Annotated in this window: 58 protein-coding genes (1 of these 58 running past the window's edge); 42 read left to right on the forward strand and 16 right to left on the reverse strand. The window is 42.1% G+C overall.

The window, feature by feature from the left end; all coding sequences use genetic code 11:
• Window positions 1-141: 141 nt before the first annotated feature.
• The 4 genes from DW938_RS05810 to DW938_RS05825 all read left to right on the forward strand — a co-directional run bounded on the left by DW938_RS05810 (window position 142) and on the right by DW938_RS05825 (window position 2,812).
• Window positions 142-909 (forward strand): TIGR00282 family metallophosphoesterase, encoded by a 768-nt coding sequence (locus tag DW938_RS05810; RefSeq protein WP_118124171.1) that lies wholly within the window; start codon window positions 142-144, stop codon window positions 907-909.
• Between the two features lie 107 nt (window positions 910-1,016).
• On the forward strand, window positions 1,017-1,277 hold the full coding sequence (locus tag DW938_RS05815) for a stage V sporulation protein S (protein ID WP_022287824.1): 261 nt from the start codon (window positions 1,017-1,019) through the stop codon (window positions 1,275-1,277).
• 60 nt (window positions 1,278-1,337) lie between these two features.
• Window positions 1,338-2,036, forward strand: a complete 699-nt coding sequence (locus DW938_RS05820; protein ID WP_117858943.1) for an ABC transporter ATP-binding protein — start codon at window positions 1,338-1,340, stop codon at window positions 2,034-2,036.
• Window positions 2,030-2,812 (forward strand): hypothetical protein, encoded by a 783-nt coding sequence (locus DW938_RS05825; RefSeq protein ID WP_118054488.1) that lies wholly within the window; start codon window positions 2,030-2,032, stop codon window positions 2,810-2,812. The genes DW938_RS05820 and DW938_RS05825 overlap by 7 nt, the downstream gene beginning before the upstream one ends.
• A gap of 43 nt (window positions 2,813-2,855) precedes the next feature.
• Here DW938_RS05825 and DW938_RS05830 read toward each other — a convergent pair whose 3' ends face one another.
• Genes DW938_RS05830 through DW938_RS05845 form a run of 4 tightly spaced genes read right to left on the reverse strand, consistent with a single transcriptional unit; the run spans window position 2,856 to window position 5,284 of the window.
• Entirely contained in the window at window positions 2,856-4,004 is a 1,149-nt protein-coding gene (locus DW938_RS05830) for a zinc dependent phospholipase C family protein (protein ID WP_117865864.1), read from the reverse strand.
• 4 nt (window positions 4,005-4,008) lie between these two features.
• Entirely contained in the window at window positions 4,009-4,614 is a 606-nt protein-coding gene (locus DW938_RS05835) for a flavin reductase family protein (RefSeq protein WP_118124172.1), read from the reverse strand.
• A complete protein-coding gene (locus tag DW938_RS05840; protein ID WP_117877579.1) occupies window positions 4,614-4,979 on the reverse strand; it encodes a hypothetical protein in 366 nt (121 codons plus the stop codon). Before DW938_RS05840 ends, DW938_RS05835 begins: the two co-directional genes overlap by 1 nt.
• Before the next feature lie 8 nt (window positions 4,980-4,987).
• Window positions 4,988-5,284 carry a hypothetical protein gene (locus DW938_RS05845; RefSeq protein WP_022287830.1) on the reverse strand — a complete coding sequence of 99 codons (297 nt, stop codon included), beginning with the start codon at window positions 5,282-5,284 and terminating at the stop codon, window positions 4,988-4,990.
• Window positions 5,285-5,621: 337 nt separating this feature from the next.
• Here DW938_RS05845 and DW938_RS05850 point away from each other — a divergent pair, with 337 nt between their 5' ends.
• From DW938_RS05850 to DW938_RS05865, 4 genes are all read left to right on the forward strand, one after another.
• Window positions 5,622-6,161, forward strand: a complete 540-nt coding sequence (locus DW938_RS05850) for a hypothetical protein (protein WP_118124173.1) — start codon at window positions 5,622-5,624, stop codon at window positions 6,159-6,161.
• 18 nt (window positions 6,162-6,179) lie between these two features.
• Window positions 6,180-6,692 (forward strand): hypothetical protein, encoded by a 513-nt coding sequence (locus DW938_RS05855; RefSeq protein ID WP_118124174.1) that lies wholly within the window; start codon window positions 6,180-6,182, stop codon window positions 6,690-6,692.
• 151 nt (window positions 6,693-6,843) lie between these two features.
• Window positions 6,844-7,359, forward strand: a complete 516-nt coding sequence (locus DW938_RS05860; RefSeq protein WP_118124175.1) for a hypothetical protein — start codon at window positions 6,844-6,846, stop codon at window positions 7,357-7,359.
• Window positions 7,356-8,075, forward strand: a complete 720-nt coding sequence (locus tag DW938_RS05865) for an NPXTG-anchored protein (RefSeq protein ID WP_118124176.1) — start codon at window positions 7,356-7,358, stop codon at window positions 8,073-8,075. The genes DW938_RS05860 and DW938_RS05865 overlap by 4 nt, the downstream gene beginning before the upstream one ends.
• A 125-nt stretch (window positions 8,076-8,200) precedes the next feature.
• On the opposite strand, the gene DW938_RS05870 is transcribed toward DW938_RS05865, so the two are convergent.
• The 5 genes from DW938_RS05870 to DW938_RS05890 all read right to left on the reverse strand — a co-directional run bounded on the left by DW938_RS05870 (window position 8,201) and on the right by DW938_RS05890 (window position 11,813).
• Window positions 8,201-9,853, reverse strand: a complete 1,653-nt coding sequence (locus DW938_RS05870) for a recombinase family protein (protein ID WP_118124177.1) — start codon at window positions 9,851-9,853, stop codon at window positions 8,201-8,203.
• Between the two features lie 89 nt (window positions 9,854-9,942).
• The gene (locus DW938_RS05875) at window positions 9,943-10,116 is read right to left on the reverse strand and encodes a transposon-encoded TnpW family protein (RefSeq protein ID WP_181983466.1); all 174 of its coding nucleotides are present in this window, start codon (window positions 10,114-10,116) and stop codon (window positions 9,943-9,945) included.
• A gap of 25 nt (window positions 10,117-10,141) precedes the next feature.
• On the reverse strand, window positions 10,142-11,059 hold the full coding sequence (locus tag DW938_RS05880; protein ID WP_181984380.1) for a phage major capsid protein: 918 nt from the start codon (window positions 11,057-11,059) through the stop codon (window positions 10,142-10,144).
• A 4-nt stretch (window positions 11,060-11,063) separates the two neighbouring features.
• Entirely contained in the window at window positions 11,064-11,354 is a 291-nt protein-coding gene (locus DW938_RS05885; protein WP_118124180.1) for a hypothetical protein, read from the reverse strand.
• 144 nt (window positions 11,355-11,498) lie between these two features.
• Window positions 11,499-11,813: a hypothetical protein gene (locus DW938_RS05890; RefSeq protein ID WP_118124181.1), complete on the reverse strand. Its 315-nt coding sequence runs from the start codon at window positions 11,811-11,813 to the stop codon at window positions 11,499-11,501.
• A 355-nt stretch (window positions 11,814-12,168) separates the two neighbouring features.
• Here DW938_RS05890 and DW938_RS05895 point away from each other — a divergent pair, with 355 nt between their 5' ends.
• Window positions 12,169-13,386 carry an IS110 family transposase gene (locus tag DW938_RS05895; protein WP_118124182.1) on the forward strand — a complete coding sequence of 406 codons (1,218 nt, stop codon included), beginning with the start codon at window positions 12,169-12,171 and terminating at the stop codon, window positions 13,384-13,386.
• A gap of 392 nt (window positions 13,387-13,778) precedes the next feature.
• Here the strand turns inward: DW938_RS05895 and DW938_RS05900 are convergent, their stop codons facing one another.
• Window positions 13,779-16,091 carry a phage/plasmid primase, P4 family gene (locus tag DW938_RS05900; protein ID WP_118124183.1) on the reverse strand — a complete coding sequence of 771 codons (2,313 nt, stop codon included), beginning with the start codon at window positions 16,089-16,091 and terminating at the stop codon, window positions 13,779-13,781.
• Window positions 16,092-16,407: 316 nt separating this feature from the next.
• Between DW938_RS05900 and DW938_RS05905 the strand changes: the two genes are divergently transcribed.
• The 6 genes from DW938_RS05905 to DW938_RS05935 are packed head-to-tail and all read left to right on the forward strand — an operon-like array spanning window position 16,408 to window position 23,548.
• Window positions 16,408-16,623 carry a helix-turn-helix transcriptional regulator gene (locus DW938_RS05905; protein ID WP_118124184.1) on the forward strand — a complete coding sequence of 72 codons (216 nt, stop codon included), beginning with the start codon at window positions 16,408-16,410 and terminating at the stop codon, window positions 16,621-16,623.
• Window positions 16,624-16,650: 27 nt separating this feature from the next.
• Window positions 16,651-19,389, forward strand: a complete 2,739-nt coding sequence (locus DW938_RS05910) for a DEAD/DEAH box helicase family protein (RefSeq protein ID WP_118124185.1) — start codon at window positions 16,651-16,653, stop codon at window positions 19,387-19,389.
• Between the two features lie 12 nt (window positions 19,390-19,401).
• A complete protein-coding gene (locus tag DW938_RS15115) occupies window positions 19,402-20,670 on the forward strand; it encodes a restriction endonuclease subunit S (protein WP_242992405.1) in 1,269 nt (422 codons plus the stop codon).
• Window positions 20,670-22,160 carry a class I SAM-dependent DNA methyltransferase gene (locus DW938_RS05925; RefSeq protein ID WP_118124186.1) on the forward strand — a complete coding sequence of 497 codons (1,491 nt, stop codon included), beginning with the start codon at window positions 20,670-20,672 and terminating at the stop codon, window positions 22,158-22,160. The genes DW938_RS15115 and DW938_RS05925 overlap by 1 nt, the downstream gene beginning before the upstream one ends.
• A 37-nt stretch (window positions 22,161-22,197) precedes the next feature.
• Window positions 22,198-22,743, forward strand: a complete 546-nt coding sequence (locus tag DW938_RS05930) for an SLATT domain-containing protein (RefSeq protein WP_181983464.1) — start codon at window positions 22,198-22,200, stop codon at window positions 22,741-22,743.
• Window positions 22,736-23,548, forward strand: coding sequence for a nucleotidyltransferase domain-containing protein (locus DW938_RS05935; protein WP_118124188.1), 813 nt, complete (start codon window positions 22,736-22,738; stop codon window positions 23,546-23,548). The genes DW938_RS05930 and DW938_RS05935 overlap by 8 nt, the downstream gene beginning before the upstream one ends.
• 157 nt (window positions 23,549-23,705) lie before the next feature.
• Here the strand turns inward: DW938_RS05935 and DW938_RS05940 are convergent, their stop codons facing one another.
• The 4 genes from DW938_RS05940 to DW938_RS05955 form a co-directional block, all read right to left on the reverse strand.
• Window positions 23,706-24,572 (reverse strand): helix-hairpin-helix domain-containing protein, encoded by an 867-nt coding sequence (locus tag DW938_RS05940; protein WP_118124189.1) that lies wholly within the window; start codon window positions 24,570-24,572, stop codon window positions 23,706-23,708.
• Window positions 24,573-24,578: 6 nt separating this feature from the next.
• The gene (locus DW938_RS05945) at window positions 24,579-26,849 is read right to left on the reverse strand and encodes a glycoside hydrolase family 3 C-terminal domain-containing protein (protein ID WP_118124190.1); all 2,271 of its coding nucleotides are present in this window, start codon (window positions 26,847-26,849) and stop codon (window positions 24,579-24,581) included.
• Between the two features lie 80 nt (window positions 26,850-26,929).
• Window positions 26,930-27,376: a YaiI/YqxD family protein gene (locus DW938_RS05950; protein WP_118124191.1), complete on the reverse strand. Its 447-nt coding sequence runs from the start codon at window positions 27,374-27,376 to the stop codon at window positions 26,930-26,932.
• Entirely contained in the window at window positions 27,373-27,972 is a 600-nt protein-coding gene (locus tag DW938_RS05955; RefSeq protein WP_022287838.1) for a hypothetical protein, read from the reverse strand. The genes DW938_RS05950 and DW938_RS05955 overlap by 4 nt, the downstream gene beginning before the upstream one ends.
• 236 nt (window positions 27,973-28,208) lie before the next feature.
• On the opposite strand from DW938_RS05955, the gene glmS reads away from it, so the two are divergent.
• The 25 genes from glmS to DW938_RS06085 all read left to right on the forward strand — a co-directional run bounded on the left by glmS (window position 28,209) and on the right by DW938_RS06085 (window position 54,055).
• Window positions 28,209-30,029, forward strand: coding sequence for a glutamine--fructose-6-phosphate transaminase (isomerizing) (glmS, locus tag DW938_RS05960; RefSeq protein WP_118124192.1), 1,821 nt, complete (start codon window positions 28,209-28,211; stop codon window positions 30,027-30,029).
• Window positions 30,030-30,082: 53 nt separating this feature from the next.
• Window positions 30,083-30,730: an HAD family hydrolase gene (locus DW938_RS05965; RefSeq protein ID WP_118124193.1), complete on the forward strand. Its 648-nt coding sequence runs from the start codon at window positions 30,083-30,085 to the stop codon at window positions 30,728-30,730.
• Window positions 30,731-30,870: 140 nt separating this feature from the next.
• On the forward strand, window positions 30,871-31,749 hold the full coding sequence (locus DW938_RS05970) for a YicC/YloC family endoribonuclease (protein ID WP_022287841.1): 879 nt from the start codon (window positions 30,871-30,873) through the stop codon (window positions 31,747-31,749).
• 14 nt (window positions 31,750-31,763) lie between these two features.
• Entirely contained in the window at window positions 31,764-32,021 is a 258-nt protein-coding gene (locus tag DW938_RS05975; RefSeq protein WP_022287842.1) for a DUF370 domain-containing protein, read from the forward strand.
• Window positions 32,014-32,658 (forward strand): guanylate kinase, encoded by a 645-nt coding sequence (gene gmk / locus DW938_RS05980; protein ID WP_022287843.1) that lies wholly within the window; start codon window positions 32,014-32,016, stop codon window positions 32,656-32,658. Before DW938_RS05975 ends, gmk begins: the two co-directional genes overlap by 8 nt.
• On the forward strand, window positions 32,648-32,857 hold the full coding sequence (gene rpoZ / locus DW938_RS05985) for a DNA-directed RNA polymerase subunit omega (RefSeq protein ID WP_022287844.1): 210 nt from the start codon (window positions 32,648-32,650) through the stop codon (window positions 32,855-32,857). The genes gmk and rpoZ overlap by 11 nt, the downstream gene beginning before the upstream one ends.
• Before the next feature lie 30 nt (window positions 32,858-32,887).
• A complete protein-coding gene (priA, locus tag DW938_RS05990) occupies window positions 32,888-35,353 on the forward strand; it encodes a primosomal protein N' (protein WP_242992407.1) in 2,466 nt (821 codons plus the stop codon).
• A gap of 18 nt (window positions 35,354-35,371) precedes the next feature.
• Window positions 35,372-35,833, forward strand: coding sequence for a peptide deformylase (def, locus tag DW938_RS05995; RefSeq protein WP_022287846.1), 462 nt, complete (start codon window positions 35,372-35,374; stop codon window positions 35,831-35,833).
• Window positions 35,833-36,765 (forward strand): methionyl-tRNA formyltransferase, encoded by a 933-nt coding sequence (gene fmt, locus DW938_RS06000; RefSeq protein ID WP_118124195.1) that lies wholly within the window; start codon window positions 35,833-35,835, stop codon window positions 36,763-36,765. Before def ends, fmt begins: the two co-directional genes overlap by 1 nt.
• Window positions 36,766-36,777: 12 nt before the next feature.
• The gene (rsmB, locus tag DW938_RS06005; RefSeq protein ID WP_118124196.1) at window positions 36,778-38,094 is read left to right on the forward strand and encodes a 16S rRNA (cytosine(967)-C(5))-methyltransferase RsmB; all 1,317 of its coding nucleotides are present in this window, start codon (window positions 36,778-36,780) and stop codon (window positions 38,092-38,094) included.
• A gap of 4 nt (window positions 38,095-38,098) precedes the next feature.
• Window positions 38,099-39,145 (forward strand): 23S rRNA (adenine(2503)-C(2))-methyltransferase RlmN, encoded by a 1,047-nt coding sequence (gene rlmN, locus DW938_RS06010; RefSeq protein ID WP_022287849.1) that lies wholly within the window; start codon window positions 38,099-38,101, stop codon window positions 39,143-39,145.
• 9 nt (window positions 39,146-39,154) lie between these two features.
• Window positions 39,155-39,892 (forward strand): Stp1/IreP family PP2C-type Ser/Thr phosphatase, encoded by a 738-nt coding sequence (locus DW938_RS06015; RefSeq protein ID WP_242843618.1) that lies wholly within the window; start codon window positions 39,155-39,157, stop codon window positions 39,890-39,892.
• Between the two features lie 42 nt (window positions 39,893-39,934).
• Window positions 39,935-42,052, forward strand: a complete 2,118-nt coding sequence (pknB, locus tag DW938_RS06020; RefSeq protein ID WP_118124197.1) for a Stk1 family PASTA domain-containing Ser/Thr kinase — start codon at window positions 39,935-39,937, stop codon at window positions 42,050-42,052.
• A gap of 3 nt (window positions 42,053-42,055) precedes the next feature.
• On the forward strand, window positions 42,056-42,940 hold the full coding sequence (rsgA, locus tag DW938_RS06025) for a ribosome small subunit-dependent GTPase A (RefSeq protein WP_118124198.1): 885 nt from the start codon (window positions 42,056-42,058) through the stop codon (window positions 42,938-42,940).
• Window positions 42,933-43,592, forward strand: a complete 660-nt coding sequence (locus DW938_RS06030; RefSeq protein ID WP_181979634.1) for a thiamine diphosphokinase — start codon at window positions 42,933-42,935, stop codon at window positions 43,590-43,592. The genes rsgA and DW938_RS06030 overlap by 8 nt, the downstream gene beginning before the upstream one ends.
• 1,065 nt (window positions 43,593-44,657) lie before the next feature.
• The gene (locus tag DW938_RS06040) at window positions 44,658-44,912 is read left to right on the forward strand and encodes a helix-turn-helix domain-containing protein (protein ID WP_118124199.1); all 255 of its coding nucleotides are present in this window, start codon (window positions 44,658-44,660) and stop codon (window positions 44,910-44,912) included.
• A gap of 24 nt (window positions 44,913-44,936) precedes the next feature.
• Window positions 44,937-45,938, forward strand: a complete 1,002-nt coding sequence (locus DW938_RS06045) for a DUF6017 domain-containing protein (RefSeq protein WP_118124200.1) — start codon at window positions 44,937-44,939, stop codon at window positions 45,936-45,938.
• A gap of 101 nt (window positions 45,939-46,039) precedes the next feature.
• Window positions 46,040-46,318 (forward strand): hypothetical protein, encoded by a 279-nt coding sequence (locus DW938_RS06050; protein WP_015558931.1) that lies wholly within the window; start codon window positions 46,040-46,042, stop codon window positions 46,316-46,318.
• Window positions 46,318-46,794, forward strand: coding sequence for a PcfB family protein (locus DW938_RS06055; protein WP_118124201.1), 477 nt, complete (start codon window positions 46,318-46,320; stop codon window positions 46,792-46,794). The genes DW938_RS06050 and DW938_RS06055 overlap by 1 nt, the downstream gene beginning before the upstream one ends.
• Before the next feature lie 133 nt (window positions 46,795-46,927).
• The gene (locus DW938_RS06060) at window positions 46,928-48,964 is read left to right on the forward strand and encodes a VirD4-like conjugal transfer protein, CD1115 family (protein WP_242992413.1); all 2,037 of its coding nucleotides are present in this window, start codon (window positions 46,928-46,930) and stop codon (window positions 48,962-48,964) included.
• A 332-nt stretch (window positions 48,965-49,296) separates the two neighbouring features.
• Complete coding sequence (locus DW938_RS15120; RefSeq protein WP_041326773.1) at window positions 49,297-49,512, forward strand: Maff2 family mobile element protein; 216 nt, start codon at window positions 49,297-49,299, stop codon at window positions 49,510-49,512.
• Between the two features lie 117 nt (window positions 49,513-49,629).
• Window positions 49,630-50,199: a hypothetical protein gene (locus tag DW938_RS06070; protein ID WP_015558935.1), complete on the forward strand. Its 570-nt coding sequence runs from the start codon at window positions 49,630-49,632 to the stop codon at window positions 50,197-50,199.
• Window positions 50,200-51,150, forward strand: a complete 951-nt coding sequence (locus DW938_RS06075; RefSeq protein WP_118124203.1) for a VirB6/TrbL-like conjugal transfer protein, CD1112 family — start codon at window positions 50,200-50,202, stop codon at window positions 51,148-51,150.
• Between the two features lie 23 nt (window positions 51,151-51,173).
• On the forward strand, window positions 51,174-51,551 hold the full coding sequence (locus DW938_RS06080; RefSeq protein ID WP_118124233.1) for a PrgI family protein: 378 nt from the start codon (window positions 51,174-51,176) through the stop codon (window positions 51,549-51,551).
• 122 nt (window positions 51,552-51,673) lie between these two features.
• A complete protein-coding gene (locus tag DW938_RS06085) occupies window positions 51,674-54,055 on the forward strand; it encodes a VirB4-like conjugal transfer ATPase, CD1110 family (RefSeq protein WP_118124234.1) in 2,382 nt (793 codons plus the stop codon).
• Between the two features lie 35 nt (window positions 54,056-54,090).
• Here DW938_RS06085 and DW938_RS06090 read toward each other — a convergent pair whose 3' ends face one another.
• The gene (locus DW938_RS06090; RefSeq protein ID WP_015558939.1) at window positions 54,091-54,498 is read right to left on the reverse strand and encodes a PIN domain-containing protein; all 408 of its coding nucleotides are present in this window, start codon (window positions 54,496-54,498) and stop codon (window positions 54,091-54,093) included.
• The gene (locus tag DW938_RS06095; RefSeq protein ID WP_015558940.1) at window positions 54,482-54,715 is read right to left on the reverse strand and encodes a type II toxin-antitoxin system prevent-host-death family antitoxin; all 234 of its coding nucleotides are present in this window, start codon (window positions 54,713-54,715) and stop codon (window positions 54,482-54,484) included. Before DW938_RS06095 ends, DW938_RS06090 begins: the two co-directional genes overlap by 17 nt.
• A gap of 87 nt (window positions 54,716-54,802) precedes the next feature.
• On the opposite strand from DW938_RS06095, the gene DW938_RS06100 reads away from it, so the two are divergent.
• Both DW938_RS06100 and DW938_RS06105 read left to right on the forward strand, forming a co-directional pair.
• Window positions 54,803-57,586, forward strand: coding sequence for a hypothetical protein (locus DW938_RS06100; RefSeq protein ID WP_118124204.1), 2,784 nt, complete (start codon window positions 54,803-54,805; stop codon window positions 57,584-57,586).
• A gap of 12 nt (window positions 57,587-57,598) precedes the next feature.
• Window positions 57,599-57,671: the beginning of a hypothetical protein gene (locus DW938_RS06105; RefSeq protein ID WP_118124205.1), read on the forward strand. The gene runs 248 nt beyond the window's last position; the window shows 73 of its 321 coding nt (coding positions 1-73); its start codon is at window positions 57,599-57,601; its stop codon lies beyond the right edge, outside the window.

The following is a 57,671-nucleotide window of genomic DNA, read 5'->3' on the forward strand; positions in this document are numbered from 1 at the left end:
TTTCCCAAAAGCAGGAAATCTCGGCTCTTTGAGCGCTGTTTTTTTTACAACGCCTTTTTTTGTGATGTCTGCTTGATTTTGCAGTAAGGATAGTGTATAATAAGAGTAACTGTAAAATGCAGTATAGAACGGAGATAGCAAATGAACTTACTTTTTATCGGAGATGTTGTGGGACAAAGCGGCTGCGATTTTCTTGAAAGCAGAATGTATAAGCTGAAGCGTGAATATGATATAGATGTGACCGTGGTGAACGGTGAAAATTCTGCTCAGGGCAATGGTATCACACCGCAGTCTTACAGACAGCTTCTTAACATGGGGGCTGACGTTGTAACGACAGGAAATCATTCTTTCAGACGACGTGAGGCTGAGGAGCTTTATGACACAAACGAGCAACTTTTAAGACCTGCCAATTATCCTGAGGGCGTTATGGGTCATGGTGTGACTTATATCGATATGTGTCCTTATAAGATAGCCGTGGTAAATCTTATGGGAACGATGTATATGGAAGCTGTGGAAAATCCTTTCAACTATGTTGACAAGCTTCTTGAAAGCATTGATACGCCTAATATAATCGTTGATTTTCATGCGGAGGCAACTTCTGAGAAAAAGGCTATGGGCTTTTATCTGCAAAAACGATGCACTGCTGTGCTTGGCACTCATACCCATGTTCAGACGGCTGATGAAGTGATCTTAGGCGGACATACCGCCTATATCACCGATGTTGGAATGACAGGCCCTGAGCTTTCCGTACTTGGGGTGGACAGTGATATAGTCATAAATAAGTTCAAATATCGCACCCCTGTGAGGTTTTCAGAAAGCACAAACGATTGCTTTATAAACGGAGTTGTGGTAAAATTTGATGAAAAATCGGGAAAAGCAACAAATATACAGCGTGTTATTAAGCGATAATAACGAAAAGTATTAATAAAGCTTGAAATTTTATTATGTATGTAGTATAATATAGTGTGTATAATAAGTGGGGTAAATTCTTTGAATTTACTTATGGAGGTATTCAAGTGGAAATTCTAAAGGTTTCTTCAAGGTCTGTCCCTAATTCGGTGGCAGGAGCAGTTTCGGGCGTTATCCGTGACAGCGGTGCAGTTGAGGTACAGGCAGTGGGCGCAGGCGCAGCCAATCAGGCGATCAAGGCTATAGCGATCGCAAGGGGCTATCTTGCACCATTGGGCATTGATCTTATTTGTATCCCAGCATTTGCAAGCGTTTTGATCGACGGTGAGGAAAGAACTGCGATCAAGCTTATTTGTGAAGAAAGATAATAATGCGGCAGCAAGGCGTGTTAAAGTCTTGCTGCTTTTTGCTACAAAGGAGGGGACAGCATGGAAACTGTTTTGCAGACTTATGGGCTTACAAAGCAGTATGGAAGCTTTACAGCGCTGAGCAATCTTGACCTTGCGCTGGAGAGGGGTAAAATTATCGGTCTGCTAGGGCCGAACGGAAGCGGAAAAACAACATTTATCAAGCTTTGCTGTGGACTTATAAAACCTACGGCAGGGGATATACTTATATGCGGAATGCCTATTGGCGTGGAAACTAAAAAAGTGGTTTCCTATCTGCCTGACAGAAATTTCATACCTGACGATATGAAAGTAAATGAGATGCTCAGGTTTTTTCAGGATTTTTACAGCAATTTCAATGTAGCAAAGGCTCAGGATATGATGAACAGGCTGGGGATAAACCCTGCGGCAAAGTTCAAGACAATGTCAAAGGGTACAAAAGAAAAGGTGCAGCTTTGTCTTGTTATGAGCCGTGAGGCTGACGTTTATCTTCTTGATGAGCCAATTGCAGGCGTTGATCCTGCGGCAAGAGATTATATCCTCAACACCATAATCTCAAATTACAACGAGCGGGCGGCTGTGGTAATTTCCACCCACCTTATTGCAGATATCGAACCTGTCCTTGATGACGTAGTAATGATACAAAACGGTATGCTAAGGCTGCATAAATCTGTTGACGCTATCCATAACGAAACCGGCAAGTCTGTGGATCAGCTTTTCAGGGAGGTGTACAGATGTTAGGCAAGCTTTTGAAATATGAGCTTAAACGCTCGGCAAGAAAGTTTTTCCCACTTGTGGTGGGATATATGATAGTTGCACTGATATTTTCTCTGATGCTCCGTTATGGTGAGAGCGTTAAAAGCCCTAATTTTCTGGTGATATTCATTGTTGTGTGCATTGCCTATGGTATTGCGGTGGGGGCGTTGTTCACTGTGGGCTTTACCATATCGCTGACGAACTTTCACAAGACCCTTTTCACTGACGAGGGCTATCTTATGCTGACAATACCTGTCAAGCCATATTATCACATTTTCACAAAGTTCATCTCTTCTGTTATATGGTCGGCGGCAAGCATGATCGTTTTTGTGCTTTCGCTGTTGCTTATCGACCCAACAGAGTATCTTGACTCTGTGGGAGATTTTATAAACGCTTTGGGCAACGGCTTTGCTGAAGAACCGCTCACTTCGTTTCTAATATGCCTGTATACTCTGACGCTGTTTGCAGGCTTGCAGATATTCTTATATTTTGTTATCTCTCTTTCAAACTGTTTCAAGCATAAAGTTCTAGTAGGCTTTGCCATAATCTTCGCTTGCAATATGTTATCCTCGATGATAAGCAATCTGGCAGGCGACCTTTCTCTGTGGAATATGCTCTTTATGCCAACGTCACGCTTGCCCGATACAGAAGTGGCATTCAACCTAAGACTTGTGTTTATGACAATGTATCAGTTCGCATATATTTTGGCATATTTCTTGTTGACTAACTTTATAATAACACGCAAACATAATTTGCAGTAAAAAAAAGGCAGACGATAAGTCTGCCTTTTTTGTGTTGTGATCTTTAGTTAAGTATCCAAATCTGAGCTGAGTTTTCAGGCTCAAGGTCAGCAAACGAGAGCTTTCCGCCCTTTGAGTTTGCAAGCACCTTTACATAGTCTGTGGACTCAGTGGATATTCTGAAACGTCTTTTTCCCAGCGCAGTGACCCTGAACTGAACAGGCTTGCCGTCTATTTTCAGATAGTCATAGCCCTTGCATGAAGCGTTTACATATCCGCCGTCGCCTATCTTTAAACCAAATGTGCCGTCCTCTGTAAGACAGACCGTCAGCTTCTGTTCAAGCTCCTTGTCAGGCTTTTCAAGCTGTAATCCCTTAGGAGTAACAGTGAGTACAAGACCTGATATCTCGTTTTTGAATGTGTAAGCCTTGCCGTCAAGTATGTAATTCCCTGCGTCAGAGGTGCAATCGTCATAGAATTTCAGAAGAAGCGCTGTGACATTCTGCTGTGTAACAGGCAGAGTGTTCTTTGCAACGTCATCGAAAGCTCTTGGGTCAAGGTGAGAAATGGTGTCAACGAACTTGCCTGCGTATTTTACAAGCTTGTTTGAAGCCTCGCCAAAGTTATCCTTGCCGTAGTATTTCAGCAGACGCTTGTCGAAGCTGTCGGCTGTGTGTCTTGTGCAGGTGGTGGAAACGTGCTTCTCAAAAGCGTAATGCACGTTATTTGCCTTGTCCTGATATTTCATGTTTGCAACGTGAACAGTGCATCCCATGTCTGAAATAAAATGTGCGGCTCTGCCGAGAACACGCATGGCGTTTTTTATGTCACCGCTTTTGTAAAGAGATACTGCGGCGGTGTAGTTTTCTTCGAGGCAAGTTCTTGCGCTCACTGCAAGGTCACCAAAGCGGTTGCGGTAATAGCCGTTAGTTTCAGGAAGCTCCTTGCCCTTTGGATTAACGCAGGAGTAATAATGCTTGCCATGACCTTTGTCCATATCGTTCTCCTCGTCAGGCTGTGTGCAGCCCTTGAGTATCTCGCTGTGATAGTCTTTATAGAATGTCACCTGCTTCTGCTTTTTCTCCTTTTCCAGAAGTGCAAGTGATTTTTTCACAATGTCCTCGTGAGTAGTGCCGCTCCATGCGTACGCTTTGATAGGTCTGAGCCTGTAGCATACAGCCAGCGCAACTGCGGCTGTGAGAATTTTTTTCATAACTCTATTTTCCTTTTCTGATATTTTTGTTGTTTTTCTTTTTCCTTACTGAGTAGCGGAACGTGCCAAGCTTTTTGCCAAGACCGTAATACTCTCCGTGAGCGTAGGCAAGAAGCCCCGCTTTGTCAAGGCAAAGCTTTCCTTTTTCGTCAAGCAATTCTTTTGCAACGTCAAGCCCTACAATGTCAGCAATGAACATATCATGTGTACCAAGGCTCACGACCTCTCTTACTTTGCACTCGATATTCACAGGGGACTGGGCCAGCAAAGGTGCCGATACCTTTGCGGACGGCTCTGCGGTAAGGTGCATTTCCTTGAACTTATCCACTTTTCTGCCGGTTTTCACACCGCACCAATCCACAGCTTTCACAAGCTCTCTGGTCGGCAGATTTATGACAAACTCACCGCTTTGAGAGATAAGCTCGTGGGAATATCTCTCAGGTCTGACGGAGATGTAGGTAACAGGCGGCTGAGTGCAGAGAATGCCTGTCCACGCAACTGTGAACACATTGGGTTTATCCATACTGCCGCAGGTAACGAGAGTAGGTGGCAGGGGAGAGGTTATGACGCTGCCTTTCCACTGTTCCTTGGTGTATTTTGTGTACTCCATTATTTCACGCCTTTCTCGTTGTCGAGTCCAAAATTATGTACTCGTCTGTATATTTTGTCATAGTCCTTATAAAGAAGCTGAGTCTGATTTTCAAGAAAATAGTAGTGCTTTATATAAGGCACAAGCAGTACGAGAAACGCAATGGCAAGGGGTATGAGTATCATGACCTGCCAAACTGCAATGGCAATGAACGTCATGACAGTACAAAGTGCAAAAAGCACCGTCACGATAAGATGTATCAGCCGTTCGTGCTGAAAAAAAGCGATATGTTCTTTGTGATAATCAAGGAGCTTTGCAAAGTCGCAGTCTTTATCATCAAGACAGCTTGCAACAAAACTGCGGTAACGCTTGAAATATTCCGTCATGATATCACCTACAGTTCAATAAACTCAGCGTCTTGTATCTCAAGGTCACGGAGCTTGGTCTTGTATGAATTTTTCTTTTTAAGAGCCGCACGTTCCTGCTCTTTTTTCTTGACGTCCTTTGCAACTGTCATAAGCATTATATTGTCGATAGTTTTATAGTGCTTTGAAACACGCTGAGCAAAGCTTTTGCGCTTTGCAGGCTTTTTCTTTTTGCCGTCAAAAATAATGGCAAGAACAACGGATATCGTCATTGCAATAATAGTTTTCTCTGCATTTGAGTTCACAGAGATAACTCCTTTTTTCATACTATCACCATTCCTTCTGCCTGAGTTTTCCTATCAGGATAACAACATATAAAGCTATTATACTATATTATCCCGAAGATTTCAAGTATTATCTATTAATAAAAAAGTAACGGTGTTATTATGAGAGCTATCGTTTTTGTTGTGCTTTAACGGTCACGGGGATGTTGGACTGTCAAAAAATGAATGCCATATGTATCAAAAAAACTACCGCTTGTGCATTATTTTTACCACTTGTGCAAATATTGTTGACTTTTTGTTAATAAGAATGTACAATTATTGTGAACATTAATGCTATTTAGCAGGAATGTCTGGCTAATGCACAAGCAGGAGGAAAATGATGGAGAATAATGAGAACAAAGCAAAAACACAAAGGATCATAATAGCTGCACTTATTCTTGGCATGATGTTTTGCATAGGCATTACGATTTGGGCTGTGTTTTTCAGAAAGCCAGAAACAAAATCTCTAGTACCTGATTATGCACCTCAGCAGACAGAGCAGAATGCTGAACCTTTGGAGGATAACAGCAGAAGTCTTGATGTGCCTGAGGGTGGCGGAGGAATTTCTCTTGAATACGAAAATACAGTGAATATCAAGCTTTCTGATAAAACAGCTTATTTTAGTTATAAGCATCCAAGCAGTTCAACTCAGGATATCGTGCTTTGTATCGAGGTAAATGGTGAGATCATCGCACGCTCAGGTACTATAAAACCAGGTAATCAGCTTAAAACGCTTCCTTTGCTTGAGGGCGAGGAGGACAAACTTAGTGAAGGCACTTATACAGACGCAAATTTCAGAGTTTTAAGTTATGATCCGCAATCAGGTGAAAAAGCAATGGTCGATACGGTTGCGAAAATAACTGTCACTGTTGAAAAATAAATAACGGAGGAATTTATCATGAAAAACAAATTTGCGATCATTGCCGCATTAGTGCTTGCAAGCACTAGCGTGGTTACAGCATATGCGGTAAATTCAGAAAAAAATGACGGCAGTGAACCAACAAATATCAAGGTTACAGGAAGCTATATTGATTCCAAGTCAACGACAATGTCTGTGGACGTTGAGTGGGAGGAAATGAATTTTACCTACTTTGGCGGACATAAGGTATGGGATCCTGAAACACATAGCTATACCACAGAGTCTGCATGCTGGTGGGATGAGCCTAAGGAGATAACTGTAACAAACCATTCAAATTCAGCTATTAAAGCACAGTTGAATTTTGCATCAAAGGTCGAAGGACTTAACGGCATGTTTGATGAAGATGTTATTTTATTGGAAACAGCCGAAGGCACTGCTGTTGACGCCGCACCTAAAGATTCAACACATTTCAGTGTAAGTGGAGCAGGAATAGAAACAAACAATACAGATCTTGGCACTATCACAGTAACGATCTCTGAAGACATTCAGTAAGTAACTGACGCAATGGCTGCTTTTACTCATGTTGATACAACTCTTTATTATGTAACAGGATCAAATGGAGCATGGAGGGTAGTAAGAAACAATGATATTGGGATTGTACCGATAGCGTAATTAAAAAAGTATTCATATCAGGGGGCTTATGATGGATAAGCAAAAAAATGACGGGAAGCTGATCGTATCAGTGCTTATGGTCTGTTTTGCAGTTACCATTGGCGTGATGATATTTGCATTGTGCCGTCCAAATGATAAAAAAAGTGCAGAATTTACTCCACCGCCTTTTGAAAGCACAGCACAGCATGGCAAGCCTGAGGTTTCGGAAAATTTAGGCTATAGCTCTCCGAACAGAGATGATATGAGCTATGATTTTGCGGTGTGCGGAAACGTCACTATGGAAGGCGATAAGGCAATAGTATATCTTACAAATATCGAGGGCAACAATGCCTGGATAAAGCTCAGAGTGTTTGACGAACAGGGAAATATGCTCGGAGAAACGGGTCTTATCAAGCCAAACGAGTATGTGAAATATGTTACGCTCTCAAAGACGCCGAAGGTCGGTACAAAGATAAAGCTTAAGATCATGGGTTACGAGCCGCACACTTATTATAGTGCAGGTGCGGCTTCCTTGAATACACAGATAGGGGGTCAAATAGACCAATGAAAAAAATGACTTCATTTCTTGCTCTTGTGCTTGCATTAAGCATACCTTCTGGTGCTTATGCGGCCGAGGCAAAGCTTGATGATGATAATACAACTGCAAGTGGAAATGTTTATGCGGTCTATACAGAAGATGTTCCATGGAACAGTGTGCCTGTTGACGACGATGGAAATGCTGTTATTGATTTTCCAGATGGCACAAGCGTGAAGATCGAGAATGCCGATAAAGATAAAAATCTTGTGGTGGATCAGGTCACAGAGAAGGAAGCTCTTGACTGGTTAAACAGCGTCATGGGAAAAAAGTCTGAAAACACCGTAGCATTTCATATTTATTACATTGACGGAGATTCTATTCTGCCGGCAAATGGAATAAAGGTAACGATAAACATAGACAAAGATCAGGTGAATTCCGTTAAAGCTGATGGTACAGTAAGTAGTCTTAAATGTGAAGAGTCTGATGCAGAAATATCATTTGTCACAGACGATGCACCTTTCTATGTCCTTGGTACAAAAGCACCTGAAAGTTCATCAGATATATCACCAGACAGCACTGGTAAAAAAGATGATAGCTTACAAAACAGTTCACAGACAGCAGTTCAAAATGTAAACAAAGACGGTGATAAGTCACCTAACACAGGCTTAGGAGCAGGTGCAGCATTGACAATGTTGCTGCTTGGTGCCGTTGCCGTAAGCGTGTCAAAAAGAACAAAGGATAAATGATCTGATATTCATAAGGTTCGCCGTTTGCATTGGTGTTATTAAGCAAAAAAAGACTCGCACGAAAAAGGGCAACTCAATAAGGGATTTGTAATCCTGTAAAATATCGGCATAGTCGTAATAATCGGCTATGCCTTTTTTACATTGCTTGGAATATGTACTTCACCAATGAAGTTGAAAATTATCTTTAGCTTTTTAGTGTTTCTGTCCCATGGCTTCTCATTTCCGTAAACATATATCTTTTCAATAAAAGTTCTGATGATCTCAGCATTAAGTTCCTTGATATCTGTGTAAGTCTTAACCAATCGAAGGAAACTGTCTGCGTTAGAGGATTTCTGTTTGGCTGCATCAATGATATGTCGAAGTTCTGCAAGACGATGCGTTAGTAGATTCTGCTCGGTTTCATAAGTTGCTAACATTTTCGCAAAACGCTCATCACTGATTTTACCTTCAACATTGTCTTCGTACAACTTTTGAATGATGGTATCGAGCTTGCTGATCCTTGTCTGTGATTGTTCGTATTCTTTCTTGCTTTCACGAATTTCACGTTCGACTGCTTTGGCGTTGGATTTTGTAACCATCTCAACAAACTCATCTTCATGCTCTCTAGCAAACGCTGTCACCTGCTGAATCATGTAAAGCAGGACATTTTCAATATCCACATTGCGTATTTGATGAGAGGTGCAGATGTCTTTACTTCGTTTGCGATAGTTGGCACAGACCATATATTCTTTGTCATGACTCCAGTCTTTGCCTCTGACTTGATATAACTTTGAACCACAGTCTGCACAGAATACCATGCCGGACAATACTGGCATTTCTCCGAGCGGTGTAGGTCTGCGTCTTCCGTCACGAATTCGCTTTACCGTCTGAAATGTATCTTCATCAATAATAGCTTCATGTGTATTTTTGAAAATTTGCCACTCTGATGGATCGTTCTTGATTGTTTTCTTTAACTTATAGGATTTTTTCCTTGTCTTGAAATTGATCGTATGACCAAGGTATTCCTGCCTGTCGAGAATATCTGCTACCGTCCTAGGCACCCATGCATAAGGCTCTTCGGTGGTAGGTGCTGTCGGATACAAGCCGATTTCTTTGAAATAGGATGAAGGTGTAAGTACCTTGTCATTCTCAAGTTTCTTTGCAATCTGACTTGGACCATATCCCTCAATACATAGTTGAAATATTCTTTTTACGATCTCTGCGGCAGGTTCATCCAAGATCCAATGATTCTTATCCTTAGGGCCTTTCATATATCCATAAGGTGGATTTGTACACAATGGCTTTCCCGATTCACCCTTAGCCTTAAACACGGCTTTGATTTTCTTGCTCGTGTCCTTGGCGTACCATTCATTAATAATATTAAGAAATGGTGTAAAATCACTTTCTTGCTGATTGGCACTGTCAACTCCATTGTTGATGGCAATAAATCTGACTTCAGCTTCCGGAAAAGCAATCTCCGTGTAATAACCTACCTTGAGATAATCTCTACCGAGTCTGCTCATATCTTTTACAATAATCGTTGCGATATGACCTGCGTCCATTTCTGCTATCATTCTTTGAAAACTCGGTCTGTCAAAGGTTGTACCACTCACACCGTCATCAACAAAAAATTCAGTTTTAGTAAATCCGTTATCATCAGCGTATTTTTTTAATATTGCTTTTTGATTCTTTATACTGTTGCTGTCACCCTGAAGTTCATCATCACGAGATAATCTGCAATAAAGTGCAGTTTTCTTTTCAGGGGCTGCATCATAAGGCTGTCTGTTTAAATTATTCACTTTCTATTCCTTTCCGACAGCCTTCAAGCGGAACACCCTATATAGGGTATTGTCATATTACCGTACTATTCGGCATTAGTCGAGTTATATTACGCTGATAATTGTGTTATTTCTGATAACTTTTCATGGTCGGTTGCATGGCTTGTAATAAGCCTTTTTACCTTATCATAGGCTGTTTCTGTAGCCGTATCACTTGTTTCGTACTCAACGATGAATAAGGTATTCCCGATCTGAAGTTCAGTTACACCGGATTTACTTTCCACTGAATCCACCTCGTTTCGTTTGTTCTTATTTAAGCTGAAGCACCTTGACAGCTTCAGAACGTATTAGTTTTGCATCAAGATACTCATGTGCAAGATATCCCACTTGATGGTGCATGGTAAATAACTCTGTTAAAGCACGTACGCTGATTGGCATACGGTTGATGATCCAGTAATAGCTGAAATCACCAAATGCGATAATCTTATCTGTGCTTGGCATTGCATTGCAGATGTACACAGGTCTGCTCATGATAGTGTCATTGCTGTGATTCCAAATATAGTTACCGTCCTTATCCTTAAGAGTGCGTAACTTCTGTGCAGTTTCATCATTCATTAGCCATACACTCTTAGTGCGATATTCTGGTTTTGCCGAGAAGTAAAGTGCAATGACATCATCATAGGTAAGTGCTTCTGCCGTTACTCCGGCCTCAGCACCATCGGCATCGTGTAGAATTCCTGTAGGCATATCTACACCAGTACCATTTACAAATGCATCTTCCTCAGCTTTACCAAATCTTTTAGCAAAGCGGTTTACAAGGAAGTCTTCCATGTCGAATTTCATATCCTGCATAAAATCCATATCCATTCTGTCGATGATGGCAAGTTTGTGGCATTTCACCTTTTTCTTAGTGAAAGATGATGCTACATCTTTGATAAAACGGTCGGTATTGCTTACTATCCATTCGGCTGGCTCATCACTATCAGAAAGCCAAATATCCAAATCAGAGTCAATAGTGGTAATGCTTGTACCGATATTTCTGAAGATACATTCTTTCTTTAATGCATCCATAAACATACGATTACTGTCGTATGGAATAACGAACATATCACTTCCGGCGTTTCCTTTTCCCATGGTGCTATACGGAACACCTTTTCCTTTCATCATCGTGTTCCAGAATGCTTTTCTGTAGGATTCGGATTCAATTGTAAAAGTGTCGTAATTCATAATCTTAAATCTCCTTTGCATTGGTGTTAATATATTTTTTCTTAAGAGAATCAGCTTCTCCGGGTGAGATATGTCTGCACTCTATAAGTGCATCCATCATATGATCAAATGACTGATAAGGATACTGTTTACCCTGATACCAGACAAAGAACACTTTGTCTTCAGTTGGATATAGTGGGCAAAGAATAACAACAGCCTCATCTTTGTTTTGAGGGATGATATCCAGAATATAGAATGTCTGAAAATCGATCCATGTATTGCGTAAATAATGTGCAACTTTCTTATCAATGTTCATGTGTTAATTCCTCCATTTTCTCATAAAAAATTAATGTGTTTGATTTGGGTTTAATTACCCCTTTGATTTCGCCTTGTTTGTACACAAAACCCCACGCCGTTCCACGATAAAAGAAAGCGTTGAGATTTGCACCGCCCCTAGGGGTTAAAGTTCAATGCGACACTTGTTCTGACAGAAATTAGAAAGCTTTTTATTGTATATCCTGTCATCTTCTTCCGTCCACTCGTGAAGGTTGTTGCTGATAATAAAATCTTCTAAGTCCTTACGGGATAGAAATGTCGCATCGAATAAATCTCCGACAATGCTCCAGCAAGCATGGTCTGCCTTGGTGCTGCACTGTACAAGAAAAGCTTTTCCTTTACGGTTTGCAAGCATAACCACAGGCTGGTATTGAGCTGTTTGTTTCATGTCATGTACATATCGGTCGAAGATAGATGTATCAAATCTGTATTTGCTCATGTGTCTGCTCCTTTCCAGGCTGTTGCCTTAATCGTTGATGTTCTTAGGTTATCTAGCACATACGCATCACCTCCTGTTACAATATAATTAGTCGGGTAAGACCTTACAAGCCGGTAAGGGTTTACACGCACTTGTTACTTAAGCTATACTGAAAGCAGTAATTGGACTGACGATCACCTCCCTGGGACAAAGCGCCCGTAACGAAGACAGTCACCCATGCTTTCATTATAGCGTTCGGTTTATGCAGGTTGAGCCACAGAATAATGTGCGTTCGTGTCACCAAACAGATTGAATAGGTAATGAGTAAAGCATGGTTTGCCCGATTACAATATCAAATCAGGAGATGTAGATTATTATGAACGCAGTAGGTATTGATGTTTCCAAAGGTAAAAGTACAGTTGCTGTACTTCGCCCTTATGGTGAGGTTGTGGCTTCGCCTTTTGATGTTGCTCACACCGGAAGTGATTTAAGAGCGTTAGCTGATTCAATCAAGAAACTTCCTGGTGAGACAAAGGTTGTCATGGAGGCAACTGGAAACTATTTTGAACCCATTGCCCGCTGCCTCCACGAACAAAATATATTTGTTTCCGTAGTCAATCCTGTGTTGATAAGTGACTTCGGTGGAAACACGTTAAGAAAGCCAAAAACAGATAAAAAGGATTCGGTAAAAATCGCTTCATATGCGTTAACTTACTGGCATGACTCGAAGAAATATACTCCTCAGGAAGATTTGAGAAAATCCTTAAAACTGCTGAACAGACAATATCAGCAGTCAATCAAGTTGAAAACCATGATGAATAATAATCTGATTTCGTTACTTGACCTTACTTTTCCGGGAGTCAATAAACTGTTTACATCACCTTCCAGAGAATCAGATGGGCATGAAAAGTGGGTGGACTTTGTATTGGAATTCCCTCACTGTGACATAATTTCCAAGCTTACCATAAGGGCTTTTGCAAGGAAATACAAGAAGTGGTGCAGCAACAACTCATATCACTTCACAGAATCACCATGTGAGAAAATATACGCTTTTTCAAAGGAATGTGTCAGCAGCGTTTCTTCTGATGAAGCAATAGTTTTCTCTGTTGTACAAGCTGCTAAAATGCTTGTTTCTGCTACAGAGAACTGTCATGCCATCCAGACTGAAATGAACCGTGTTGCTTCTCAGCTTCCCGAATACGATACTGTAATGAATATGTATGGTGTTGGAAAAGCTGTAGGTCCTCAGCTTATGGCTGAAATCGGAGATCCAAGACGTTTTCACAGCAGAAAAGCAATTACTGCTTATTTTGGCTATGACAGCGAGAATAACGATTCAGGTCAGAAAACTACCAGATCAAATCCGATGACAAAGAAAGGTTCCGGAGCTCTCCGACGCACGTTGTTCATTATTATGAAGGTACTGCTGCAGAATAAGCCACAGGACAATCCTGTTTATGATTTCCTGATCAGGAAACAGTCAGAAGGCAAGCACTATTACTCGTACATGAACGCAGCTGCAAACAAGTTTCTGCGCATTTATTATGCGAAAGTAAAAGAAGTACTACATACTACAGAAACACCCCTTACATGATTGTCTATTCATAGATTCTGAACCGGGGACAACCCAGGCACGGCGCAGCCGCTTGACCTTGACAGGTTATCATAAAAATGCTAAAATGGCTGACTCGACGGTAACTGGATTTGTCTATTCATGAGTTCCTCACCTTCGGCACGACATACAGGGCATTTTTATGATGTTCTGTCAAGGTTGCCAACCCACTTTTATTTTTTTAGGCTGCTGAGGCAGTCTTTTTGTCGTACCAATTTTTATTCAGAAAATTTTTTCTGTTTTTTCATTTTAGGGCTTGACTTTTATTTGCAGGTCTTCACAGTTGGGGCAATGGGGCAGATAAATATATATTTTCTCTATAGAGAGTAGAATTTTAAATTAACTGTATATACTTGCCACAATGCCCCAAATACTTATTCAAGAAAATCCGAAAGCAATCTGTACCCTGTGACCATTGTGGTTTTTTCTCCGCCACCTTTCGGTCTTTTCCTGACTACGGTTGCCACGGTTTCAAGGCTTTGTTTAAAGTTCTTCATGCTTTCGGCATAGTGACCGTTCTCGGCGCACCAATCCTTATAGCGTCTGTATACAGAAGAAGTCCTTTCTTCAAAGTCCCCTTGTTCCATGCAGTCTTCCATAAAGAGGACCATCTTATCGCTGTCATGCTGATATCTTGCCGTTGCATCTTTTACGGACTGTGGAAGTACAAGTCCTTCTTTTTGTAGTAGTGCATAACCTTCAAGTAGCCAATTCAAAATAGCACTTTGTACTTCTGGCTTTGAAAATTCCTGCTTTAAAGACTTGTCCTGTTCCGACTCATCAAAATGCCTTTCAAAAGGAACAATGATGACTCGACCACTTGTAAAAATGGTCGTATCATTGACTGCAGGCAGATAATTGGTATTGATGTAAAGTTTGAACAATGGCTGAAAATCAAAACTGTTCTCATGAAGAAAACGGGCATTTATTGTGTCATTACCTGTCATACTTTTTACCTGTGCAGCATTAAGGACAAGTCCTTTACCGGGTTCCGAGATATTGACAAATCGCACTCCTGCAAGACGGGCAATGTCTTCGGTTGGCTGAGAACTGTTTGCATTATTCTTTTGAGCAAGTGTTTCGGGCCTTGCCGTACAACCATAAGAGCCAAGTACCTTTAATACACTTTCACAGAGTGTTCCTTTGCCATTGCGTGTACTTGCACCATAGAGAATGGTCATACACTCATGTCTTGTATCTCCTGTAAGTCCGTAACCAAATAGTTTCTGCAGAAATTTTGCTTTTTCCTTATCTCCGGACATGATCTCTGAGATAAACTTATCCCATCTATGACTTTTGGCATTTGGGTCATATATGACATTGGAAAATTTCGTTAATTTATCACTGCTTTTATGCTCCAGACATTCAAAGGTATCCACACGAAGTGTTCCGTTTTTACAGTTGAAGATATATGGATCGGTATCAAATTCTGATACGGAAATGGGATGATACACCTGTGCATCTTTTAGAATATTGACTCTGCACCCATGTGACTGCCATCGTTTGGAATAGTCCATATAGCTTTTTCGTTTATGCTCGTCTGTAATTTTCAAAGCATACATATGTAGAAGATTTGCAAGATTCATACATAACTTCATGGCTTTCAGTCCGCCGACATCCTGTTTCCATATGCCGTTTTCGTAATAAAACCACGACTTTCGCTCAGGCACATAGCGAAGACAGTTTCTATAAAAATCTGCAAAAAGCATTCCTGCACCGATATCCGTCCAAGGATACTTTGTAATATCTTCAGGATTTAAAGCAATAAGCCTATTCATTTCATCATCAAAATCTTCATTTGCAGGAGCAGGAACTATCGGAGAATAGAAGTTTTTCATACCCGACAATGCTTTATCTATCGTCATTTCTCCATAAGTTTTGCTTCCATGTCTTTCGTCCCATTTGCTACGAAACAAGGCAGACTCACGAAACATTCTGTCAATCTGTTCTTTATTTCCGTTGCAATAGAATGAGAGTATAGATACAAGTCCTAAGTCTGCTTCACTCTGTGACGGATAATCGGAAATATCACCGTGCCACAGCTTTTGAAATTTCTCACTTTGCTTAGATACCGTTGCTTTAGCAATGACACTTTCATCAGATAACAGGGATGGCCTGTTTTCAAAATTCAAATCGTTAATTGTCGGTACTTTTCTTTTCATATATGTATCAAGCAGCCACTGTAAACCATCTGTATTTTCTGCTATTTCATTTTTAAGATATACATCACCTGTGATAGTGACAAATCGATTGGTAGCACCTGCAACATAAACCTCAATATCACCTTTCTTGACATGGTAAGTGTCTTTGTCATAGACATAAGCGTCAGATGCAAATACGATGATACGCAGTCCTGCTCCGCTAGGACTTATCTCTATGTATGTATTTCCGAAATGAGATGTAATATCTTCAGCCCAAGAACTGAGCTTTCCGTCTTCAATACAGTGGTCTAGGTCAATAGCAATCAACTTACCGTCCACACGAATTCCAATACCATCGTAACCATTCAGTGCATTAATTACTGAATCAAAGTCAGTAAAAGAGCTTGGGATTTTCACTGAAGCGTGAGCGTTAGTCATTGGATTGTATGGAACTTTTGTCATTCCAGAATCTCTATTCTCGTACCTCCAGTTGCACCATTTGGCATTTGCTTTTAGATATGGCGGTATATTTTCAGCTTTTACCATATGAATTCCCTCCTTTATTTCGTCTTCAATAGTGGAAGGACAAAACCGATACGTTTAAGTACCAATTCTTAAAATCTTTTTTCCTTACAAGTTACAGGCAAAGAAAAATGTTTGCTTTTTTACCCCTTCAAGAAAAATTTTTAAATTTCCCTCTAACTAATAGCCACGGGAAGATAACTAAAAGGACGTTCTTGAAGAATAAAAATAAAAAATCCTCCAAGTCATATAGACCGGAGGATCTAAGAGGTAGAAAAATTCATAAGTTTGTGCTATAATAACGCTATATCGTTGACATACAGCACAAGGAGAAATAAACATGACTTATTCAGAAGAAATAAAGAAAATTCGTCAGAAATGTTTTTTATCACAAGAAGCATTTGGCCGAGAACTTGGAGTTTCCTTTTCATCAGTAAATAGATGGGAAACCGGGAAGAGTAAGCCAAATATGATTGCTATGAAGAAAATCAAAGATTTTTGCGAATCACATGAATTAGATTTTAACAGCTTAGAAAAGGCATGGAATGAAATATAGATAAAACAGGTAGAGAGGTTGTTTAAGATGACACCAGAACAAGAAGCAAGAATTATAATTGATGAAAAATTAAATCAGTCGGGATGGATAATTCAAAACGTATCACAGCTTAATCTTAGTGCGTCCGCAGGTGTAGCAATAAGAGAATTTCCTACCAGCACTGGACCTGTTGATTACGCTCTTTTTGTGGATGGAAACCCAGTAGGTGTTATTGAAGCTAAAAAGAGTTCAGTCGGAGAAAATATTACTACTGTTGAGGAGCAGTCTGCTAGATATGCAAACAGTACCTTCAAGTGGATTAACCATGAATATGAAATTAGATTTGCTTATGAGGCAACTGACAAGCTGATTCGATTTACTGACTATAAGGATATTAAGTATAGATCCCGAAAGGTTTTCTCTTTTCATAGACCGGAATATTTACGTTCTTTGCTTGCTGCACCAGACACAATTCGTAATAATATGAAGAATTTCCCAGAGCTTGATACTACGAGATTTCGTGATTGCCAGATAAATGCTATAAAAAATATGGATAAGTCATTCTCAGAGAACAGACCTCGTGCTCTTGTGCAGATGGCTACTGGTGCTGGAAAGACTTTTACTGCTATCACGGAAGCATATCGATTATTAAAATATGCAAAAATGAATCGAATTCTTTTCCTTGTTGATACTAAAAGTCTTGGAGAACAAGCAGAAAGAGAATTTCTTGCCTATACTCCAAATGATGATACACGCTCTTTTTCACAGTTGTACGGAGTTCGAAGATTAAAGAGTTCATATATACCAAACGATGTACAAATATGCATAAGTACAATCCAGAGAATGTATTCTATTTTAAAAGAGGAAGATATGGATGAATCTGCAGAAGAAGAATCATTCAATGAATATGTAACTGCTGACACTAAAGCTCCTAAAGAAGTTGTTTATAACGAGAAGTATCCACCAGAATTTTTTGACTGTATTATCATTGATGAATGTCACAGATCTATTTACAACGTATGGCAGCAGGTGCTTACATACTTTGATGCTTTTTTAGTTGGACTTACTGCAACACCGGACAAAAGAACATTTGCTTTCTTTGACGAGAATGTTGTCAGCGAGTATCGAAGAGAACAGGCTATTATCGATGGTGTAAATGTCGGAGAGGATATTTTCCTTATTGAAACGGAGGTTTCTCAGAAAGGCGGTCATATTTTAAAAAGGTTAATCGAATACCGTGACCGTTTATCAAGAGAAAAACGCTGGGAACAAATGGACGAGGATGTGGATTACGACAAAAACAAGCTTGATAAAGATGTCGTAAATCCAAGTCAGATAAGAACCATCGTCAAAACTTACAAAGATGCACTGTTTACAACACTGTTTCCAAGAAGAAAAGAAGTTCCTAAGACTCTAATTTTTGCAAAAACGGATAGCCATGCAGATGATATTATCAATATTGTCCGTGAAGAATTTGGAGAAGGAAATGAATTCTGCAAAAAGATAACTTACTCTGTTGAGAATGCTGAAGGTGTTTTAAGTTCATTTAGGAATGACTATTATCCTCGTATTGCAGTTACTGTGGATATGATAGCGACCGGAACAGATGTCAAACCTATTGAATGCTTAATTTTCATGAGAGATGTGCGTAGTAAGAATTACTTTGAACAGATGGTTGGACGAGGAACCAGAACAATCGGTGTAGATGACCTTCAGAAGGTTACTCCTTCTGCTACAGAGAATAAAGACCACTTTGTTATTGTTGATGCAGTCGGTGTTACAAAATCAAAGAAATCGGAAACAAGAAGCCTTGAGCGTAAACCTACTGTTTCAATGAGAGAATTAATGATGAATGTTGCCTTAGGTGATAAGAGCGAAGACACTCTGACATCTCTTGCAAATCGTGTGTCTCGTTTGGATAAGCAGATGACAGAAAAGGAACATAGGGAATTTACAGAGAATGTTGGTGCGTCTGCCCGTAACATTGCAAATAATCTTCTCAATGCATTTGATGAAGATGTAATCAATGATAGAGCAAAAACTATAGCTTCAAGTGGTATTCCGTCTGATGATGATATTGCAAACGCTCAGAAAGAATTAATTAAAGAGGCAACACAGCCTTTCTTTAATTCGGATGTAAGAGATTTCATTGAGAACATTCGCAGGAGCCATGATCAAATCATTGATACCGTTACCCTTGATTCAGTCATCTTTGCAGGCTTTGATTCACAGAAAGAAGAAAATGCAGATAAGGTTATTCAGACATTTAAAGAATTCATTGAAGATAACAAGAATGAGATTATTGCACTTCGCATCATTTACAATGAAGCTTATAAAGACAGACCTATGGTCATTGAGCAACTCAAAGCATTATATGAAAAATTAAAAAAGAAAAATATAACTATTGAGCGTCTATGGGATTGTTATTATATTAAGTATACGGATAAGGTCAAGCGTGGTACTACAGCACAGATTACCGACCTTATCTCAATCATAAGATTTGAAATTGGAGCAACAGACGAACTAACAACATTTTCCGATAAGGTAAATGCCAATTTCAAAGAATGGACGTTCAAGAAAAATGCCGGACATACTCAGTTTACTGAAGAACAAATGGAATGGCTTAGACTAATAAAAGATCACATTATTTCTTCGCTAAGCATTTTAGACGAAGATCTGGATTATACTCCTTTTGACCATAAAGGAGGGCTTCTTGGATTCTATGAGGCGTTCGGCGATAACTATAAAAATATATTAAATGAATTAAATGCCGCATTGGTGGCTTAAGGAGGATACCGAATGGAACTAATTGAATTGGGCACCATCCTTCATATGGAAAAAGGTAAAAAACCACTATCACAAGTAAAAGAACCCACTGAAGGATATCTTCCTTATGTGGATATTAAGGCTTTTGAACAAGGAGTAATAGATAATTACGCATCACCAGAAAAGTCTCTTCTTTGCGAGGAAGGAGATTTGTTGATTGTTGGTGATGGTTCACGTTCGGGTTTGACTGGACGTGCCATTAAAGGGGTTGTAGGTTCGACTCTTTTTAAGATTTATGCGGACGGAGTATCTACAGATTACTTAAGGTACTTTATTGAAAGTAAATATCTATTGTTAAACACAAAAAAGAAAGGCACTGGCACACCACATTTAAATGCAAATATTCTTAAAGAATCTAAAATTTTTGTTCCTTCACTTGAAGAACAAGAACGCATTGTAGCAAGGATTGAAGAATTGTTTTCAGATTTGGATGATGCTGTAAAGACCTTAAAAGCAACACAGCAACAATTGAATTTATATAAACAGGCAGTGCTGAAAGATGCGTTTGAAGGAAAGCTAACTTTTTCTTGGAGAGATAAACATCATAACGAAAATCCAAGAGACGATTTTGAAAGAATAAAACGCAATAATGAAGTTTTTAAGGATACGTCAGGTGATGAAAATGAAATATCTCTCACAATGCCTAAAGAATGGAAGAAAGTTAGATTAGGCGAAGTGTTCGAGGTTCAAGTCGGTGCAACACCTAGTAGACGAGTTCCAGAATATTGGAACGGAAATATTAACTGGGTAAGTAGCGGTGAGGTGCATTTTAACAATATATATTCTACAAGGGAGCAGGTGACAGAAGATGGAATATTACATTCATCCACTAATGTACATCCTATTGGTACAGTTATGCTTGCTATGATTGGGGAAGGAAAAACAAGAGGACAGGCAGCTATTCTAAATACCAAAGCTGCCCATAACCAAAATACTGCTGCAATATTAGTATCAGAAACACCTTGTTCGTCCAAATATATTTATTATTTTTTACTTTTGAATTATGAGAACACAAGACGTGTTGGTTCTGGTAATAATCAAAAGGCTCTAAATAAGGAAAGGGTTCGTGCACTACGGTTTCCATTTACATCTTTTAAAGAGCAAGAAGAAATAGTTGCAGAAATCGAATCTCGTTTATCTGTTTTCGATAGCATTGAACAAACCATAGATTGCACACTGTCACAGGCAGAGGCACTGAGACAAAGTATTCTAAAACAAGCATTTGAAGGGAGACTAATATAATGGCAAATGAAAATTCATCAGCAATCATCTCCAAAGTCTGGGGAATGTGTAACCCTCTTAGAGATGACGGAGTCTCTCACGGAGACTACTTGGAACAATTAACCTATCTGCTTTTTCTCAAAATGGCAGACGAGTATTCAAGACCGCCTTATAACAGAGATGCAGGTATTCCAGAAGGATACCAATGGAAAGACCTTAACTCTCTTAAAGGTGCTGAACTTGAAGAACAATATAAAAACACTTTAGAAACACTTGGTGAAAAACCTGGTATGCTCGGACAGATTTTTAAAGGAGCAACCAATAAGATTAGTAATGCTGCAATTCTCTATCGAGTTGTTCAAATGATTGAAAGCGAAAAATGGGTAGCAATGTCTTCCGATGTCAAAGGTGAAATCTACGAAGGACTATTACAGAAAAACGCTGAAGATATCAAAAGTGGTGCCGGACAATACTTTACTCCTCGTCCTTTGATTAAGGCAATGGTTGAATGTATTGCACCTGAGCCAATGAAAACCATTGCAGACCCTTGTTGTGGCAGCGGTGGTTTTTTCCTTGCTTCTCAGTCATACATTTCTGATCCGAATAATTATACGCTAGACAGAGAGCAAAAAGCATTCTTAAAAGATCATACTTTCTATGGAAACGAGATTGTTGGTGCAACTTTCAAGACAGCTTTAATGAACCTATATCTGCATAACATAGGAGATATTTACACAGAAGCTCCAATTACTCTTGGAGATGCGTTACTAACAGACCCTGGCTATCGTGTGGATTATGTATTAACTAATCCGCCATTTGGAAAGAAATCATCTATCACTTTTACAAATGAATACGGTGAGCAAGAAGATGAAGATCTTGTATATAATCGTCAGGACTTTTGGACGTCAAGTTCCAATAAACAGCTTAATTTTATTCAGCATATCAACACGATTTTGAAATCTACAGGTAAAGCTGCAGTGGTTCTTCCGGATAATGTTTTGTTCGAGGGAGGTGCGGGAGAAATTATTCGAAAGAAACTTCTTGAAACAACAGAACTTCATACTATTCTTAGACTACCTACAGGAATTTTCTATAAACCAGGTGTAAAAGCTAATGTATTATTCTTTGATAAAAGGCCTGCAAGTCCTGAAAGACAGACAAAGGAAATATGGATATACGATTTCCGAACCAATGTACATTTTACTTTGAAACAACATCCAATGACTGATGCAGATTTACAGGATTTCATAAGATGCTATAATCCATCTAATCGTCACGAACGCACCGAAACTTGGTCAGAAAACAATCCAGACGGACGCTTTAGAAAGTTTAGCGTTGAAGAAATATTGGAACGTGATAAGACAAGTCTTGATATCTTTTGGATTAAGGATAAGTCGCTCGCTGACCTTGATAATCTTCCTTCTCCAGATGAATTGGCAGAAGACATTATAGAAAACTTGCAGAGTGCCTTAGATAGCTTTAGAGAGTTACAAGCACAGTTGGAAAAGTAAGGATGGTGAAATTATTACGGAAAATAATTATAAAACTTTGGAAACCTCAGTTAAACGCAGCTATGCAAGTGTCGTATGGTCGCATAAAATTCAAGAGAAGCAATGCGATATTTACACAAGGCAGTATAAGCTTTTAGAAACACTTAATATTATTGCCGCATCTGCAACATCGGTTGGTATATTATCATTGATATTCACTAATCAATTTTGGATTAAAATAATATCTGCAATATTATCGTTTGTTACAATATTTGTCAGTGCTTATTTTAAATCGTTTGATTTACATCAGATGACACTAAGTAATAAAGATACAGCAAATAAGCTGCTATGTATTCGTGACCAATTGTATTTAATCATTTTAAAAATACACATGGGGTGTGATTCGGTAAATAATTTGCTAACACAGTACGAGGACGTACTTAAAGAATTAGATAAAATATATCAATCTGCTCCGAATACTACGAATAAAGCGGTGAAATTGGCAAGAAAGGCATTAAATGTAGATAAGGATAACAGTTTTTCTGAAGATGAAATAAATGCCTTCCTTCCAGATGAGCTGAGAATGGAGGAAAAACATGAGTGATTTAGTTTGTAAGCACGGAGAGATTATAGCTTTAGATACTAGGCGTAAAATTTCTCAAAGATATCACACTGTTACAAAAGCGATTAATAAAGAGTTTTGGAATAGTTTCAGTGACACTGCAAATAGTTTGTATGTCGGTTCATATGGAAGAGGTACAGCAATAGATACAAGCGATTTAGATATTTTAGTGTGCCTTCCAGAATCAGAATATAATCGTTATGATGTGATGAAAGGTAATGGTCAATCAAGATTGTTACAAAGTGTTAAGAACGCAATATTAGATGTATATCCTAGAAGTGATGTACGAGCTGATGGGCAAGTAGTAAAAACTAATTTCTCAGATGGAATGAAATTTGAAATATTACCTGCATTCAAGGTGTTTGATTGGTTTGGTAATTGGACTGGCACATATAGATATCCAGATACAAATATGGGTGGAAATTGGAAATCTACAAATCCTAAAGCTGAACAAGATGCTATATCAAATAAAAACAAGAGTAGTAACGGCCTGCTGTATGACACTTGTAAACATATTCGTAGGATAAGAGATAACCATTTTAGCAGTTACCATTTATCGGGAATTGTGATTGACAGTTTTGTTTATCACGCTATCGGAGGATGGCAATGGACTGAACCCGGAAGTTCTTCTGCATCAAGAGGTTCATATGAGCAGGTATTGATTGATTATTATAATAGTCACCTTGCATGGGGATTTCCTATCAATGCACCAGGAAGCAATGACTCAGTTTCTACTGATACAAGCATTGAATGTTTAAAAAAGGTTCTTGATTATATGGTTAAATAAGAAATGACCACACTGGAGTAAATCAATACTCTAGTGTGGTCGTTTTGTTTTGAGTTTCGTTTGAAGGCTACACTTAAAAATAGTTATTTTATCAAATCCCTAAGTGAGCCTCATAAATGTGCGAGTTCTTTTTTTATGTAGCAGATATAAAATACAGTTATATTTCAATATAATCCCAAAGCTCGGAAACAAGTTTTTCTGTAAAGCCCTTGCACAAAAGAAGCTCGTTAGGGCTTTCGTAATAGGATATAAGCTCACGAAGTTCTATGACAGCATTCGCCTTGTCCATATCAATTAGAAGCTTGTCTGATATCTCCTGAGCGTCAGCCTTGTTTATGTTCACTTTCTGCCTGACTTTCTCAGTAGTTTCAGCCGTTGTAACAGTTTGCTCCTCTGTGGCCGGAGGCTCTGTTACAGTATCAGCAGGGATTTCTGTCTGCACAGGCTGAGTTTCTGCGGCTTTCGTTTCCTGTGGCATATCATGGTAGTCTGCGCTGTCAACATAAAAATAGCCTTTGAGAAGTGCAAGTGTAGAGTCTCCGATGCCGTTTACTTCAAGAAGCATATCCATGTTGCTGATAACACCAACTCTGTCACGATATGCTATTATCCTGTCGGCTGTTACCTCGCCTATGCCGCTCACCGCCATAAGCATTTCTTTGTCAGCCTTGTTTATGTCAGCAGGAAAGCTGTATTCCTCTTTGGTTTCAGCAATACTGCTTGTGACGGCTTTTGATGTCATTGTTTTCTTTGTGGTGTGTGCCTTTGCAGTCTTGCTAATGACCTTTTCACTGCCTGAATTGTCCACCTTGTCAGCCTGAGAGCTGTCAGCAGGCGGTGTGAGTATCACCACATCATCACGCTGTGGTCTGTTAACAAGTGCAGAAGCAATCGCTGTAGTAATGGCGATCGCAACTGCGATCACGCCTACAAAAAGTTTTATTCTGCTTGTTTTTGCTTTTGAAGCATCATTTTCTGTCACATTCGATTTTTCGTCTTTGTTGCTGTCTAACTTGCTGTCCATAATTGGTTATTTTTCTGCAAGCATTTCGTTGAGATTTTCCACCATTTCTGACATCTTCGCTCTTGTGATGTCCGGAACATTTGCAAATGTAACAAGGGTTCTCAGTGGCATATCTCTTATCATTGCTTCCATCATTTCCTTTGCAGAAGCGCCAAGATCGTCGGAAGCCGTGTCGCCAAAGCCGCAGTCTATTTGGCTTAAAATATCCTCGAACATAGCTCTGCCCTCTGGGATAGAATTTATCTCGCCACAGGTGGTGTTCAAGGTGAAATGCACTGGGAGTTTTGTATCGGAAGATACATAAACAGAAGTCGAAAGTCTGATATCTCTTGAAGAAGAGCCTGCCTCGATAATAAACTCACCGTATTCAACGAACCAATCGTGTATATCAGGCTCGTAGTATGCAAATGAACGCTTATCAAGGTGGAACACAGCCTTTTTGGTCTCGCCAGCTTTAAGGAAAAGCTTTTCAAAGCCCTTAAGCTCACGGACAGGTCTGCGCACTGAGCTTTCCTTGTCGGAAACGTAAAGCTGAACGATCTCCATACCGTCTCTGTCTCCTGTGTTTGTTACGTCCACCATGACCGTCAGTGTCTTGTCGTCTTTTATCTCGTTTTCTGAAACAGTAAGATTGCTGTATTCAAAGGTTGTGTATGAAAGTCCGTGACCAAATGGGAACAGTGGCTTTATGCCCTTTTCATCATAATATCTGTAGCCCACGAAAATTCCCTCGGCATAGTCAACATCGTCCATATTTCCCGGGAAATTAAGATAAGACGGATTATGTGAAAGCTTTTCAGGGAAAGTTTCCGCAAGCTTTCCGCTAGGGTTAGCTTCGCCAAAAAGCAGAGCCTTTTCAGCAGTGCCGATGTTCTGTCCGCCAAGATACATTTCAAGTATGCCCTTCACCTTATCTGCAAACGGCATTTCAACAGCCGAGCCGTTGTGGAGAACGATAACAACGTTTTCATTTACCTTAGCAACTTCATCAATAAGCTTGAGCTGACAATCAGGCATTCTCATATGCTTTCTGTCAAAGCCCTCAGACTCAAAGCTTTCGGGCAGACCTGCGAAGATAACGGCAACATCGCTGTTTTTGGCAAGCTCCACAGCTTCATCGAGAAGCTCGTCAACAGTTTCGTCACGGTCTGTGACGAAGCCCTGTGCGTATGTAATATTATCCATGCCCTTGACAGCTTCAAGAGCAGAAGTTACCTTAAATGAATTTATGTGAGAGCTTCCGCCACCCTGATAACGTGGCTTGTCGGCAAATTCGCCAATGAAAGCTATCTTTGCAGACTTGTCAAGCGGCAGTATCTTATCATCATTTTTGAGCAGTACAGCACATTCGGACTCTATCTTGCCTGCAAATTCATGCTGCTTTTCTTTATCCCACTTTGTTGCAGGGGCATAGCCGTCCTCGGCTTTCTGAATAAGCGTAAGCACGTTTCTCACAGCCTTGTCAAGGTCTTTCATTGAAAGCGAGCCGTTGTTTACGGCTTCTATGATAAGCTCGTCATTCTTGCCGTTGCTGGTAGGCATCTCAAGGTCAAGACCTGCGGCAACGCCAAGAGGTCTGTCATCAACTGCGCCCCAATCGCTAACTACAAGTCCATCATAGCCCCATTCGTTTCTGAGTATATCAGTGAGCAGAAGCTTGTTCTGCGAGGAATATTCGCCGTTTATGCGGTTGTATGAACACATCACTGTCCAAGGCTTTGCTTCCTTGATTGGTGTTTCAAAGGCACTTAAATATATCTCATGGAACGTTCTCTCATCAACGTTGGCAGAATAGCTCATACGTCTTGTTTCCTGATTGTTCATGGCAAAGTGTTTAAGGGAAGTTCCTACGCCCTTGCTCTGAACGCCCTTTATGTGTGCTGTGGCAAGCTGTGAAGCAAGATAAGGGTCTTCTGAGAAGTATTCAAAGTTTCTGCCGCAAAGTGGTGAACGTTTTATGTTACAGCCAGGGCCAAGTATAACGGAAACGTCCTCAGCCTGACACTCCTCCCCAAGAGCCTTGCCGAGAGTTGTAAGCAGCTTTCTGTCAAAAGAGCAGGCAAGTGCGCAGGCACATGGGAAGCATACTGCCTTGATAGCTTCGTTAGGATTGTCTGTATCATCACGCATTTTTCTAAGTCCGTGAGGGCCGTCAGACACCATTATGCTTGGTATATCCAGCCTTTTTATTTCCTCAGTGTGCCAGAAGTCAGAGCCTGAGCACAATGAAGCTTTTTCTTCAAGTGTGAGTTCCTTCAAAATCTTGTCTATGTTCATTGTGAAAACCTCTTTTCTATAAAACTATAGTTTGATTGTAACACAATTTTCTATGAAATTCTATATATTTTGTGCATATTTTACATAAAGTTAATATTATCTTCGATTAGTTTGGTAAGAGCCACCCTGAAATCCTCGTCCTGCTGTTTGGTGCGCTTTGGCGGACCTTTGAGCCTGCCGCCGCTTCTGCGTATCTTCTTTGCAGTATGTCTTGATAGAAGCAGTGCATCAATGTTGGAGCTGTCATATATCCTGCCGTTCTGGTCCAGAGCAAGGACGTTTCTTGCAAGACACATTGCCGCAAGCCCATAATCCTGCGTCACGGCAATATCGCCCTTTAGAGCGATGTTCACAAGCTTCATGTCTGCACTGTCTGCACCCTTGTCGACAGTTATCACCTGTGCATAGTCAGAACTGAAAATATGCGAGCTGTCACAAACTATGATACATTCAAGCCCATGGCTTTTGCTTATAGAAACTGCGATACTCGTGACAGGACAGCCGTCAGCGTCTATAAGTATCCTCACGCCTTGCCGCCTTCTATATAAAATGTAGATTCCATATCTGCAATGTGGGTCGCCAGTGCGAGAGGATACATTTCAAGGGCAAGACCGATACTATTCTTGTTTTCTTCTCCTGAAAAGCCCATGTGCCAGCGTATAGCCATGGCTTCCTCACGGGTCAGCCGCATATAGCTGCTGACTATGTAGACCGACTTTTCACCGTGACCATATGGCAGTGTTTCGTGAAATTCATAGTATGGGACTTTCTCCCACACGCCCTGTTCGTTCTTGGCGTTGCGGTAGCTTACTCTGTAAAGATTTACCTTGCAGATGTCGTGAAGCAGTGAAACGATAGCAATGCTTTCGTCAGAGTATTCCATGTTGTAATCTTCCTTTACACGCTCACGCTCCAGATAGCTTTTCAGGCACTCATAAACGTGTATGCTGTGTTCGCACAAGCCACCCTCGTATGCTCCGTGGTATCTTGTAGAAGCAGGTGCAACAAAGAAGTCGCTGTTTTCTGAAAGCAGATAATTGAGCAGCTTTTCCGAGCCCGGGCGCTTTATGTTTTCCGTGTAGATCTCAACGAATTTGTCTTTAAGTTCTGTTACCTTTGACATAGTTGACCTCCTGTAAAAATATTATATTATGATAAGCTTTAGCGTTTTAGTTTTACCAAACTAATTATAACATATTTTTTGTAAGATTAACAGTACTTTTCGCTAATTTTTGCATTTGCTATTGCTTTTTCATGCAAAATATGCTATGATATATTATATTTATGTGGATATGGTTTGGAAAAATATAAGAAATTTAATGATTTTTAACAAATGAGAATGAAAGGAGTTGCTTATATATGTGCGGAATAGTAGGCTATGTGGGAAAAAAGGATTGTACAAAGGTGCTGCTTGACTCACTGTCAAAGCTTGAATACAGAGGTTATGACTCAGCAGGAATAGCTGTTTTTGAGAACGATGCTATCAAGACAAAAAAGACAAAGGGCAGACTTGCTGACCTTGAAGAAAAGCTTAAAAGAGAGGGCTGGCTCAACGGTACTTGCGGTATAGGTCACACACGCTGGGCTACACATGGCGAGCCGTCTGATATAAATTCACACCCTCACGGAAATGCGAATATTTCTATCGTTCATAATGGTATCATTGAAAACTACAGAACTATCAAGGATTTTCTGCTGAAAAAGGGATATATCTTTGAATCTCAGACAGATACAGAAACAGTTGCAAAGCTTCTTGATTATTATTATGATGGAGACCCTATGGCGACAATACAGAAGGTTCTTGCTGAGATAGAGGGTTCATATGCTCTCGGTATCATATTCAAGGATTTTCCAAGAAGAATATATGCAGTAAGAAAGGATTCTCCTCTTATCGTTGCAGTTGGCGAGGACGAAGCTTTTATAGCTTCTGATGTGCCTGCAATACTGAAATATACGAAGAATTATTATCTTCTTGACGAGAACGAGATAGCTGTCCTTGACGATGGCAAGGTGGAGTTTTTTGACGTTCACTCAATGCCGGTTGAGAAAGAGATGCTTGTTGCTGACTTTGATATGGAAGCGGCTGAGAAGGGCGGATATGCTCACTTTATGCTCAAAGAGATTCACGAACAGCCAACAGCTATAAAAACAACTATCACACCAAGAATAGTTGACGGTATGCCAAACCTTGAAGAGTGTGGTCTTACATATGACAGACTCAAGGGCTATAACAACATCTTCGTTGTTGCCTGCGGTACTGCAATGCACGCAGGTCTTGTGGGCAAGTATGTGCTTGAAAAGATTGGCAGGGTACCTGTTACAGTGGATATGGCTTCTGAGTTCAGATACAGAGATCCTATCATTGCAAAGGGAGATCTTGTTATTCTTGTTTCACAGTCAGGAGAAACAGCCGACACTCTCGCAGCCCTTAGAATGGCTAAGGAGAGGGGTGCTGAAACACTTTCTATCGTAAACGTAAAAGGCTCGTCTATCGCAAGAGAGTCTGATATGGTGCTTTACACCCATGCAGGCCCTGAGATATCTGTAGCTTCCACAAAGGCTTATATAGTTCAGCTTTCTGTGTTCTATCTGCTGAGCTTTGCTATAGCATACGCTCACGGGGCTATCTCAAAAGAGGAGTGCATGAGACTTACAGCAGAGCTTCAGAACGTTCCTAATATGCTTGAAGTTGTCCTTAAAACACCTGATAATTGTCAGTATGTTGCTTCACAGCTTGTAAACAAGGAAAATCTTCTTTATATCGGCAGAGGTCTTGACTATGCGCTTTCTATGGAAGGCTCACTGAAGCTTAAGGAGATATCATATATCCATTCTGAATCATATGCCGCAGGCGAGCTTAAGCATGGCACTATCTCACTGGTAACGAACAATATGCCTGTTATCGCAGTTGCAACACAAAGAGAGATTCTTGACAAGACCATAAGCAACGTCAAGGAGGTCAAGGCAAGAGGAGCATACGTTGTCCTTGTTACTCACGGATATATCAACGTTGATGATGAGGTGGCAGATTATAAGATCGGTCTGCCGACAATAGACGATCTGCTTATGCCTATGCTTACAGTGGTCCCTTTGCAGCTTATCGCTTACTATACCTCAGTTCTTAGAGGCAATGATGTTGATAAGCCGAGAAATCTTGCAAAATCAGTTACAGTTGAATAAAATACAGGGCAATCCGCAAAGGGTTGCCCTTGCTGTTTGAAAAGGAGTTTATTATGAGCAAATACAGATACTTTGTTTTCGATTTTGACCTTACTCTTGCAGACTCTTCCGAGGGCATTTTGGAGTGCTTTAAGCACGTTTTGAAAGAGTTTGGTTATCCGCCAAAGGACGACAGGACAATCTACAACACCATAGGTATGACCCTTGTTGACGCTTTCGACCTGCTGACAGATATGCCTGACAATCCTCAGCGTGAGGATATGCGCAAGGCGTATGTAAAAAAGGCAGACGAGGTAATGGTGAAGAAAACATATTTTTATGACGATACTATCGCAATTTTGCAGACCTTGCAGAACGCAGGGGTAAAAGTCGGCATAGTTTCCACGAAATATCGCTATAGGATAGTCAATACTTTCAATGAGCAGGCAGGCTCTTTGCCTGTAGATATCATAGTTGGCGGCGAGGACGTCACAAGGACAAAGCCTGACCCGCAGGGACTTGACCTGATAATAGAGCGTTTCGGTGCGGATAAATCGGACGTGCTTTATATAGGCGACAGCTACATCGACGCCGAAACTGCACTCAATTCAGGTGTGGATTTTGCAGGAGTAACAACTGGCTCTACCACTAAAGAGGATTTTGAAAAATACCCTCATATCTATATCGGCTCGTCACTGTTGGACATATTTCAGAATATATAAATTTTAAGTAAATATAATTTTAAATAAATGTGAAAAACTATTGCTATTTACGGAGCTTGATGTTATAATATAATTTGATGTACTATGTTAAGTACCAAGCGGATAACATAAATATTATTATATGAAAGGACGGGTATGCTATGATAAAAAGCATGACCGGTTTCGGCAGAGAGCATATCGTGGCAAACGGCAGAGAGATAATCGTTGAGATACGCTCTGTAAACCACAGATATTATGAATTTACTTCGAGAACTCCGAGAGCCTACGGCTATCTTGATGAAAAGCTGAAAGGCTTTCTTAAAAGCGGTATTTCCCGTGGTAAGGTAGAGGCTTCCGTTTCTATCTATAATCAGGAGGGTACTGACGCTGAGATAGAGCTTAACAAGGCTGTTGCAAAGGGCTATCTTGACGCACTGAGAGGTGCGGCTGACGAGCTTGACCTTGATGACGATATCACACTGTCACATATCATGAAGCTTCCTGATGTGTTCACAGTTGTGAAGAAAACAGATGATGAGGAAGTTATCTGGAACGAGGTCAAGGATGTGGCTCAGGTGGCGTTGGACAGATTTGTTCAGATGCGTGAAACTGAGGGCGTCAAGATGTATGACGATATCAGCGGCAGACTTGATTATATCGAGGAAACTGTGGGCAAGATAGAAGATCAGTCACCTAGCGTTACTGAAAGCTACAGAGAAAGACTTTATGCAAAGATAAAGGAAACTCTCGGCGATAAGGACATAGACGAGCAGAGGATACTTACAGAAGTGGCTATTTTCGCCGATAAGGTGGCAATAGACGAGGAAACAGTAAGGCTCAGAAGCCATATCTCACAGTTCAGAGGGCTTATCAAGTCGGACGAGCCTGTTGGAAGAAAGCTTGACTTCCTTGTGCAGGAGCTTAACCGTGAGGTGAATACTATCGGCTCAAAGGCTAACGATCTCACTATCACAAAAATGGTGGTGGATCTTAAGGCTGAGATCGAAAAGATCAGAGAGCAGATACAGAATATCGAATAACGGCGGTGTGAGATATGCAGCTTATTAATATCGGTTTTGGAAATATGGTGTCCTCCGCAAGGGTCATTGCCATAGTTTCCCCTGAGTCTGCGCCTATAAAGCGTATCATTCAGGAAGCTAAGGATAAGGGTACTCTTATAGACGCCACCTACGGCAGAAGAACAAGAGCGGTGCTTATTATGGACAGCGACCATGTGGTGCTGTCGGCAGTTGCACCTGAAACTGTAGGCGGACGTGCCGCTGTTGACGAGGAGGACGATGACAATGTATAAGAACAATGCAAAGCTGTTTGTTATATCAGCTCCCTCAGGCTGTGGCAAGGGAACTATACTTGCAGAGGTCTTTAAAAACAGAGATGTGTTCTATTCTATATCCTGCACTACAAGAAAGCCCAGAGAGGGCGAAAAGGACGGCGTTCACTATCATTTTATAAGCGATGACAGCTTTAAGAAAATGATAGACAGCGGTGAATTTCTTGAACACGCAGGATATGTTGGTCATTATTACGGAACACCAAAGAAGCCTGTTCTTGCTAATCTTGAGCAGGGCAGAGATGTTATACTTGAAATTGAAACTAACGGTGCTTTTCAGGTGAAGAAAGCCTTTCCTGAAGCTGTGCTGATGTTTATACTTCCACCGTCTGTTAAGGAGATAGACAGACGGCTTAGAAAGCGTGGAACTGAGTCTGATGATGTTATCGCTGACCGTGTAAGTCAGGCTGCCGGTGAGATCGGCAAAGCCGGTGGTTATGATTATGTGATAATGAACGACGGACTAGAGGACGCTGTGGAAGATTTTGTTGCAGTTATGAACTCCGTGAAAGCCGAGGACGGCAAGGCGGATAAATTCAGATCAGAAAATGATGATACAAAGAAATTAATTGACGAGGTGCTTAATTATGATGCTTAGACCGGCCGTAAGCCAGATTTTGAAGAACAATGAAAGCTATTATTCTCTAGTTATTGCAGTTGCAAAGAGAGCAAGAGAGATCACAAGCGACGCTTTTGACAACAAGCTGGTGCTTGATGAAAAGCCAGTAAAGACAGCAGTTGACGAGCTTTATAATGGCGAATACAAAATAATCGAGGATCCAAGCCTCAGAAAATAATCGAGGCTTTTTATGGGGAGGTGTACGGCTGTGCGTGGAGTTTTTATCGTGGCAAAGGTTGCAATAAGCCGTGCATCATACAGCTTTGACGCACTGTATAGCTATAGTGTGCCGGAGGAGCTGGCTCAGAAAGTGAAAAGCGGAGTGCGTGTGCTTGTGCCTTTTGGCAGAGGAAACCGCAAAGCCGTAGGGTTTGTTGCGAGAACGTATACGGAAGCCGAGTATAACGATAAGCTGAAGCCTGTTATTTCAGTGGTGGACGGGGAAAGCCTTGTTACCGAGGAAATGATGAGGATAATAATGTGGCTGAAAGAAAACACTTTCTGCACCTATTATGACGCTTACAAATCCGTTGTGCCTACAGGCTTTTCCTACACTTTTTCACAGCATTACAGCCTTGTCAATACCTACATTGACGAGGATACATTAAATGAAGATGAGAAAAATGTGGTGGACTTTCTCCGATGTGCAAAAAGTCAGAGGGAGATTGACAGCTTTCTTGACGTGCATAATGACGCACGAAAGAAGAAAACTGTGGATTCTCTTGTGGATAAGGGTTATGTTGAGATCAGCGACGCTTTGAAAAGAAAAGTCGGTGATGAGAATGTCAGCATGGTAAGGCTATCTGACGAGTATGTGTCAGGGGAGATACAGACCACTCTTACCCCGAAGCAGACCCTTGTGGTGAAGCTGCTTGAAGAGGGCGGCTGTGCCTCTGTTAAAGAGGTCTGCTATATGACCAACTGCACTTCAAGCATATTAAAAAGGCTTGCTGACAAGAAAGTTATCGTGCAGTATAAATATGAGGTCATGCGTGACGCCATAGGCGAGCTTGGCGAAAGGCAGGACCCTGACGATATCATATTAAATGATGAACAATCAGCGGCATATGAGGGCATAATGGGGCTTATAAAAGCTGAAAAGCCCGCAGGTGCGTTGCTTTATGGTGTTACGGGAAGCGGCAAGACGTCTGTGTTCATAAAGCTTATAAAAAGCGTTATGGATATGGGCAAAACAGCGGTCATGCTCGTGCCTGAAATATCCCTTACACCACAAATGCTCGGCAAATTCAAGTCACTTTTCGGTGATAAGATAGCCGTTATGCACTCGTCATTGTCGTTGGGACAGCGTACAGACGAGTTCAAACGTGTAATGCGTGGGGAAGCAAGAATAGTTATCGGCACAAGAAGTGCAATATTTGCTCCTGTCACCAACGTGGGAATAATCATCATGGACGAGGAGGGCGAGCCGTCATATAAGTCGGACTCAACGCCTAGATACCATGCACGAGATGTTGCCATACAGCGGTGCGGATATAATAACTGCGTGCTGTTAATGGCTTCTGCAACTCCGTCGCTGGAGAGCTTTTATTATGCTCAAAAGAGCAGATATCACTTGTTTGAGCTTAAAAACAGATATTCAAAGTCGCCCCTGCCGGCAGTTGAGATAGTCGATATGCAGGAGGAAGCGGCAGAGGGCAATGACAGCTTGCTCAGCCGTGTTATGTGTGATAAGCTCACAGAAGTGCTTGCGAAAAAAGAGCAGGCTATCCTGCTTTTAAATAGACGTGGCTATACAACGTATATCACTTGCATGGACTGCCGTCAGCCTGTGGCTTGCCCAAATTGCAATATACCCCTGACGTATCACAAGAAAAACGATAGGTATATGTGCCACTACTGCGGATATACCATGGATAATATAGAGCACTGTCCACAGTGCGGCTCACAGCGGCTCAAATCAAGCGGTGTGGGAACTCAGCGTGTGGAGGACGAGCTTGAAAGACTTTTTCCGCAGGCAAGGCTTCTGCGAATGGACGCTGATACCACTTCTTCAAGATATTCTTATGAAGAGAATTTCAAGGCGTTTGAGAAAGGCGAGTATGATATAATGCTCGGCACTCAAATGATAGCAAAGGGACTGAATTTTCCAAATGTCACAATGGTGGGAGTCATATCACTTGACAAGGCACTGTTCACAGGGGATTTTCGCAGCTATGAGAGAACATTCTCACTGCTCACTCAGGTGGCAGGAAGAAGCGGCAGAGGAGATAAACCAGGGGTCGCATACATTCAGACCTTTGTGCCTGACCATTATGTGCTGAACCTTGCGGCAGAGCAAAATTATGATGAGTTTTATAAAGAGGAGATAGCACTGAGAAAGTCGCTGACATATCCGCCTTTTTGCGATATATGCGTCATAGGCTTTTCAGCACCTCTTGAAAGCAAGGTAATAGGCGCTTCACGCTGGGTGACTCAGCTTATAAAAGAGTATATCTCACAGCATAGGGTGAATTTTCCCCTCAGAGCGTTAGGTCCTGCACCATGCACATTTGAAATGATAAATAATCGCTACAGATACAGACTTATCCTGAAAACACGCAATACTGCGGATTTTCGTGAGATGATAAAGCACGTTTTGGGCGAGTTCTATAAAAATAAAGATTATCAGACAGTTCGTATATATGCCGACATAAACGGCGATATCGGGCTTTAAGAAAGGATAGTTAAATAAATGGCACTCAGAAAAATACTTAATAAGAGCGATGAGATTCTTCACAAGGTCTGTAAGCCTGTTACAGAATTTGACGACAAGCTTGGTCAGCTTCTTGACGATATGACAGAAACCCTGAAAAACGCCAACGGCGTTGGTCTTGCAGGTCCACAGGTGGCAAAGCTGAGAAGAGTGGTCGTTATAATAATCGACGATAAGGTTTACGAGCTTATCAACCCTGAGATAACATGGCAGAGCGAGGAAAAGCAGAGAGTTCTGGAGGGCTGTCTTTCATGCCCGAACGAGTGGGGCTATGTTACAAGACCTATGAGAGTTAAGTTCAAGGCGCAGGACAGACATGGCAAGTGGTACGAAATGGAAGTATCAGAACTGTTTGCACAGTGCGTTTGCCATGAGCTTGCACACCTTGAGGGTCATCTGTTTACTGAGATAGTTGAAGAATTTGTAGAGGTCGAGGACTAATGAAAATAATCTTCATGGGTACGCCTGATTTTGCCGTACCAACGCTGAAAAAGCTTTATAACAGCGGATATGAGGTGCAGGCTGTTTTCACTCAGCCTGATAAGCCAAAGGGCAGAGGCTATAAGCTTACTCCACCCCCTGTAAAGGTGCTTGCGCAGGAGCATGACACTCCTGTTTATCAGCCGCAAAGCCTTAAAAAAGACGGCGAGGAGTATGTTAAAATTATCAATGACCTTGCCCCTGATTGTATCGTGGTGGCGGCTTATGGCAAAATGCTCCCTAAGTCGGTGCTTGATATACCAAGGCTTGGATGTGTGAACGTCCATGGCTCGCTGCTTCCTAAATATCGTGGAGCAGGTCCGATACAGTGGGCTGTGCTTAATGATGAGGCTGAGACCGGAATTACAACGATGCTTATGGGCGAGGGCATGGATACGGGAGATATCCTTGTGGAAAAGGCTACTCCTATTGGCGAGAACGAAACAGCCGCTGAGCTTTTTGACAGACTTGCCGAAATGGGTGCAGAGGTGCTTGTTGATACCCTTGAAAAGCTCGATAAGGGCGAGATAACTCCTGTTAAGCAGGACGAGAGCCTTGCGACTTATGCACCAATGCTCTCAAAGGAGCTTTGCCCTATAGATTTCACAAAGCCAGTGAGAAAGATACACAAACAGATATGCGGTCTGTCTGATTGGCCATGCGCTACTACAGTGCTTGAGGGCAAAAGGCTGAAAGTATATAGATCTGAGATAGCTTCCACAAAGCCTTGCGGAAAGCCTGCGGGCACTGTGGTGGATAACAGCGACTTTTCCGTTGCCTGCTCAGACGGAGTGATAAGATTTACTCAGGTGCAGGCTGAAGGCTCAAAGAGAATGGATACCGCTGATTTTCTCAGAGGCAGACATATCGAGAACGGCACTGTGCTGGGATAATTCGGAGGAACTATGGGAAACGCCAGAAAAACGGTTTTAAGGCTGCTTACAAGGCTAGAAAACAGCGGCTCATATTCAAATATACTTCTTGACGAGGGCCTTGAAAGGTCAGACCTTTCACCTCAGGACAAGAAATTCGCCGCAGCGCTTTTCTACGGCGTTTTGGAAAGACAGATAACACTTGATAACATTATTCGGGAATATTCACGCAACCCTAAGAATAAGCTTGGTACTGAGGTCAGAGTTATACTGAGAATGGGTCTTTATCAGCTTTTATATATGGACTCTGTTCCTGACAATGCGGCTGTGGACGAGTCTGTGAAGCTTGCAAAGAAAAACAGAAATCCTGCGGCAAGCGGCTTTGTGAACGCAATGCTAAGGGAGTTTATAAGAAACGACAAAAAGCTTCCAAAGGGCAGAAATGCTACCGAGGAGCTTTCTATAGAATACTCCGCACCTGTATGGCTGACGGAGAAGTGGACAAGGGAATATGGTAAGGATATCTGCCTTGAAATGCTGAAAACCTCTGTGGGACAGGCACCTGTCACCGCAAGAGTGAACACGGTCTTTCATTCTCTTGAAAGTACACTGGATATGCTCGCTGAGGAGGGCATTACATTTGAAAGGCTGTCCGTCCTGCCTGATTGCATAAGGATATGCGGTGCAGGAGCGGTGGAGCATACTAAGGCTTACAAAGAGGGCAGGATACACGTTCAGGATCTTTCGAGCCAGCTTTGCTGTGCGGCGCTTGATCCTAAGGAGAACGATACAGTGCTTGACCTTTGTGCCGCACCTGGTGGAAAGACCTTTACAATTGCCGAGCGTATGAACAACAAGGGCAGAGTGCTTGCTTTTGATTTACATAAAAATCGTGCAGGTCTTATTGAAAGCGGTGCCAAAAGGCTTGGGCTTGACTGCATAAGGGCAGGTGTCAACAATGCGAAGGTCTATGACGATAAAATGCCAAGAGCTGACAAAGTGCTTTGCGACGCACCCTGTTCGGGACTTGGTGTAATAAGAAGAAAACCTGAGATAAAGTATAAAGAACCCTCAGATTTCGATAGGCTTCCCGAAATACAGTATGATATACTGAAAACGTCGGCGGAGTATGTAAAAGTAGGCGGAACGCTGGTGTATTCTACCTGCACGCTGTCAAGGGCGGAAAATGATGAGGTGGCAGACAGATTTTTGGCTGAACACCCTGATTTTGAGCCTGCACCGCTAGGCGAGGCCTTCGGCAGCGACAGCGGTCTTTGCAGAATGTCTATCACACCTGCAAAATATAATTCAGACGGATTTTTTATTGCTAAGTTTATCAGGCTGAGGTGATCTTTTGGTAGCATTTGATGATAATGGAAAAATAGATATATTGGGGCTTCTGCCTGACGAGCTGGAAGCCGAGATACTAAAGCTTGGAGAAAAGAAGTTCCGTGCAGGGCAGATATTTGATTGGCTTCATGTAAAGCGAGTGTCAAGTTTTGATGAAATGACTAATCTATCTGTACAATTACGGAATCTGCTTAATGAAAAATTTTGTTTAAAATCACTATTTGTGTCAAAAAAGCTTGAATCTCATACCGATAATACTGTAAAATATCTATATGAGCTTGAGGACGGAAATCATGTGGAATCCGTAATAATGGAATACAACTACGGAAACACCATTTGCGTGTCAACTCAGGTGGGTTGCAAAATGGGCTGTCGCTTTTGTGCGTCAACTATTGCAGGCTTCAAGCGTGATCTGACTTCCTCGGAGATCCTGGGACAGATATACGCTTCTGAGCGTGACAGCGGAAGAAAGATATCAGGCGTGGTGCTTATGGGAATAGGCGAGCCTATGGATAACTTTGATAATGTGGTGAATTTCCTTGAAGTGCTGTCCTGTCCAAAGGGCTTTAATATGTCGCTAAGGCATGTTTCAGTGTCTACCTGCGGCATTGTGCCGAGGATATATGAGCTTGCAGAGAAAAAGCTTGGCATAACATTGTCTATCTCTTTGCACGCTTCCAATAATAAGAGCAGGAGCGAGATAATGCCTGTTAATGACAGGTATGATATCAACGAGCTTCTTGCCGCCTGCCGATACTATTTTAAGGTAACAGGCAGGAGAATTTCTTTTGAATATGCTTTGATAGACGGGCATAACGATTCTATGGAGGACGCAAGGGAGCTTGCGGAGCTTCTGGGTGGATTTGTCTGTCATGTGAATATAATCCCTGTTAATAAGATAAAGGAGCGTAATTATCATTCTGACAGAAAGTCAGCCAACAGATTCAGAGGATATCTGGAGAAGCTTGGGATAAACGCTACTGTGAGGCGGACCTTGGGTGCGGATATAGACGCTGCCTGCGGTCAGCTAAGACGAGAATATGAGATCTGATAAAAGGTGGTGAATCGCTTGTTTATAGCGTCTGATACAGACATCGGAAAAAAACGCAGTGAAAATCAGGACAGAGTGCATGCTGAATTTCTTGCTGACAATGTTGCCGTTGCGGTGGTCTGTGACGGTATGGGCGGAGCGTCATCAGGCGGAGTTGCCAGTCAGCTTGCCATTGACGCAGTAGTAAAACGTATCAAGGAAAATTTCCGAAAAGATATGAAACCAAATTCCATAAGAAATCTTATGCTCACTTCAGTGCATTATGCGAATACGATCGTGTATGGCAAGAGCAAGGAGGATATTGACAAAAACGGCATGGGTACTACCTGCGTTGCGGCATTGGTGGTGGATAAGACCGTCTATATGGTGAGCGTTGGCGACAGCCGTGGATATCTTCTTACCAAGGACGGTATAGCTCAGATAACCACTGACCATACTTATGTGGAAATGCTTTATAGGTCGGGTCAGATAACCAAAGAAGAAGCGAAAAATCATCATATGAGAAACGTTATCACAAAGGCTGTGGGCGTTGAATCAGATGTTGAGGTCGATTATTTCGAGCTTGAAGAAAATGATAATTTTGCGGTGCTGCTTTGCTCTGACGGTCTGACCAATTATTGCACAGACAATATGATATATGAAACTGTGTTTGGCAATAATCTTGACGAGGCTATAAAACAGCTTATTGCTTTCGCAAACGAATGCGGCGGTAAAGATAATATTACTGCTGCGGTAATAGCAAATTAATGGAATGACAATAAAACATGAATAATATAGGAGTTGAATTACATGGATTCTAATATCGGCAAAAAGCTAGACGGCAGATATGAGATAACCGAGCTTATCGGCGTGGGCGGAATGGCTGACGTTTATAAGGCAGTTGACGTTATGGAAAACCGTACTGTTGCGGTAAAGATACTTAAGCCTGAGTTTTCACAGAACGAGGAATTTCTCAGACGCTTCAGAAACGAGAGCAAGGCTATCGCTGTACTTTCTCACCCTAATATCGTAAAGATATATGACGTGGGATTTTCTGACGAGATACAGTTTATCGTTATGGAGTATATCGACGGCATCACCCTTAAAGAGTTTATCGAGCAGCAGGGTGTGCTTAGGTGGAAAGACGCTTTGCACTTTGTAACTCAGATACTCCGTGCTTTGCAGCACGCTCATGATAAGGGTATCGTTCACAGAGATATCAAACCGCAGAACATAATGCTTTTCCCTGACGGAACTATCAAAGTCATGGATTTTGGTATCGCAAGATTTTCAAGGATCGACGGAAAGACACTTTCTGACAAGACTATCGGTTCTGTTCACTATATCTCACCTGAGCAGGCAAGGGGCGATATGACAGATGAAAGATCTGACATATACTCTGTAGGCGTTATGCTCTATGAGATGCTCACAGGCAGAAAGCCTTTTGACGGTGAAAATCCTGTGGCTATCGCTCTCAAGCATATGCAGGAGGATCCGGTTCCGCCAAGAGAGATCATGCCTTCTATCCCAGAGGCTCTTGAAGAAATAGTTATGCACGCTATGGAGAGAGATCCTGCAAGACGTTATCAGTCAGCAGCAGAGATGATAAAGGATATAGACACATTCAAGCTCAATCCATCTGTTGTTTTCGGATATAAGAACAGTCCTGTTCCTATCCCTGTGGCTGATAACAATAACAAATATTTTGACGATGAGCATAGTGAGAACTATGACGACGATGAAGAATATGAGGACGATGACGAAGAAAACGACGAGGAAGAAGAGGAAGAAAAGAAGCGTTCTTACGTTGTTCCAATACTTCTTGCCGTGACAGTTGCGGTCGTTATCATTGCGGCGTTCGTTATCGTAGGAGTTGTATTCAAGTCATTCAGCGGTTCAAACGGTATGCACACAGGTACAGTTACACTGCCAAACTTTGTGGGCAAGAATATCGTTCAGGTAGAGCAGGATTATAAGGATAAGCTTAAATTTGATATTACCGAAGAGTATAATGACCAGTATGACGAGGGAATAATCACATTTCAGGGTCAGGCAGCAGGAAAGTCTGTTAAGGAAGGCTTCACGGTTACACTTACTGTAAGTAAGGGCAAAAAAATGGCAACTATCCCTGACATGGTGAAGAAAGACGGCACTGTGGCTGAAAGTGAGCTTAAGGCTGCAGGATTTATGGTCGTTAAGAGAGATATATGGTCTGAGGATATAGCTTCAGGTCTTGTTGTGAAAACACAGCCGGCAGCAGGCGAGCAGTATGCCGTAGGTGCGACTGTTGCTTTGTTTGTAAGTAAGGGCCCTGTTGAAACAAGAGTCAAAGTACCAAGAGTTGTAGGTCTTACAGAAGAAAAGGCAGTTGCAATGCTCAAGGAGAACAAGCTCAAGGCTGAGGTCAAGGAGATCGAGCATGAGGGCGATAAGGGCAAGGTCATCGAGCAGGATACAGACGAAGGCACATATGTTGAACGTGACACAACTGTTACTATTTACGTTTCGACCGGAGAAACTTCACCTGTTGAGGTAACATTCTCACTGCCACTCCCAAGTGGTATCCACGGCTCATATTCTATAGACATCTACAATAACGGCAACGTTGCATATACACAGAAGATCGGTAGTGGCGAATCTGTTGCAGGCGGTTCTGTAAATGTAACTGTAAAGGGCAAGAAGACAGAAACTCTGACTATCTTCATCACAAATGACGAGAATCAGCAGAAGTGCCGTTATGCAGTATATGACGTAGATTATGATAAGCAGACAGCTACTCTTAGCGGAAGCCTGAATGAAAGCGGTCTGATCGACATTACTCCGACAACGACCACAACTACTACAACTACGACCACAACAACTACTACAACTACCACTACTGAAGCACCTGCACCGGGGCCTCAGGAGCCAGACGAGCAGGGTCAGTAGTTCATGAATGGAATAATCGTTAAAGCTATCGGAGGCATCTACTATGTAGAAGCCTCCGACGGCATTTATGAATGTAAGGCAAGAGGAGCATTCAGAAGAAAGAACATTTCTCCTGTAGGCGGCGACAGAGTTGAATTTTCATTGGAGGACGACGGAAGCGGAGTTATCGAGAAGATAGAGGAAAGACGCTCATTGCTTATAAGACCGCCTCTTGCAAATCTTGATATGCTTGTGTTCGTTTCGTCTACCTGCGAACCAAGACCTAATCTGCTGTTGCTTGATAAGTTTATTGCAATAGCTGTTTTCAAAAAAATAGAGCCTGTGGTAGTCTTTACAAAGATAGATAAGGAAAGCTGTGACGAGCTTGTGGACATATACAAGGGCGCAGGGATAAAGACTTTTCAGGTAGACAATACCACCGGCGAGGGCAGTGAGGCTGTTAAGGCAGTGCTGGAGGGCAAGCTGTCGGCATTTACAGGAAACACGGGCGTTGGCAAATCGTCACTGCTCAATAATATGTTTCCTGCATTGGGGCTTGCCACCAACGAGATAAGCAAAAAGCTTGGCAGAGGAAAGCACACCACACGCCATGTAGAGCTTTACAAGCTGGATGGCGGTGGTTATATTGCCGATACCCCTGGCTTTTCGTCGTTTGATACCAACAGATATGATATTATTTTCAAGGACAAGCTTGCAGGCTGTTTTCCTGAGTTTCAGAAATACGAGGGCAAGTGCAGATTTCCTGATTGCAGCCACACAAAGGAAAAGGGCTGTGCGGTCATAGAGGCGGTAAAAAATGGCGAGATCGCAAAGTCAAGGCACGAAAGCTATGTGGAAATGTACGAGCAGGCAAAGCAGCTTAAGGAGTGGGAATACAAAAATGACTAAGAAATGCACTATCTTTTCAGGCGGTGAAGCGGTGTCGGCTCAGTGTGTGGCAGAATATAAGTCTTTTATCGACGATTCTCTTGTGATATCCGCTGACAAGGGCTATAAGCTTGCACAGGCAGTGGGCGTGAAGTCGGACATTATTATGGGCGATTTTGATTCTGCTGAAAAACCTGTTTTTGATAATATCGAGATCTTTCCCTCTGAAAAGGACGATACCGACCTTATGCTTGCCATAAAGCAGGGCTTTGAGTCGGGTTGTGATGATTTTCTCATATTCGGCGCAACAGGCGGACGAGTAGACCACTTACTTGGAAATATTCAATCTCTGGGATATATTTTATCTTGTGGCGGTGAGGGAATGATAGCCGCAGATAGGGAGATAATTCGGCTTTATCGTGCAGGCAGTTACAGGATATATGACCGTGAGGGCTTTTCGTTCTCACTGGTGGCATATACCGATAAGGTAGAGGGTCTGACCATAAAGGGTGCGAAATATGAAGTAGAGGACTGTCTGCTGACCAATGCTTTTCCACTTGGCATATCAAACGTGGTGAAAGGCTTTGATGGGCAGGATAGAAAATACGCTGAGATATCATTCAAAAGTGGTTATCTGCTGTCAGTACAGTCAAAAATGGTAACCGATTTTTGATTTTTGAATAATATAAACTATAACTATTCGGGAGGTAATACTTATGAAAGTTGTAGTTGTAAAAAGTCCAAAGGTCATATCGGGCTTAATGAGGCTTATTTTCAAGATCAAAAAGGAAGAAGAATAGGATAACTGGCGGTACTCGTGTGAGTGCCGTCGATTTTTTTGCTATAGCAGAAAAGCTCTTAGATCACAGGAACGATCTAAGAGCTTTTTTTATTTTGTTATGTTATGATTCATCATGATGTGCTTTTGACGGCAAAATTACGTTATTCGTATAACGATAAATAACTATTTTACGATCCTTTATAAGCTTTGCTCTGTCGAATTTCGTCAAATCCTCTATTTTACGAAAATATTCAATTATCTTGTTGCAATTCTATTGCGGAAAGCAAGAGTGTAGGAAGCCCTAATACGGCTGATGACATGAAGAAATAAAAGAAATGTGACTAATTGGTAGATAAACGGACAAAAAAATAAAATCGGACTTAAAAAAGCCCGATTTTACGATGATTTATGGTGCCGCTAACCGGACTTGAACCGGTACGGGTTTTACCCCGAGGGATTTTAAGTTTTTAAATCGGTGAAGCGTTTTAATTTCTTTTGTGGTCTTTTGTTCCCTTTTGTGCCCGATTTTTCGAGCTTTTTGAGTATCAAAAATTGAAAAACACCGAATTACAGCAGCTTTCAAGAATCATAAAAAACCATGTTTTTTGGTAGACTTTCGGTAGATTTGTGGTAGACAAAAGCCGATAACTTGACTTGGTAGACCTACGGTAGACACACGAAATAAATTTAGTTCCCTGCGAAAAATGCCGATTTTTGTAGGAGAAATTGGCACAAAGGATAGGAAATGTCTCGTGTATTTGCCACACAAGAAAATGATAATCTATTGTTACTAATAAAGCGGATCTGTGCTTTTGACCTCTAAAATTCAATCAAAAAAGCAATCATTTGGCGGACGATGTTCCATATAATCGGAGCGTTGTCCGCTATTTTTATGCCTGAAAATCGAATATCACGTCTGCTGTTTTAGTTAAGCGAAATGAAAAATAGGAGGTTTTTATGTCTGAACGCCAAATCATCACGATCAGCGATGACAAGCTGTCCTGCGAAGCAACAGCTATTCTGCTGAGAATGCTCAATTTTCCCGATACAGACTATCATACCGCAGAGGAGCTTTGTCCGTTCTTTGAGAATGATTCTCTGAGAACTATCAGGAACGCTCTGAACGAACTTTACGATGCAGGCTACCTCCGATGCAGCGGTAAGACTTATATGGTCAATAAGCTCATGATCACGCAAATGAAGCTCGCTTGAGCTGAAAACAGGAGGTGAATGGATATGTCTGCTAAGAAAACAAAAAAGGTCAAAACAACACCGTCATCGGTGTGCCGTGTCAATAAAAATGCAAACTATACCGTAATGAGCAACTATCATCTGCGGTCAACGAACCTCAGTCTGAAAGCGATCGGACTTCTGAGTAAAGTTCTTTCCTTGCCGGAGAATTGGGATTACTCTATCTCAGGTCTGACTGCGATCTGCAAAGAGAAAGAAACAGCAATCAAGGCAGCATTGAACGAACTGAAGCATTGGGGGTATCTCAATGTGACTAAGCTGATGCCGAATGAAACGAACAGCGGTCGGATCGAGTATGTCTATGACTTCTATGAGTATTCCGAAAAAGATACGCCTGATGCTGACCGGGACGATAATGATACATATGCCAAAGTAAGCTCCGTAAAAAAAGCACCGCAAGGGGCAGAAAAACAAGGCATAGAAAATCTACCCCTTGAAATTCTACCCATAGAAAAACAAGCGGTAGAAAATCAGGGGCAAATAAATACTAAGAAGATAATAAATAATAATCAAATACGGAGTGATCAAGTATCTATCGATCAATCCCACTCCGACAGCGAAAAAGCTGTTGAAAGACAGGCAGACGGACGGATCGACGGATATATCAGCGAAAAAGAGATCTATACCGAAGTAGTGAAAACCAACATCGACTTTCCATACTTTGCAGAGTGGCTCGGTGATGAGGAAGAAGCTGAGGAGATCATTCAGATGATCGTTCGGCGGATATGCTCCAGAAAGAAAACAGAGCGTATCTGCGGACAGGATTTTCCCAGAGAAGTTGTCAAGTCCACTATGCTAAAGGTTGATATAAACGTCCTTGAAAATGCGATTGAGCAGATGAAGCGTGCAGACAATGTGCGAAACTATGAGAGTTATCTTATCAGCACTCTGTTCAACGAAGCCAACGGCAAGCGGTTCAAGGAAAATGCTGAGGGACGGTGGGCTGAGTATGCTGTCAAAAGAGATTTTGACGTTTATGATGACTGAACGTTCCTGAGAGGGGGTGGTGGCTATGGGTGCGAATAAGAAACCGGACGTAGCTGCTTGAAAGACGGCAAATGAGCTTTTTGGAAAGGAAGGTGAAGATCATGGCTAAGTCTATTCTGACACCGGAGGGCGATCTCATCAACTACGATAACCTGATTGCGGTCAGCGTCGAGGTGCGTTCTGTCGGTGTCGATGATGAGCATACGGAAGATGCTTACTGCATTGTTGGTACTGATGTGACCAACAGGGAGAATCTGCTTTATCACTCGTCCGACTACGATAAGGTGATGAGTGTCCAGGGCGATATTACCCGTTGGCTCCAGAGTGAAGCATTTTCCACTTTTGAGATGCCGACCGCAGACGAAGGTGGTGATGCCTGATGCCTTCGGACTATGAGAACGGTGCGAAGAAAACCATTGATATTTCGATCAAGGCGGAGAAAATGACCGCTGATGTGCTGAAATCGGCATTGCGGGAGTTTATGTCGGGCAAGGCAGAGAAAAAAGGGCGAATGACCTACAAGCAGTTGCAGGCGAAGTCGCCGTCCAAGCTCGACAGCATTGAGGTCTCAGACAGAAATATCGGAGATTTTCTGAAAACCGCACGAAAATATGATGTGGATTTTGCCCTGAAAAGAGATAAAAGCACCACTCCGCATACCTATCATGTTTTCTTTTCTGCTGCCAAAACAGAGGATTTCAAGAGAGCATTTTCGGAGTATGTCGGCAAGGGACAGGGCAAGACACAGAAGCGTGGTGAGTTCACCCGTGAGCAGATGCAGCAGCAGGCTCAGAAGATCAGGAACAAACCTCGCAAACAGAAACAGAGAGAGAAAACAAGGGAGAACAGACGATGATCTATAACCACTTCCAGCCTGCACCCGTTCCATGGGCAAGGGGCGATGATATTTTTACGGCAGTCTTTTTTGCCGATACCAACAGAAAGGAAAGGTCTGCGAATTGCAGATCGACTCGAGAAAACTCAAAAAGCTGATCATCAAAACTATTCCCTATGTCGCTTTCTCTTATGTGGGTAACCTAATCGGCTTTGCGTACCGAACCGCTGATGGCAGCGGCTTTCAGGAAAAGCTCCTGCCTTTCATGAGTAATCTCGGTGTGGCATTTGCAAGAATCTTTCCAAGTTTACACCCGTTTGATCTTCTTATCGGCTTGGGTTTGGCGGGAGTAATGAGGCTCGTCCTCTACGTCAAGTCGAAAAACAGGAAGAAGTTCCGCCAGGGTGAGGAGTACGGCTCTGCCGTATGGGGCGGTGAAAAGGATATTGAGCCGTATATGGACTTATCCTGCCCCGAAAACAATGTGATACTCACAAAGACGGAATCTCTGACCATGGGCAAGCCCTCTGCACCGAAATTTGCCCGTAACAAGAACATTCTTGTGATCGGTGGCTCAGGTTCAGGTAAGACACGCTTCTTCGTAAAGCCGAACCTGATGCAGATGCACTCCTCCTATGTAGTGACCGACCCGAAAGGCACGGTACTTGTGGAGTGCGGAAAGATGCTTGAAAGGGGCCGCCCGAAACGTGTGGACGGAAAAATAGTATATCAGAAAACACCTGACAGCAAGTACAAAAAGGACGATAAGGGAAAATATATCCCTGTCTATGAACCGTACAAGATCAAAGTATTCAATACCATTGATTTTGCGAAGTCGATGCATTATAACCCGTTCGCATATATCAGCAAGAAGAACCGTGAGAAGGACATTCTGAAATTCGTGGAAGTACTTATCAAGAACACTTCTTCTCAGCAGCCGTCCGGCGATGATTTTTGGGTGAAAGCGGAGAAACTGCTTTATACTGCGTATATTGCCCTGATCTTTGCTATGTACCCCGAAGATGAATGGAACTTTGAAACCTTGATCGACATGATCAACAATTCGGAGTGCCGTGAGGACGATGAGGAGTTCAAAAACAGCATTGACCTTGAATTTGAGATCGTGGAGTGCTGGCTAAACCATACAAAGCACGATGATCCCGATGTCATGGCTGATTACGGTGATGTCTTTGAAGCTGAACCCGATGCCGAACAACGGCGAATGGGTGCATTTGCACTCAAACAATACAAGGCATACAAGTTGGCGGCAGGAAAAACAGCTAAGTCTATCCTAATTAGCTGTAGCACCCGACTTGCACCTTTTGCAATAGATGAGGTCTTGGAGATCACCTCCTATGATGAGCTGCACCTTGACAAGCTCGGTGACGAGCTGAGTGCACTTTTTATCATCATCTCCGATACTGATGCCACATTCAACTTCCTTGTGGCTATCATGTATTCCCAGCTTTTCAACCTACTCTGCACCAAAGCAGATAATTCCCCAGGTGGAAAGCTGACCTATCATGTACGCTGTTTGTTAGACGAGTTCGCCAATATTGGCGAAATACCGCAGTTTGAGAAGCTCATTGCGACTATCCGAAGCCGTGAAATATCGGCAAGTATCATCTTGCAAGCTAAGAGCCAGCTAAAGGCTATCTACAAAGACAATGCAGACACGATCGAAGGCAACTGTGATACGATGCTGTTTTTGGGCGGTAAGGAGAAGTCCACGCTGAAAGAGATATCCGAAAGTCTCGGTAAAGAAACTATCGACAGTTTCAACACCTCTACCAACCGTGGACAATCGGAGAGCTACGGAATGAACTATCAGAAGCTCGGAAAAGAGCTGAAATCTCAGGACGAACTGGCGGTCATGGACGGCGGTAAATGTATCCTGCAAGTGCGAGGAGTGCGTCCGTTCTTCTCGGACAAGTTTGATATTACCCGTCATAAGCAGTACCCTATGCTGTTAGATGACAATCCTGAGCAGGAATTTAACATCGAAAACTATGTGAGTAACCGAAGAGAGATGCGTTTGAAACTGCCCAAAGGAGAACGTTTTTCGGCTTATGGTGTGGATATGACAAACGCCGGACAGGAAGTTACAACAGTATCAGCAAAAGAAAAAGATAAAGCTGGTACTGCAATATCTGAGGAAACCGAAGAAAAAGAGATATATGTCGGCTTTTAACTCAGACAGTGAAGAAACCGAATAAAGGCAATACCGCACGATCTTTGTGTGGTATTGCCTAAAAAAGAATCGGTTGAAGCTGCGGACAATTATTACTTTATTTTTTTGAGGGAGACTTTTTACCTATGAACGAACTGAATATTTCTGCGGTCGATGCAACCGCAATGGAGACAGCAGCCACTGCCTCTGCACCGAAGCACAAGTGGCTCTCTAAGCTCACCCGTGGTGCAAAGAAGGCAACGATGTTCTGCACTGTTGCAGGCATCATGGCATCTACCTGTGTAACTCAGGCATTTGCAGCAGGCACGGGTGCTGTTGATACTTCTTCTTTCATTTCTACTGCTTGTACCGTACTCAAGAGCGTTATCTGCCTGATCGGTGCAGGTGTCGGTGTCTGGGGCGTTGTAAACCTCCTTGAAGGTTACGGAAACGATAACCCCGGTGCGAAATCCCAGGGCATGAAGCAGCTCATGTCAGGCCTTGGTCTGATACTCCTTGCAATCGTCCTCGTTCCTGTTCTTGAAACAATGATGACGGGTGCGATTTAAGTGACGTTGTGACCTAATATAAGCAGATTAGCTACATAGCGGTGGGCTTTGCGTTGCAATAATGGGTTTTGGGTAAGTGATCTGCACTCTCAGATATGAAAGGGAGTGAAAACATAAATGACAATAAATATCGGATATTTAACTGCCAATAAAACAAGTGCAGGAGATGAAGTGTACACTCCATTCTATGCGGTAGAGCCGTTAATGGAATTTTTGCCAAAAGACAAGAAAATATGGTGTCCGTTCGATGAAGAATGGAGTGCGTTTTATCAGTATCTTACGGAACAGGGGTTTGATGTGGAACGAAGCAGCTTGAAAGATGGCAAGGATTATTTTCACTTTGAGCCTGACAAATGGGATATTCTCGTAAGCAATCCTCCATTTTCTAAGAAAGATGAAGTCCTGAAACGAGCTTTTACTTTTCAGAAGCCTTTTGCTCTTCTCTTGCCCGTGAACAGTATTCAGGGTAAGGCACGGTACATGATATTCAATAATGAGATTCAGATGCTCTGCTTTGATAGTCGGGTCGATTATCATACACGGCAGAATATGCTCTTTACAACAAAGGGAAATCATTTCGGCTCTGCGTATTTTTGCAGAAACCTTCTTCCCACAAAGCTGGAATTACGTCAGCTTGTGAAATATGACAGACCATTGATGAATTCCTCGGAGAGGGGTGATGAATAGATGGGAGTGATCAGCGATGCGATCGATGCTTTGGAGGATTGGTGCTGTGACTTATTCAAGGACGGCATAAAATCTCAGTTTGACGGAATTTCCGAACTTCTGACTGATACATTTGCTCAGACAACAGGTTCGGGTGCAAAGGGAAACCTTGTATCAAACTTTCTTACAAAGCACCCTGCTCAGTTTACGGGTACTGCCGGAAGTGCGCCGACAGGCTACGGAATTTGGGCAACTATCGAAACGCTCTGTAACAATGTTGTAGTCCCTATTGGAGGTTTCATTCTGACAGTCATCCTCTTGAATGAGCTTTGTCAAATGGTCATTCGGGGAAATAATTTCAAAGACTTTGACGATTCGATCTTTATAAAATGGATCATCAAAGCCTTATGCGGTGTAATACTTGTAGCCAACACATATTACATCGCTTCCGCACTATTTTCGTTTGGCACAAATGTATGCTCCAATGGACTTTCTACGCTGTTCGTCAGCGGTGACTACCTATCTAAAAGTCTTGCGTTAAAGAAATCAGCTCTCAACAGCTTAGGCTTGGGTGAGTTGATGACAGTGTGGTTCATATCCCTTATTGTTCATCTGGGAGTGATGATACTTATTGTTGCGATCGTAATTACTCTTGCAAGTCGTATCATCGAGATGTTTATGTATCTCAGCATTGCACCTATCCCTATGGCAACAATGATGGACAGCGGTGAATGGGCAAGTATCGGTAAAAACTGGGTAAAGCAGCTTTTGGCTCTTTCTTTCCAGGGGTTCTTTATCGTAGTCGCACTCGGTATTTTCAAAACGCTTTTCAGCAATATGATCACCTCGCTCAATTCAAGTTCGGACGGTGTGATAATGCAAATGGCAATGCTTATGGGATACACGGCAGCACTTATCTTTACCATTCTGCGTACAGGAGCAATCAGCAAAAGTGTGTTTAACGCACATTGACCTTGAACAAGATTGGAGGCCCTATGGCACATTATGTACAAATCCCGAAAGACCTGAACGACATCAAAGAGAAGTTTATTATGGGATTTACCAAAAGACAGGTGATATGCTTTGGTATCGGTCTTGTTCTCGGAGCACCTGTTTTCTTTCTGACGAAAACAGCTATCGGAATGTCCGGGGCGATCTTCGCTATGGGTGCAGTCGCTGCTCCTGCGATACTCTGCGGACTCTATAAGAAAAATGGAGTTTTCTTGGAGAAACAGGCAAAATATATGCGTGAATACTTTACAAGACCTCGAAAGCGGTATTACCGCACAACAAACATATTTGAGTGCTTTGAAAGGCATATCGAATACACAAGAATCAAGAAAAAGCTGAGAAATGCCGAAAGAAAAGGTTGATACGGCTGACTATAGAGTAAACTTTCGGTGTCTACGCTTTTGAATATAAACGGAGGTTACCAATGGGCTTTAGAAAGAGAAATGCCAATAAAAGTGATAACCGCAGCAAGTCTAAGGTTGTCATGGGCAAGCCTGCCTCTCAGCTTACAAAAGAGGACAAAAAAATACTTTCCGCACGAATGGCGGAAATCAAGAGTGCTAATGGCGGTAAGACTACGGTGCAGAACACCATTCCCTATATGTGTATGTATAAGGACGGTATTTGCCAGGTATCGGAGAACTTCTTCTCTATGACGGTACAGTTTTATGATGCCAATTACTCTATTTCGGAGTTTGAGGAACAGAATAATATCTTCTCAAAGTATTGTGATGTTATCAATCTATTTGACAATACGATCAAATTCCAGCTTACCTTTGAAAATCAAAACAGATCAAAGGAAAAGCTCTTAAAAACGGTGCAGATACCTGAACAGAAAGATGATTTCAATGCAATCCGCAAGGAGTACAGCGAAATGCTTACCGATAAGCTGATGAAAGGCTCTAACGGTCAGTCGGCAAGAAAGTTCCTGACGTTTGGTATCGAATCCACATCATACAAGGCAGCAAGGGCAAAACTCTTGTCGATCAAAAATGACGTGATCAAGGGCTTTAAGGCTTTTGGCGTGGAAGCGAAACTTCTTGACGGCAGACAACGCCTTGAAGCTCTCTACTATGCCTTGAACCCTTACAGAAATTCTCCATTCATCTTTGATTGGGACAGTATGCTTCATGCAGGAATGGACACAAAGGATTCTATCAGTCCGTCCTCGCTGAAATTCAATAAGGCTGGCTTTGAGATCGGTAATGCTTACGGTGCTGTATGGGGCATGAATATCCTTGCAGGAGAATTGTCAGACGAAATATTAAAGGACTTTCTTGAAATGCAGAACCTTTTCTGCGTGAATATCCATGTTGATCCGCTGGATCAGATAGCTGCCCTGAAATTCGTTAAAAAGAAGCTCACCAATGTGGAGCAGATGAAGATTGACGAACAGAAAAAGGCATCGCAGTCCGGCTATGATCCCGACATTCTTCCGCCTGCGATCAAGATGTATATCGAGGACATTGAAAAGCTCCTCGCTGACCTCAACAGCAAGAATGAGCGTCTTTTTCATATCAGTATTTCATTGAGAGCCTATGCAAAAAGTAAAAAAGAACTGAAACTTCTTTCTGAGATGCTAAAGCGTGTTTGCCAGAAGAATAACTGCACGATGTTTCCATATGATTATCGACAGGAACAGACTCTCGTTTCTACACTTCCGCTGTGCTATAACAAAATTCCCGTCCGCCGTGAGATGCACACAAGCGGTATCGCTATCTTCGTGCCGTTTACCACAAAAGAGCTATTTCAGGACGGACAGGCTACCTATTACGGTATCAATACGCTGTCAGGAAATATGATCCGTGCCAACAGGTCAAGGCTCAAAAATCCGAATGGACTTATCCTCGGTACGCCGGGTGCAGGCAAGAGTTTCAGCGTCAAGCGTGAAATACTCGACTGTTTTCTGACAACAGTCGATGACATCATCATCTGTGACCCCGAAGGCGAGTATTATCCGCTTGTTTCGGCTCTGCACGGACAGCTTATCCGTATTGCTTCAAACAGCGAACAACACCTGAATCCTATGGATATTACGATTGATGATTTCCTTTTCAGCAATTCTATGGAAGTGATCGCCAATAAGTCCGACTTCCTGATCTCGCTTTGCGAGATCGTTGTCGGAGGTCGCTACGGTCTTTCCGCTGAGGAACGCTCTGTTATCGACAAATGTGTTCAGAGCATCTACAAGCATTTTATCGAGAATGAGCCGACACCTGAAAAGATGCCGCTTCTCTCCGATTTGCAGCAGGAGCTTAATAAGGAAGGCGAAGTCGCTCTTCGTGTAGCAAATTCTCTTGAAATGTTCGTAAACGGCAGCCAGAACCTCTTTAATCACCGCACCAACATTGATATGAGTAATCGTATCATCTGCTTTGATATTAAGGAACTTGGCAATCAGCTCAAAAAAGTCGGTATGCTGATCGTACAGGATACCGTGTGGAACAGAGTTTCCGCAAACCGTGAGAAAAAGAAGATCACTCGCTACTACATTGACGAGTTCCATCTCCTTCTGAAAGAGGAACAGACAGCGAAATATTCCGCTGAGATCTGGAAGCGTTTTCGTAAATGGGGCGGCGTGCCGACAGGCATCACGCAAAATGTCAAGGATTTGCTTTCTTCTCAGGAGGTCGAGAACATCTTTGATAACTCGGATTTTGTCTATATGCTGAATCAGGCAGCCGGAGACAGGGACATTCTCGCTGAAAAACTTCATATTTCAAAGGAGCAGATGAAGTTTGTAACAAACAGCGGTCCGGGTGAGGGGCTTATCCGCTATGATAAGGTGCTTCTGCCGTTTACTGACCGTTTCCCGACAGATACGGAGATGTATAAACTCATGACCACGAAACCAACCGGAGAATAATAAAAGCTGCCGACAACAGCCGACAGCTTTCAGGTTCAAATTCTCTCAAGTAATTCTGAGGGCTTCAAAGCAGGCACTTTGCTGTCCTTAAAATCACGAATGTTTCTTGTGACGATATAATCCGCTTTGATCCTACTTGCCTGACACATCTGTAAGGCATCTTCATAATCAGAAGAAAACATCTCAGCGGCGGCTTTTAGATCGGTTGATTTGAGGTCAACAACTTTAAATATCATCGTGATCTGCTGAATGAGCTGTTCTGTTTTCTGTGGAGTAAGCTCCTTGCGGAGAATATACACAATGTTCGGAACAGACAATGCGGAAATGTAGCCCTCGATTTGATCTACTTCACAATACTTCCAAACTTTTGATGAGGCTTCGACAAACTCAGGACGGTTGCAAAGCACATCAAGAATGACATTGGTATCAACCAAAATTTTCATGTGCTTCTATCCTTTCTGCACGAACTGCTTTATCATCATAATCATTTTTAAGAACGCCAGTAAGTGAATCAGTCAGGAAGGAAACGCTTGATTCGTGGGAAACAAGTCTTGCAACTTCTTTTCCGTTCTTGAGAATGATGATCTCGTCACCCTGCTGAACAGCTTGCAGATAATGGCCAAAGTTATTCTGAATATCGGTAGCGGTTGCAGTGATCATAATAACACCTCCAAACATTTTCGCTAATATTAGTATATCCCATTTTAGCTAAAATGTCAAGGGCAAATTTTAGGGAAAGGGGGAACTATGAGCTTACATAGAAAAGAGAATAACCTCCGCAGAGCACAGGCACGTTTCGACAGAGTCAGCAGACGGTCGAAGCAGTTTCAGATAGATTTCCGCCGTGAAGCTAACAGCAGAGGCCGCTTTCATACCCGTGCATATATTGTCCGTAGTGAGAAAACGCATCACGGCGGTCGGGGTATCGTCCATAAGTTTGCAAATGCGAAATACCGCATTCAGGGCGATAAACCGTCAGTTACACGGATGATCAAATCATGGCAGCCTAAGACATTCAAAGGAAAGCTATTTAAGGTAAATACCCGTGCTGTGAATTTTGCAGTTCATGATGTAGCTCAGACGGCGGTCGATACAGCTTTCGCAGCGGAAACTGGCGGCATCAAAACCGCCGATATTGCCCAGCGTGAAGTCCGCAACAAGCTCAAGCAGAAATACACCCGTGAAGCGGTGGACGATTATCACCGTGGTGTGTTTCTCATGGGCCGCACGGCGATCGATGCTGTCAAGGGTACGCATGATCACCTGAAAACAAAGAAGCAGTACAAGCTCGAAAAGGCGAAGTTGCAGCTAAAGAAAGCTGATAACAAGCTCTATAAGGCGAAAACGCAGAAGCCGAAAATGGCTGCGACAAAAGCCGATTTGAAGAAAGCCAAGGCGGAATATAAAGCCCGAATTGTAAAAGACAAGGGCAATAAGTTCCGCAAGGCGATGAACAAACGCCGGTTGCAGGCATATAAGCAGACAAAGCGTGATCTGAAATTTGAGCGTAAACAGCTGAAAACAGAACAGCAATTCCGTGTTAAGGAATTGCATAATCAGGAAAAGATCAGCAGAAACTCTCACCCAGGCTTGCTTGCATTAAAGCCAGTTTCATATTCGGTAAAGCGAATGAGGGCTTCTGCGTGGCAGAAAGCTGTCAATGAAGATCAAGACAATGACGTACTTCATGCGATAGACTCGGCAAAACGCAGAATAGCGGAACCTATCAAAGATAAGGTAAGTAAGCCTCAGCGGTTACAGCGAGAAGAAAAAAAGCGTGATCGCCTGTCCGATGAAAAGTCAAAATCAAATAAAAAACTCAATCGGCAGGAAAACAAGCTGAATGAAAAGCACGATAAATACAAGCAGAGAAAGAAGCGTAAACCCCAAAATAAGAAAACGAAAAAAACGGTGGCTGAGAGATTCAAATCGGCTTTCAAATTCGTGAAAAATGTCTATGAAAAAGAAGTCAAAAAGTTCTTTGCAGCAATAGCTGTTCCGATACTTATTATCTTTCTTGTGTTTGCTTTTATCATCATGATTTTCAGCTCCATAGTTTCAGGCGGTGGATTTACCCTCGGTACTTATGCGTCGCAGGACTATGACCTTTCCGAAGCTGAAAAGTATTACACGGAGCTTGTTTATAACCTCAATCAGAAAATACTTAAAGTCAGCGATACTTCTGACTGGAAAAAAGGTCTTGTGGATTTCGGTGCAAAGAAAAAAGAATTGAAAGATGATCCCGATAACTGGTATTGGGGCAAGTCCCCTGTCTATGATTGGGATCCTGTATATGATTTCGACTGCTATAAGCTGTGGTCATTCCTTTGTGCATACTATTATGACTTTGATGCCGCCGACAACGGTGACATCAAGTATTGGAAGTTCAAAAGCGATACAAAGGATCTGCTTGAGGACATTTTCAATGCGGAGTATGAGTTCGTATATTGGTATGACAATAAATCCCGTTGGGAAGAACTTGACAACTATGTTTATTTCGGCGGGGGAAGCAGCAATGATGGCAGTTACTACTATTGCGAGAAATCAGCAAGTAAAAGCAGCGGATCTTGGACTTACAAATTCAAGCCGACTTCTTATACCTCAGAACTTGGTCAGTATCTTGATGGTGACGGCTATTGCTATCTGAACCGCAGTTATCGTGTCTTGAATCCAAACGATGATTATGCACTCACGGGCTATTATGTACTTGATAACCGTTATTTTGCAGACAATGCCCACACCAAAGAGCCTTTCTATTGGGTGGACAGTGACGGAAAATTCTTTTTCAAAAATCATGACGGAAATACTCAGTACCGTTCGTTCTACGGTTGGGAGAACGATGATGCTTGGTTCATGATTACGGAAACCGATGCGAGAGCGTGGACAGGCGACAGCAATTGTTCAGCTCTGTATGGTTATGTGCAGAAACAGTATTGGAAAACAGAATGTAATCTTTATTACAACGTAAAGCAGAAAAAGACTTTTGATGAGGTCATAGAGGACAAGCTAAAATCAATGTCCCACAAGACAGAACGCTGGCAGTATTACAATCTGCTTGTCGGCAACGAGGACGGAAACACACTCTATGGCAATCATCAGACCTTGCATAATCTTCTGCCCGAGCCGTCTATCCGTGACTATTCCCTCAAAAGAGAGTTCGGATATGAAATGACGGGGTGGAACGAAAAAAGCGATGGTCTGTATCAGGGTATCAAGGTGTATGCTAACAGCGGTACAAAGCTCAAAATGCCTTTCAGCGGAAAAATAACTGATGTTGATACTGCTGACAACAAGATCACGATCCGCAAGGACGATGTACAGTATTGGTACGACGGAAACGGCGGCACTAAGCGTGATACGGAAGTCACCATTGCAAATGCGGTGCTTATAAATGACTATGAGAAAGGCGACAGTATCAAGGAAGGCAAAGAATTTGCCAAAACAACAGCCGGGAATGTTAATTTCCACATTTATATAGACACCGACGGCTACGGCTGGGACTATATTGATCCTCGGCTCGTGCTGTATTAACGGAGGTACATAATGGCTTTATACGATGTAAAAATAGAGAAATTCAGCAAAAAGGCAGAGCAGCTTGAAAGAAATATCAAGAGAG

The sequence above is a fragment of the Ruminococcus sp. AM43-6 genome, assembly GCF_003461785.1.
In the GTDB taxonomy this organism is placed as follows: Bacteria; Bacillota; Clostridia; order Oscillospirales; family Ruminococcaceae; genus Hominimerdicola; species Hominimerdicola aceti.

Coding starts and splice junctions, on each gene's coding strand:
- DW938_RS05810 (WP_118124171.1), top strand. CDS start 142: ATGAACTTACTTTTTATCGGAGATGTTGTGGGACAAAGCGGCTGCGAT.
- DW938_RS05820 (WP_117858943.1), top strand. CDS start 1,338: ATGGAAACTGTTTTGCAGACTTATGGGCTTACAAAGCAGTATGGAAGC.
- DW938_RS05825 (WP_118054488.1), top strand. CDS start 2,030: ATGTTAGGCAAGCTTTTGAAATATGAGCTTAAACGCTCGGCAAGAAAG.
- DW938_RS05830 (WP_117865864.1), bottom strand. CDS start 4,004: ATGAAAAAAATTCTCACAGCCGCAGTTGCGCTGGCTGTATGCTACAGG.
- DW938_RS05835 (WP_118124172.1), bottom strand. CDS start 4,614: ATGGAGTACACAAAATACACCAAGGAACAGTGGAAAGGCAGCGTCATA.
- DW938_RS05840 (WP_117877579.1), bottom strand. CDS start 4,979: ATGACGGAATATTTCAAGCGTTACCGCAGTTTTGTTGCAAGCTGTCTT.
- DW938_RS05845 (WP_022287830.1), bottom strand. CDS start 5,284: ATGAAAAAAGGAGTTATCTCTGTGAACTCAAATGCAGAGAAAACTATT.
- DW938_RS05850 (WP_118124173.1), top strand. CDS start 5,622: ATGGAGAATAATGAGAACAAAGCAAAAACACAAAGGATCATAATAGCT.
- DW938_RS05855 (WP_118124174.1), top strand. CDS start 6,180: ATGAAAAACAAATTTGCGATCATTGCCGCATTAGTGCTTGCAAGCACT.
- DW938_RS05860 (WP_118124175.1), top strand. CDS start 6,844: ATGGATAAGCAAAAAAATGACGGGAAGCTGATCGTATCAGTGCTTATG.
- DW938_RS05865 (WP_118124176.1), top strand. CDS start 7,356: ATGAAAAAAATGACTTCATTTCTTGCTCTTGTGCTTGCATTAAGCATA.
- DW938_RS05880 (WP_181984380.1), bottom strand. CDS start 11,059: ATGAATTACGACACTTTTACAATTGAATCCGAATCCTACAGAAAAGCA.
- DW938_RS05885 (WP_118124180.1), bottom strand. CDS start 11,354: ATGAACATTGATAAGAAAGTTGCACATTATTTACGCAATACATGGATC.
- DW938_RS05890 (WP_118124181.1), bottom strand. CDS start 11,813: ATGAGCAAATACAGATTTGATACATCTATCTTCGACCGATATGTACAT.
- DW938_RS05895 (WP_118124182.1), top strand. CDS start 12,169: ATGAACGCAGTAGGTATTGATGTTTCCAAAGGTAAAAGTACAGTTGCT.
- DW938_RS05900 (WP_118124183.1), bottom strand. CDS start 16,091: ATGGTAAAAGCTGAAAATATACCGCCATATCTAAAAGCAAATGCCAAA.
- DW938_RS05905 (WP_118124184.1), top strand. CDS start 16,408: ATGACTTATTCAGAAGAAATAAAGAAAATTCGTCAGAAATGTTTTTTA.
- DW938_RS05910 (WP_118124185.1), top strand. CDS start 16,651: ATGACACCAGAACAAGAAGCAAGAATTATAATTGATGAAAAATTAAAT.
- DW938_RS15115 (WP_242992405.1), top strand. CDS start 19,402: ATGGAACTAATTGAATTGGGCACCATCCTTCATATGGAAAAAGGTAAA.
- DW938_RS05925 (WP_118124186.1), top strand. CDS start 20,670: ATGGCAAATGAAAATTCATCAGCAATCATCTCCAAAGTCTGGGGAATG.
- DW938_RS05935 (WP_118124188.1), top strand. CDS start 22,736: ATGAGTGATTTAGTTTGTAAGCACGGAGAGATTATAGCTTTAGATACT.
- DW938_RS05940 (WP_118124189.1), bottom strand. CDS start 24,572: ATGGACAGCAAGTTAGACAGCAACAAAGACGAAAAATCGAATGTGACA.
- DW938_RS05945 (WP_118124190.1), bottom strand. CDS start 26,849: ATGAACATAGACAAGATTTTGAAGGAACTCACACTTGAAGAAAAAGCT.
- DW938_RS05955 (WP_022287838.1), bottom strand. CDS start 27,972: ATGTCAAAGGTAACAGAACTTAAAGACAAATTCGTTGAGATCTACACG.
- glmS (WP_118124192.1), top strand. CDS start 28,209: ATGTGCGGAATAGTAGGCTATGTGGGAAAAAAGGATTGTACAAAGGTG.
- DW938_RS05965 (WP_118124193.1), top strand. CDS start 30,083: ATGAGCAAATACAGATACTTTGTTTTCGATTTTGACCTTACTCTTGCA.
- DW938_RS05970 (WP_022287841.1), top strand. CDS start 30,871: ATGATAAAAAGCATGACCGGTTTCGGCAGAGAGCATATCGTGGCAAAC.
- DW938_RS05975 (WP_022287842.1), top strand. CDS start 31,764: ATGCAGCTTATTAATATCGGTTTTGGAAATATGGTGTCCTCCGCAAGG.
- gmk (WP_022287843.1), top strand. CDS start 32,014: ATGTATAAGAACAATGCAAAGCTGTTTGTTATATCAGCTCCCTCAGGC.
- rpoZ (WP_022287844.1), top strand. CDS start 32,648: ATGATGCTTAGACCGGCCGTAAGCCAGATTTTGAAGAACAATGAAAGC.
- def (WP_022287846.1), top strand. CDS start 35,372: ATGGCACTCAGAAAAATACTTAATAAGAGCGATGAGATTCTTCACAAG.
- fmt (WP_118124195.1), top strand. CDS start 35,833: ATGAAAATAATCTTCATGGGTACGCCTGATTTTGCCGTACCAACGCTG.
- rsmB (WP_118124196.1), top strand. CDS start 36,778: ATGGGAAACGCCAGAAAAACGGTTTTAAGGCTGCTTACAAGGCTAGAA.
- pknB (WP_118124197.1), top strand. CDS start 39,935: ATGGATTCTAATATCGGCAAAAAGCTAGACGGCAGATATGAGATAACC.
- rsgA (WP_118124198.1), top strand. CDS start 42,056: ATGAATGGAATAATCGTTAAAGCTATCGGAGGCATCTACTATGTAGAA.
- DW938_RS06030 (WP_181979634.1), top strand. CDS start 42,933: ATGACTAAGAAATGCACTATCTTTTCAGGCGGTGAAGCGGTGTCGGCT.
- DW938_RS06040 (WP_118124199.1), top strand. CDS start 44,658: ATGTCTGAACGCCAAATCATCACGATCAGCGATGACAAGCTGTCCTGC.
- DW938_RS06045 (WP_118124200.1), top strand. CDS start 44,937: ATGTCTGCTAAGAAAACAAAAAAGGTCAAAACAACACCGTCATCGGTG.
- DW938_RS06050 (WP_015558931.1), top strand. CDS start 46,040: ATGGCTAAGTCTATTCTGACACCGGAGGGCGATCTCATCAACTACGAT.
- DW938_RS06055 (WP_118124201.1), top strand. CDS start 46,318: ATGCCTTCGGACTATGAGAACGGTGCGAAGAAAACCATTGATATTTCG.
- DW938_RS06070 (WP_015558935.1), top strand. CDS start 49,630: ATGACAATAAATATCGGATATTTAACTGCCAATAAAACAAGTGCAGGA.
- DW938_RS06075 (WP_118124203.1), top strand. CDS start 50,200: ATGGGAGTGATCAGCGATGCGATCGATGCTTTGGAGGATTGGTGCTGT.
- DW938_RS06080 (WP_118124233.1), top strand. CDS start 51,174: ATGGCACATTATGTACAAATCCCGAAAGACCTGAACGACATCAAAGAG.
- DW938_RS06085 (WP_118124234.1), top strand. CDS start 51,674: ATGGGCAAGCCTGCCTCTCAGCTTACAAAAGAGGACAAAAAAATACTT.
- DW938_RS06090 (WP_015558939.1), bottom strand. CDS start 54,498: ATGAAAATTTTGGTTGATACCAATGTCATTCTTGATGTGCTTTGCAAC.
- DW938_RS06095 (WP_015558940.1), bottom strand. CDS start 54,715: ATGATCACTGCAACCGCTACCGATATTCAGAATAACTTTGGCCATTAT.
- DW938_RS06100 (WP_118124204.1), top strand. CDS start 54,803: ATGAGCTTACATAGAAAAGAGAATAACCTCCGCAGAGCACAGGCACGT.